This is a genomic window from Cohaesibacter intestini, assembly GCF_003324485.1.
Lineage (GTDB): Bacteria > Pseudomonadota > Alphaproteobacteria > Rhizobiales > Cohaesibacteraceae > Cohaesibacter > Cohaesibacter intestini.
In genome coordinates, this window is record NZ_QODK01000005.1 from 230,687 (window position 1) to 288,357 (window position 57,671).

The 57,671-nt window shown below is 56.9% G+C and carries 45 protein-coding genes (2 of these 45 running past the window's edge); 25 read left to right on the plus strand and 20 right to left on the minus strand.

Annotated features, from left to right (window positions below; all coding sequences use genetic code 11):
• Window positions 1-1,430: the 3' portion of a sensor histidine kinase gene (locus tag DSD30_RS17760; RefSeq protein ID WP_114011069.1), read on the plus strand. It extends 448 nt beyond the left edge of the window; the window shows 1,430 of its 1,878 coding nt (coding positions 449-1,878); its start codon lies off the left edge, out of view; the stop codon is at window positions 1,428-1,430.
• Window positions 1,399-1,788: a response regulator gene (locus tag DSD30_RS17765; RefSeq protein WP_114011070.1), complete on the plus strand. Its 390-nt coding sequence runs from the start codon at window positions 1,399-1,401 to the stop codon at window positions 1,786-1,788. The genes DSD30_RS17760 and DSD30_RS17765 overlap by 32 nt, the downstream gene beginning before the upstream one ends.
• A gap of 63 nt (window positions 1,789-1,851) precedes the next feature.
• Here the strand turns inward: DSD30_RS17765 and DSD30_RS17770 are convergent, their stop codons facing one another.
• The 5 genes from DSD30_RS17770 to DSD30_RS17790 form a co-directional block, all read right to left on the minus strand.
• Entirely contained in the window at window positions 1,852-2,763 is a 912-nt protein-coding gene (locus DSD30_RS17770; RefSeq protein WP_114011071.1) for a hypothetical protein, read from the minus strand.
• An 18-nt stretch (window positions 2,764-2,781) separates the two neighbouring features.
• Window positions 2,782-3,894, minus strand: coding sequence for an ABC transporter ATP-binding protein (locus tag DSD30_RS17775; RefSeq protein WP_114011072.1), 1,113 nt, complete (start codon window positions 3,892-3,894; stop codon window positions 2,782-2,784).
• 4 nt (window positions 3,895-3,898) lie between these two features.
• The gene (locus DSD30_RS17780; protein WP_114011073.1) at window positions 3,899-4,780 is read right to left on the minus strand and encodes a carbohydrate ABC transporter permease; all 882 of its coding nucleotides are present in this window, start codon (window positions 4,778-4,780) and stop codon (window positions 3,899-3,901) included.
• A complete protein-coding gene (locus DSD30_RS17785; protein ID WP_114011074.1) occupies window positions 4,777-5,652 on the minus strand; it encodes a carbohydrate ABC transporter permease in 876 nt (291 codons plus the stop codon). The genes DSD30_RS17780 and DSD30_RS17785 overlap by 4 nt, the downstream gene beginning before the upstream one ends.
• Before the next feature lie 112 nt (window positions 5,653-5,764).
• Window positions 5,765-7,018, minus strand: a complete 1,254-nt coding sequence (locus DSD30_RS17790) for an ABC transporter substrate-binding protein (protein WP_171022124.1) — start codon at window positions 7,016-7,018, stop codon at window positions 5,765-5,767.
• Window positions 7,019-7,199: 181 nt separating this feature from the next.
• Here DSD30_RS17790 and DSD30_RS17795 point away from each other — a divergent pair, with 181 nt between their 5' ends.
• The gene (locus DSD30_RS17795; RefSeq protein WP_114011145.1) at window positions 7,200-8,234 is read left to right on the plus strand and encodes a LacI family transcriptional regulator; all 1,035 of its coding nucleotides are present in this window, start codon (window positions 7,200-7,202) and stop codon (window positions 8,232-8,234) included.
• A 95-nt stretch (window positions 8,235-8,329) separates the two neighbouring features.
• Here the strand turns inward: DSD30_RS17795 and DSD30_RS17800 are convergent, their stop codons facing one another.
• Window positions 8,330-9,964, minus strand: coding sequence for a ribulokinase (locus DSD30_RS17800; RefSeq protein ID WP_114011076.1), 1,635 nt, complete (start codon window positions 9,962-9,964; stop codon window positions 8,330-8,332).
• 162 nt (window positions 9,965-10,126) lie between these two features.
• Here DSD30_RS17800 and araC point away from each other — a divergent pair, with 162 nt between their 5' ends.
• Window positions 10,127-11,140 carry an arabinose operon transcriptional regulator AraC gene (araC, locus tag DSD30_RS17805; protein ID WP_114011077.1) on the plus strand — a complete coding sequence of 338 codons (1,014 nt, stop codon included), beginning with the start codon at window positions 10,127-10,129 and terminating at the stop codon, window positions 11,138-11,140.
• A gap of 156 nt (window positions 11,141-11,296) precedes the next feature.
• Here araC and araA read toward each other — a convergent pair whose 3' ends face one another.
• From araA to DSD30_RS17870, 13 genes are all read right to left on the minus strand, one after another.
• The gene (gene araA / locus DSD30_RS17810) at window positions 11,297-12,805 is read right to left on the minus strand and encodes an L-arabinose isomerase (protein ID WP_114011078.1); all 1,509 of its coding nucleotides are present in this window, start codon (window positions 12,803-12,805) and stop codon (window positions 11,297-11,299) included.
• Between the two features lie 85 nt (window positions 12,806-12,890).
• Window positions 12,891-13,580, minus strand: coding sequence for an L-ribulose-5-phosphate 4-epimerase (locus tag DSD30_RS17815; RefSeq protein WP_114011079.1), 690 nt, complete (start codon window positions 13,578-13,580; stop codon window positions 12,891-12,893).
• Between the two features lie 374 nt (window positions 13,581-13,954).
• On the minus strand, window positions 13,955-15,187 hold the full coding sequence (mmsB, locus tag DSD30_RS17820; RefSeq protein WP_245418531.1) for a multiple monosaccharide ABC transporter permease: 1,233 nt from the start codon (window positions 15,185-15,187) through the stop codon (window positions 13,955-13,957).
• Window positions 15,184-16,710 carry a multiple monosaccharide ABC transporter ATP-binding protein gene (mmsA, locus tag DSD30_RS17825; RefSeq protein WP_114011081.1) on the minus strand — a complete coding sequence of 509 codons (1,527 nt, stop codon included), beginning with the start codon at window positions 16,708-16,710 and terminating at the stop codon, window positions 15,184-15,186. Before mmsA ends, mmsB begins: the two co-directional genes overlap by 4 nt.
• A gap of 97 nt (window positions 16,711-16,807) precedes the next feature.
• Window positions 16,808-17,887: a multiple monosaccharide ABC transporter substrate-binding protein gene (chvE, locus tag DSD30_RS17830; protein WP_114011082.1), complete on the minus strand. Its 1,080-nt coding sequence runs from the start codon at window positions 17,885-17,887 to the stop codon at window positions 16,808-16,810.
• A 506-nt stretch (window positions 17,888-18,393) separates the two neighbouring features.
• Window positions 18,394-19,125: a FadR/GntR family transcriptional regulator gene (locus tag DSD30_RS17835; protein ID WP_114011083.1), complete on the minus strand. Its 732-nt coding sequence runs from the start codon at window positions 19,123-19,125 to the stop codon at window positions 18,394-18,396.
• Window positions 19,126-19,127: 2 nt separating this feature from the next.
• Window positions 19,128-20,111 carry a galactofuranose ABC transporter, permease protein YjfF gene (yjfF, locus tag DSD30_RS17840; RefSeq protein WP_425359476.1) on the minus strand — a complete coding sequence of 328 codons (984 nt, stop codon included), beginning with the start codon at window positions 20,109-20,111 and terminating at the stop codon, window positions 19,128-19,130.
• Window positions 20,111-21,157, minus strand: a complete 1,047-nt coding sequence (locus tag DSD30_RS17845; RefSeq protein WP_114011085.1) for an ABC transporter permease — start codon at window positions 21,155-21,157, stop codon at window positions 20,111-20,113. Before DSD30_RS17845 ends, yjfF begins: the two co-directional genes overlap by 1 nt.
• Window positions 21,154-22,662: a sugar ABC transporter ATP-binding protein gene (locus tag DSD30_RS17850; protein ID WP_114011086.1), complete on the minus strand. Its 1,509-nt coding sequence runs from the start codon at window positions 22,660-22,662 to the stop codon at window positions 21,154-21,156. Before DSD30_RS17850 ends, DSD30_RS17845 begins: the two co-directional genes overlap by 4 nt.
• Window positions 22,663-22,743: 81 nt before the next feature.
• Window positions 22,744-23,697: a galactofuranose ABC transporter, galactofuranose-binding protein YtfQ gene (gene ytfQ / locus DSD30_RS17855; RefSeq protein ID WP_114011087.1), complete on the minus strand. Its 954-nt coding sequence runs from the start codon at window positions 23,695-23,697 to the stop codon at window positions 22,744-22,746.
• A gap of 371 nt (window positions 23,698-24,068) precedes the next feature.
• Window positions 24,069-26,627 (minus strand): ABC transporter ATP-binding protein/permease, encoded by a 2,559-nt coding sequence (locus DSD30_RS17860; RefSeq protein WP_114011088.1) that lies wholly within the window; start codon window positions 26,625-26,627, stop codon window positions 24,069-24,071.
• Between the two features lie 6 nt (window positions 26,628-26,633).
• Complete coding sequence (locus DSD30_RS17865) at window positions 26,634-27,605, minus strand: ABC transporter permease (RefSeq protein ID WP_114011089.1); 972 nt, start codon at window positions 27,603-27,605, stop codon at window positions 26,634-26,636.
• Between the two features lie 30 nt (window positions 27,606-27,635).
• Window positions 27,636-29,321 (minus strand): ABC transporter substrate-binding protein, encoded by a 1,686-nt coding sequence (locus DSD30_RS17870; RefSeq protein ID WP_157967759.1) that lies wholly within the window; start codon window positions 29,319-29,321, stop codon window positions 27,636-27,638.
• A gap of 343 nt (window positions 29,322-29,664) precedes the next feature.
• Between DSD30_RS17870 and DSD30_RS17875 the strand changes: the two genes are divergently transcribed.
• The 6 genes from DSD30_RS17875 (at window position 29,665) to DSD30_RS17900 (ending at window position 40,904) form a co-directional block, all read left to right on the plus strand.
• The gene (locus tag DSD30_RS17875) at window positions 29,665-30,279 is read left to right on the plus strand and encodes a uridine kinase family protein (protein WP_114011091.1); all 615 of its coding nucleotides are present in this window, start codon (window positions 29,665-29,667) and stop codon (window positions 30,277-30,279) included.
• A 587-nt stretch (window positions 30,280-30,866) separates the two neighbouring features.
• The gene (locus DSD30_RS17880; RefSeq protein WP_114011146.1) at window positions 30,867-32,300 is read left to right on the plus strand and encodes a circularly permuted type 2 ATP-grasp protein; all 1,434 of its coding nucleotides are present in this window, start codon (window positions 30,867-30,869) and stop codon (window positions 32,298-32,300) included.
• Window positions 32,297-33,301, plus strand: coding sequence for an alpha-E domain-containing protein (locus tag DSD30_RS17885; RefSeq protein WP_157967760.1), 1,005 nt, complete (start codon window positions 32,297-32,299; stop codon window positions 33,299-33,301). Before DSD30_RS17880 ends, DSD30_RS17885 begins: the two co-directional genes overlap by 4 nt.
• A gap of 70 nt (window positions 33,302-33,371) precedes the next feature.
• A complete protein-coding gene (locus DSD30_RS17890) occupies window positions 33,372-36,749 on the plus strand; it encodes a transglutaminase family protein (protein WP_114011093.1) in 3,378 nt (1,125 codons plus the stop codon).
• A 360-nt stretch (window positions 36,750-37,109) separates the two neighbouring features.
• Window positions 37,110-39,734, plus strand: a complete 2,625-nt coding sequence (locus tag DSD30_RS17895) for a circularly permuted type 2 ATP-grasp protein (RefSeq protein WP_198663028.1) — start codon at window positions 37,110-37,112, stop codon at window positions 39,732-39,734.
• Window positions 39,735-39,758: 24 nt separating this feature from the next.
• Window positions 39,759-40,904, plus strand: coding sequence for a transglutaminase family protein (locus DSD30_RS17900; protein ID WP_114011095.1), 1,146 nt, complete (start codon window positions 39,759-39,761; stop codon window positions 40,902-40,904).
• An 85-nt stretch (window positions 40,905-40,989) separates the two neighbouring features.
• Here the strand turns inward: DSD30_RS17900 and DSD30_RS17905 are convergent, their stop codons facing one another.
• Complete coding sequence (locus tag DSD30_RS17905; RefSeq protein ID WP_114011096.1) at window positions 40,990-41,622, minus strand: TetR family transcriptional regulator C-terminal domain-containing protein; 633 nt, start codon at window positions 41,620-41,622, stop codon at window positions 40,990-40,992.
• Window positions 41,623-41,907: 285 nt separating this feature from the next.
• Between DSD30_RS17905 and aptA the strand changes: the two genes are divergently transcribed.
• The 15 genes from aptA to DSD30_RS17980 all read left to right on the plus strand — a co-directional run.
• Window positions 41,908-43,215: an omega-aminotransferase AptA gene (aptA, locus tag DSD30_RS17910; protein WP_114011097.1), complete on the plus strand. Its 1,308-nt coding sequence runs from the start codon at window positions 41,908-41,910 to the stop codon at window positions 43,213-43,215.
• A gap of 3 nt (window positions 43,216-43,218) precedes the next feature.
• Entirely contained in the window at window positions 43,219-44,709 is a 1,491-nt protein-coding gene (locus DSD30_RS17915; protein WP_114011098.1) for a CoA-acylating methylmalonate-semialdehyde dehydrogenase, read from the plus strand.
• 156 nt (window positions 44,710-44,865) lie between these two features.
• Window positions 44,866-46,107 (plus strand): Zn-dependent hydrolase, encoded by a 1,242-nt coding sequence (locus DSD30_RS17920; protein WP_114011099.1) that lies wholly within the window; start codon window positions 44,866-44,868, stop codon window positions 46,105-46,107.
• A gap of 82 nt (window positions 46,108-46,189) precedes the next feature.
• Window positions 46,190-47,647, plus strand: coding sequence for a dihydropyrimidinase (gene hydA / locus DSD30_RS17925; RefSeq protein ID WP_114011100.1), 1,458 nt, complete (start codon window positions 46,190-46,192; stop codon window positions 47,645-47,647).
• A gap of 102 nt (window positions 47,648-47,749) precedes the next feature.
• Window positions 47,750-48,547 (plus strand): ABC transporter ATP-binding protein, encoded by a 798-nt coding sequence (locus DSD30_RS17930; protein ID WP_114011147.1) that lies wholly within the window; start codon window positions 47,750-47,752, stop codon window positions 48,545-48,547.
• Window positions 48,544-49,407: an ABC transporter permease gene (locus tag DSD30_RS17935; RefSeq protein ID WP_114011101.1), complete on the plus strand. Its 864-nt coding sequence runs from the start codon at window positions 48,544-48,546 to the stop codon at window positions 49,405-49,407. Before DSD30_RS17930 ends, DSD30_RS17935 begins: the two co-directional genes overlap by 4 nt.
• Window positions 49,404-50,249, plus strand: coding sequence for an ABC transporter permease (locus DSD30_RS17940; RefSeq protein ID WP_114011102.1), 846 nt, complete (start codon window positions 49,404-49,406; stop codon window positions 50,247-50,249). The genes DSD30_RS17935 and DSD30_RS17940 overlap by 4 nt, the downstream gene beginning before the upstream one ends.
• A gap of 74 nt (window positions 50,250-50,323) precedes the next feature.
• On the plus strand, window positions 50,324-51,322 hold the full coding sequence (locus tag DSD30_RS17945) for an ABC transporter substrate-binding protein (RefSeq protein WP_114011103.1): 999 nt from the start codon (window positions 50,324-50,326) through the stop codon (window positions 51,320-51,322).
• Window positions 51,323-51,552: 230 nt separating this feature from the next.
• The gene (cofG, locus tag DSD30_RS17950; protein WP_198663029.1) at window positions 51,553-52,782 is read left to right on the plus strand and encodes a 7,8-didemethyl-8-hydroxy-5-deazariboflavin synthase CofG; all 1,230 of its coding nucleotides are present in this window, start codon (window positions 51,553-51,555) and stop codon (window positions 52,780-52,782) included.
• A complete protein-coding gene (gene cofH / locus DSD30_RS17955; RefSeq protein WP_114011104.1) occupies window positions 52,779-54,026 on the plus strand; it encodes a 5-amino-6-(D-ribitylamino)uracil--L-tyrosine 4-hydroxyphenyl transferase CofH in 1,248 nt (415 codons plus the stop codon). Before cofG ends, cofH begins: the two co-directional genes overlap by 4 nt.
• Window positions 54,023-54,991 (plus strand): 2-phospho-L-lactate transferase, encoded by a 969-nt coding sequence (locus DSD30_RS17960; protein ID WP_114011105.1) that lies wholly within the window; start codon window positions 54,023-54,025, stop codon window positions 54,989-54,991. Before cofH ends, DSD30_RS17960 begins: the two co-directional genes overlap by 4 nt.
• Entirely contained in the window at window positions 54,988-55,650 is a 663-nt protein-coding gene (cofC, locus tag DSD30_RS17965) for a 2-phospho-L-lactate guanylyltransferase (RefSeq protein ID WP_114011106.1), read from the plus strand. Before DSD30_RS17960 ends, cofC begins: the two co-directional genes overlap by 4 nt.
• Complete coding sequence (cofE, locus tag DSD30_RS17970; RefSeq protein WP_114011107.1) at window positions 55,647-56,417, plus strand: coenzyme F420-0:L-glutamate ligase; 771 nt, start codon at window positions 55,647-55,649, stop codon at window positions 56,415-56,417. Before cofC ends, cofE begins: the two co-directional genes overlap by 4 nt.
• Window positions 56,414-57,082 carry an NADPH-dependent F420 reductase gene (npdG, locus tag DSD30_RS17975; protein ID WP_114011108.1) on the plus strand — a complete coding sequence of 223 codons (669 nt, stop codon included), beginning with the start codon at window positions 56,414-56,416 and terminating at the stop codon, window positions 57,080-57,082. Before cofE ends, npdG begins: the two co-directional genes overlap by 4 nt.
• A 67-nt stretch (window positions 57,083-57,149) precedes the next feature.
• Window positions 57,150-57,671: the 5' portion of a TIGR03842 family LLM class F420-dependent oxidoreductase gene (locus tag DSD30_RS17980; RefSeq protein WP_114011109.1), read on the plus strand. Its footprint extends 480 nt past the window's final position; only the first 522 of its 1,002 coding nucleotides appear in the window; the start codon lies at window positions 57,150-57,152; its stop codon lies beyond the right edge, outside the window.

A 57,671-nucleotide genomic window follows, 5' to 3' on the forward strand; every position in this document is an offset into this window, starting at 1 on the left:
TGCCGCGCATGTCTCCTCATACAGGCATCGGTTTCATTGCCTTGGGATTTGGGTTGGTCCATACCGGTTCGAACAATGGGCGCATCTATGTGATCCTCTTGGTCGCACCTTTGCTGCTGATCCTGTTTGCCTTTTTTGTGCTTGTCACCCAATCATCCTCGGATCTCTCGCAGTTGATCATGACGTATCTTCTGCTTGAAGACAAACAGTCCGAGACAATGAACAAGCTTTCCATTGTCATTGTTGCTGCCGTCCTGCTCTATTTGGGCTTGACCCTTTATGCATTGTGGCACGCCCGACGCAGTATCCAGAACATGAGGGCCGTCGAAAGAAGCAAGGCGCAGATGGCTGCAATCATCGATCAGGTAACGGACGGCATCATCCTGATTGACGAACGAGGCAGCATTCTGTCTGCCAATGAGGCAAGCGTCGATATGTTCGGCTTTGAGAGAAGCGAGATGATCGGACAAAATGTCTCCATCCTGATGCCTCAGGATATTGCCAAACACCACCAGAGCTATCTCGAAAACTCCGATCAAAACAGCATAGCCAAGATCATCTCCAACTATCGAAAGCTGGAAGCCAGGCATAAATGTGGCCGCACCTTTCCGATCGAATTGTCCGTATCCCGGATCGACGCGCAGGAACAGGTCATGTTTAGCGGCATGATCCGGGATATCTCCCATCGCAGGCAAACCGAAGCCGCCTTGCTGGCAGCCAATGCGGAACTGGAGGACTTTGCCTACCGCACATCCCATGATCTGCGCTCGCCCATCGCATCAGCGATCGGACTGGTTCGCATTTGCGAAACACAATTGCAGGACAGAGAACTGGCCCTCCTTGAGGAAAATCTGACGCGTCTGCATAACAACTTTCTGCGCCTCGACAGCCTGATTGAAAACATCATCGAGGTCACACGCGCCCGCCTGATGGTGGAAGGTCCGACTGAGTTTCCGGTTCGCGAGACGATCGAAGAACTGTTGACCGAGTTGAGCCATCTGGATGGCTATGCCGACATGACCTTGCACATCGACATTGATCCGGAGCTTGCCATCGAAACCAGTCTGACCAAGTTTCAGATGATCATCAGAAATCTGCTTTCCAATGCCGTGAAATACCGCGACAGGAACGAAGCCAAGTCCAAAATGCATATTTCCGCTCAGCAATCGGACCAAACTCTGGTGCTGACATTCACCGACAACGGTATTGGGATCCCGCCAGAGGCTCAACCGAAATTGTTCGAAATGTTCAGGCGCTTTCATCCCAAAGTAGCGGTCGGGAGCGGTCTGGGAATGTATATCATGAAGAAATGCTCGGAAGCGTTAGGCGGATCGATCCGGTTTGAACCACAGCCCAAAGGCAGCCGTTTCATCCTCGAACTGCCAAATGGAGGATATGATGTCCCTGAGGAAAATCCTGATCGTCGATGACGAAGAAGTCGATCAATATATCTGCAAATATGTCATCGAAAAATTCGACCCGACCATTGCGACCCTGTCTGCCTTTAATGGCAGGGAAGCGCTCGACATTCTGCGCCAAGACGACCCTGATGCGATCATTCTCGACATCAACATGCCAATCATGAATGGCTTCGAGTTTCTCGAACGCTATGCCGCGGAGTTCGACAACCATGTGCCCGTTGTTGCGATGTTGACCAGTTCGATCCATGACCACGACAGGGACGTTGCCTTGCGCTACGTCTTCGTCGATGTCTGCTTCCAAAAACCACTCACCGAGGACCATCTGGCACAGCTGGCAAACACCTGGGAGCAATCCACACAAAGCTGATGTCACGCGCATCTCGCAAGCCCCGTCAGGAACAAACCGGGCGCAAGCACAGCATCCGCTGCGCTACATCAGCATCAGCCTGTAGTCGATGGACCAAATCTCGCCCTGCGCCAATGACACCCCTGTCGAGCGATCGATTTGCAGATCATTGCTGTCAAAATAGGATGCAATCGGCTCGACACCCAGACCCACAAAAGGTGCGGATTGATGAGTATCGAACTGGGCCGGATGGGCAATCCACAACAGGCAATGGGGGAGCTTCTCGGCCTCCCATTGCAGCCGAATGGTCTGTCCAACGTCTCCAAAAAACAGATCCGCTCGCCCCTCGGTCTGCCACAGCTGCACCAGATCCTGCTGATCAGACAGAGGCAGATCATCAAGATCAACAAAGCAATCGGCGGCCAAAGCCGCTGTGGCAGGTCGCAGACAATCAGGGGCTGCCTGAGCCGGACCGGAAGCCGGGATCGACAGAGCCAGCTTCCCATCCTTCATCGGCATCCGAAAAATCGGATGCAGACCAATGGGCAGGTGACAGGCTTGACGCGCTTCCACCACCAGACGGAAATCCACCGCCGCCTCCCCCGGCACAAGCCGGATATACCGTTCGAGCCGCCGGATCACATGAGCAGGCGGATAATCGATCTCCAGTGTGATCGCCGTCTGGTCGCGCTCGATCATCCGCCAGGGACGGTTCGAGCAAAAGCCGTGATGCTCCCCATCAGCAGCAACCGATCCAAACGGCACGCACGGCCATTCCCCGCCGAGGGTTTTCAGATGCGCCGCTCCACTGGCCGGTGGCGTTGCGCTGCCATGCAGCCAGTCCGCCTCGGCCAGCGGATGAAACGGACGCCCCTCGGGGGTCTGAAAGGCAAGATGATGCAATGCCGCACCGAATGACCAGACCTGAGCACTGGCATGACTGGAAGCAAGCGTCCAGATTTCGGTTTGAGGTCCAGCGCGACGTTGGTTCAGCATAATTGGATCTATCCGTCTTTAGCGAATGCGTTCTGTGGTCGCAGGGTCAAAGAACACGACCTTTGCCATATCAAAGGCAACGGTGGCGCTTTCCCCGGCATTGACCGCCGCATTGGCCCGCATGCGGGCAATGGCCTGCTTGCCGCCCAGATGCAGAATGGCGAAGGTGTCCGAGCCCGCAGGTTCGACCACATCGACCATACATTGCCGCTCGACCACCTTGTCGGAGGTGCGGTCCGCCCCATGCGGGTCGGTCAGGGCTTCGGGGCGGATGCCCAGAACCACAGACTTGCCGACAAAGTCGCCCAGCGAGCCGGGATCACTGACCGGCAGATCAAAGTCCGCCCCGCTGGCATCCTGCAAGGTCACCGCGATGCCCTCACCCGCTTTCTTGACGCTGGCAGGCACCAAGTTCATCGAGGGCGAGCCCATGAAATCGGCCACAAACATATTGACCGGATTGTCATAGATCTCGGCAGGGGTGCCGAATTGCTGCAAATAGCCATCCTTCAACACGGCGATCTTGCTGGCCAGCGTCAGCGCTTCGATCTGGTCGTGGGTCACATACACGATGGTGGTGCCCATCCGTTTATGCAGCCGCTTGATCTCGGTGCGCATATCGACACGCAGTTTGGCATCAAGGTTGGACAAAGGCTCATCGAAGAAGAAAACCTGCGGATCGCGCACAAGCGCCCGGCCCATGGCCACACGCTGACGCTGACCACCGGACAGTTGCCCCGGCTTGCGGTTCAACAACTCGCCAATCTGCAACATGTCAGCCACCCGCTTGATCGCAGCTTCCCGCTGTTCCTTGGGCACCTTGCGCACTTCCATACCGAAGCTGATATTCTGCGCTACGGTCATGTTGGGATAAAGCGCATAGGACTGGAACACCATCGCGATATCGCGCTTGGAAGGCGGAAGCCCCGCAACAGACTTGTCACCGATCCGGATTTCGCCCGAAGTGACTTCCTCCAGCCCGGCAATGGTATTGAGCAAGGTCGATTTGCCACAGCCGGACGGGCCGACCAGCACCAGAAATCCACCATCCTCGATTTCCAGATTGATGCCCTTGAGCACATCGACATTGCCATAGGACTTGTAGAGATTTTCAATGGAGAGAGATGCCATAGTCCTATCCTTTGACAGAGCCGGCCATCAGGCCACGCACGAAATAGCGGCCAGAGACGATGTAAACGACAAGGGTGGGGAGTGCAGCCAGAATGGCCCCGGCAAAATGCACGTTATATTCTTTGACGCCGGTCGAACTGTTGACCAGATTGTTGAGCGCAACCGTGATCGGGATCGAGTCAAAGTCGGCAAAGGACACGCCAAACAGGAAGTCATTCCAGACGTTGGTAAACTGCCAGATGACGGTCACCACAAAGATTGGTGCCGAGTTAGGCAGCATGATCCGCCGGAATATCTGGAAGAAGCTCGCACCATCAATCTGGGCGGAGCGGACCAGTTCGGTCGGAAACGCCTCATAATAGTTGCGGAAAAACAGCGTCGTGAAACCAAGACCATAGATCGTGTGCACCAGCACCAGCCCCGGCGTGGTACCGGCCAGACCGAGCAAGCCCAGAATACGGGCCATCGGCACCAAGACAATCTGGAACGGAATGAAGCAGGCGAGAAGCAAAGCCCCAAAAATGATGCTGTCGCCCTTAAAGCTCCATTTGGTCAGGACATAGCCATTCAACGCCCCCAAAATGGTCGAAATCAGCACCGCAGGCACAACCATGAGGATGGAGTTGATAAAGAAGGGCTTGAGACCGGACGGATCAACCCCGATCTGGGCCGTTGACCAGGCCGACAGCCAAGGGGCAATCGTCCAGTCCTGCGGCAAATTCATCATGCCGCCACCGCGGATTTCATCCAGCGGCTTGAAGCTGTTGACCACCATCACATAGAGCGGCAACAGATAATAGATGGCAAACAGGATCAGGGCGACATAGATCACAGCACGGATCAGGCGATCCGACATGGATGATGGGTTGGAGACGGATTGGGTCATCTCTTGTCTCCACTTCTCATTTCGCTATAGAGATAGGGCACGATGATCGAGAAAATCATGATCATCATGATGATGGCAGACGACGCGCCAACCCCCATCTGGTTGCGGGTGAAGGTGTAGCTATACATGAAGGTCGCGGGCATCTCCGTTGCCCGGCCCGGACCACCGCCGGTCAAGGCGACGACAAGGTCATAGGCCTTGATCGCCAGATGAGCGAGAACCACAAAGCTCGACAGGAAGACCGGACGCATCATCGGAATGATGATCTTGCGATAGATGGTGCCTTGCGAGGCGCCATCCATTTCAGCGGCCCGGATGATCTCGGTATCCACCCCACGCAACCCGGCAAGGAACATCGCCATAACGAACCCGGATGACTGCCAGACAGCAGCCATGACAACGGTATAGATCGCCATATTGCGGTCTTTGATCCAATTGAAGTGGAAGCTCTCCCAGCCCCAGCTATGCAGGGTTGCCTCAAGACCGATGCCCGGATCAAGAAACCACTTCCAGGCAATCCCGGTGACGATGAAGGACAAGGCCATTGGATAGAGATAGATCGGTCGCAGAACCCCTTCGCCGCGGATTTTCTGATCCAGAAAGATCGCCAACAACAAACCAAGCAGCGTACATATGGCGATATACAAGAAGCTAAAGACACCCAGATTGGTGAGCGCCGTGCCCCAATGTCTGAGCTTGAAAAGTTTTACATAATTGGAAAGTCCGATCCATTCGTCAGACGGCAGCATCCGCGAATTGGTCATCGAGAGATAACCGGTATAGACGATGAAGCCATAGACGAAGATCAGGACGAGAAGGAAGCTCGGCGCAAGCACGATGCGCGGCACCCAGTCACGAATGCGGTCCAGCATGGGTCTCTTTCACGTAGGGGGCTGGTGAATTTGACGTCCTTGGAGGCCGGAGACGAAACACCTCCGGCCAATGTCTGACCAATTTGCGAACTGTCAGACGTCCTTAAGAGGACTATTTGGCTGCTTCAACAGCATCGACCATTTCTTCAGCAGCGGTGGCCGAGTCAAATTCGCCGTTGAAATGCGCGGTGATGACATCGAACATGGCGCTCTTGATGCCATCCGGCACAGCATGGCCATGGGCCATGGAGCCGAACAGACGACCATTTTTGGCAGCGTCGCCAAGATCAGCCATGCCTTTTTTACCGCAATCATCAAAGGCATCATTCGGCACGTCGGTGCGTGCTGGAACGGACCCCTTCACAGTATTGAAGGCGATCTGGAAGCCCGGATCCATAACGGCAGACGCCATTTTCTTCTGAGCGGTGCCACCTTCTTTCATGTCGAACATGGCAAACTGGTCAGAGTTGAAGGTCACCGCACCTTGCGTGCCCGGGAAGCGGATGCAAACAAAGTCTTCGCCCGGCGTCAGTTTGGACTGCAGGAACTCGCCCTTCGCCCAGTCACCCATGACCTGCATGCCAGCTTCACCCTTGATGACCATGGCGGTCGCAAGGTTCCAGTCACGACCGGAGAAGTTGTCATCAACATAGCTGCGCAGTTTGGCCATACGATCAAAGGCTTCAACCATCTTGGCACCGCCAAGGGCTTCTGGATCCAGATCGATCATCGCAGCCTTGTAGAAGTCGTCACCCAGTGACAGAACGACGGAATCGAAGATCGTGCCGTCCTGCCAGGCCTGACCACCATGGGCCAGAGGGGTCACACCCTTGGCTTTCAGGGCATCGAGCATGGCAATCAGCTCGTCCCAGCTGGTTGGCGCCTTGCCCCCCACTTCATCAAGCAATTTCTTGTTGATCCAGACCCAGTTGGTCGAGTGGACATTCACCGGAGCGGCAATCCAGTTGCCTTCATATTTGGAGAATTCCTGCAAGGCGGGTGGTACCACGTTGTCCCAACCTTCAGCTTTCGCGATGTCATTCAGATTGCCAAGCACGCCCTGCTTGGACCAATCCTTGATGTTGAAGCCCATCATCTGAACGGCGGTTGGTGGGTTACCGGCCGTCACACGCGCACGAAGTGCGGTCATGGCAGACACACCGGAGCCACCGGCCACTGGCATATCAGCCCATTTAACACCTTGTTTCTCAAGATTTTCTTTCAAAACATTGAGAGCAGCAGCCTCGCCACCAGCGGTCCACCAATGGAGAACTTCAACATTCTCATCAGCAAAAACCGGGGTAACGGCGAGGGGAATAGCAACGAGGGCAGCACCAACAGCGGTGCCGGTCAGGATCGATTTCAGTTTCATTCTGTTTCCTCCCAGTGTGAAGTCTGAATCTGGACGCATTATAACGTTGTAATAATAAATGGTGTCAATTGATTTTTTTACGGACCTTGGGCTAGGCTACGACAACAGGCAAAGGAATGATCGGGAGATCCGGCCGAACCGGACTCAAAAAAACCACGCAATGGACCCCAACTCGATGGCCAAAAAAGCCCCAATCTCGGACCTCATTCCGTCAGGCACGCGCCCGACCCAACAGACCATTGCCGACATGACGGGGCTGGCGGTGACGACCGTTTCAAAGGCCCTGCGCAGCGATCCGAAAATTTCTGAAAAAACCCGTCTGCTGGTTGAAAAGGTCGCCAAGGAAGTGGGCTATGTGCCTGACCGTGCGGCCCAGCGCTTGCGCACGGGAAAAACCCATGTCATCAGCCTGATCCTTGATCCCCACAATGAGATTTTAGGCTTTGGCAATTCGATGATCACAGGCATTGTCGAAGCCCTCCAAGGTACCAACTATCACCTTAATATCACACCGCATTTCACGCCCGGCCACATCATGGAACCGGTGGTCAACATCGTCCGTAACGGCTTGGCCGATGGGTTGATTTTCTCTCGCACCCGGGCACTCGATGAACGGGTGCGGTTCCTCTCAGAACGGGACTTTCCCTTTGTCACCCATGGGCGGACCGAATTCAGCAAACAGCATAATTTCGTCGATTATGACAATGAGGCCTTCGCCTATCAGGCCGTCATGCGCCTGGTGGCAAAAGGCTGCAACAAGGTCTGTATCTTGTTGCCCTTGAGCAAATTCACCTTCTACCAACATATGCGCTATGGCTTCATGCGCGCAGTGCGGGAAACCGGTGTCGATCACCTGCTGCCCGAGGATGTGTCCCTTGATTCGCCATCTGACCAGCTTGTGGCATGGGCAAAGGGGCTGGCCGGGACCGACGCCATGCCCGACGGCATCATATGCCCCGGCGAGACCTCCTATTTTGCGGTGGAAAACGGCTTTGCCGCAGGCGGAAAAAGGCAGGAGCAAGACTATTGCGTCGTCGCCAAAAGTGTATCCGCCGTACTGCCCCTGAACAATCCAAACCTCGATCTGATTGCCGAGGACGTCAAGGAAGCAGGCTTTCTGATGGGGCAATCCCTGCTTGAAGTGCTGTCCTCACCGGAAAAGGCGCCTCGCCAGATTCTGCAAGAGCCAACCTTGAAATTTCCGATCTAGGTCACCGATAAAAAAGCAACGGGCTTCCCTGATGAAGATCAGGAAAACCCGCTGCCACCTTGACCCTGGGAAGAGATCATAGGCTTGGGAGAGACTTAATCGCGTTTCGACAGCTCTTCAGAGAAGGCGCCCAACCGCTTGTAATCCGCATAAATGGCTTCATAGGCCTTGTGGGCTTCCGGATCGGGTTTGAAGACTTTTTCAACTGGGCTGTGCATCGCTGCTTTCGCCGCTTCAATATCCTCATAGGCCCCGGCAGCCGTCGCCGCAAAGATCGCCGCACCCCGGGCACAGCATTCATCAGATGCCACAACGCTGATTTCACGGTTGAGCACATCGGCGCAAATCTGCGAAACCAGATCGGACTTGCGGGCAATGCCGCCGATGCCAACGATACTCTTGACCGGAATACCTTCGGATTCGAACCGTTCGACAATGGCCCTTGAGCCAAAGGCCGTCGCTTCAATCAGGGCCCGATAGATAGATGGAGCCGTCGAGCCCAGATGCAACCCGGACAGGATCGCCTTGATCGTCTGATCCGCATCCGGCGTCCGCCGTCCATTCAGCCAGTCCAGCGCCCGCTCGCCATAGGCTCCCGGCGGCAACTGGGCAGCAGCCTCTTCAAGCTGCGGCAGCAAGGACCCCGCCTTGGTATTGCTGCGCCGGTTCCACATCAAGACGCGTTCAAACCAGGCAAAGACATCGCCAAAAGAGGACTGCCCTGCTTCAAAACCGATATAACCCGGCATCGCACTGCCCGGCACCTGACCACAAATGCCATGCACCAACGTGTCCTTCACCTCTTCCGGTGGGGCGATCAGAATATCGCAGGTCGATGTGCCCATCACCCGCACCAGCGAGTAAGGCTCAATGCCCGCACCAACCGCACCCATATGACAATCAAACGCGCCGACTGCGACCGGGATATCTGCATCCAGCCCCAATCGTCCAGCCCATTCATTCGACAAGGTGCCCGCAGGTTGATCACTGGTCACGGTGTCTTGATAAAGCGGACTTGGCAGATTGCCGAGGCACGGATCAAGCGCCGTCAGCCATTCGCGGCTCGGCAGGCCGCCAAATTCCGGGTGCCACAGGGCCTTGTGCCCGGCAGAGCAGCGGCTGCGAACAATCTTCGCCGCATCATCAACACCCGTCAGCACCGATGGCACCCAATCGCACAATTCAACCCAGCTGGCCGCGGCCTGAAACACTGCAGGATTGCGCCGACCGACATTGAGGATCTTGGCCCAGTACCATTCAGAGGAATAAATGCCGCCAACATATTTGGTATAGTCGGGAAACTGGCCGGAGTGACACAGTGCATTGATCTCTTCGGCTTCGGCCACCGAGGTGTGGTCCTTCCACAGAATGCACATCGCATCCGGGTCGGTCGCAAAGCCATCCTTGAGCGCCAGGGCGGTCGCATCCGCCGTCACAGGCAGGGGTGACGAGCCGGTCGTGTCCACCCCGATACCGATGATTTTCGGCTTGCCCGGCGCCATTGACTGAACGGCGTCCCGCACGGCGGCGGTCATCGCTTCAAGATAGTCTGCCGGGTGCTGACGAAATTGTTGTCGCGTCGGCTCGCAAAAGCGCCCTTCTGCCCATCGCGGATAAGCCGCAACGGCGGCGGCGAGCTCATCCCCCCCCGCAACACTGACAATCACCGCCCGGACACTATCCGAGCCAAAATCCAACCCCAAGACACAAATCTGCTGATCAGCGGCCATGCCGATATCCTCCCATCGGTCGGTCGAAAGCCTCGCACCAGCATCCAAATCTTATGGATTATTCTACTCAAAAACTTTCGACACTCTTCTTTCCAAAGCGCACGTTTCAGATTAGAATATGGACTATTCTGATGCCTTCCAATACAGCAAAGCGCTAGAGATATGGACGATCATTCTAAATTTGATCCCAGCGCAGACCCACAAGTTCAAGGTCTGTTCAAGAAACTGGCCTATGACACAGCCCCCAAGGGAGCCGACGATGAGGTTGCGCCGCTTTTTCCCGGCTTTCAGTTCGACGTCAAATTGGTCGCCGGCATCACTCCCATTGAGAGCGGCGGCCCACTGGATTTCTATATCGACCGCCCCAACGGCATGCGCGGCTGGATCATAAACCTGACGGTCGACGGCATTGGCCGGGTGTTTGACGGCCCCAATTCCTTCACCGTCGAACCGGGCGATCTATTGCTTTTCCCGCCGGAAGCACGCCATTTCTATGGCCGCGATTTCGACGCCGACAAATGGTGGCATCGCTGGATCTATTTCCAGCCGCGCGCATTCTGGAAACCATGGCTGGACTGGCATCAGGTGGTCGATGGCGTCCATATCTTGCGCAAACGCGACGAGGCCAAGACCAGCGAGCTGTTCCGCCTGTTTGTCGAAGTCGAGAAATGGGCCAAGTCTCCCGACAATCTGTCTGTTGATCTTGCCTTCAACCGACTGGAACATATCCTGCTGCAATGCGCCCGGATGACCCGTTCCTCAAGCATGAACACACCAACCCTTGACGACCGCGTGCTGGCGGCTTGCTCCCTGATTTCCGCCAATCTCGACAAGCCGCTATCAGTCAAAGACATTGCCAGCCATGTCTGCCTGTCGCCTTCTCGCCTGTCACACCTGTTCCGCAAGAATATCGGCACCGGCGTGGTCCAGTGGCGCGACGGCCAGCGGGTGCAATATGCAATGCAGATCCTGCGGGTCACCAATGTGCCAATCAAGTCCCTCTCCCAAATGGTCGGCTATGAGGATCCACTTTATTTCAGCCGCGTTTTCCGTCGCCATACCGGCATGAGCCCGCGCACCTTCCGCGACAAGAGCCTGCACAACATCACCAGCAACGGCACCATTTCGCCGCTCCCCGGGGACGCAATCGTGCAATTGCCGCTGCGCCCGGACTGATTGCCCTGATGGGCGCTCACGACGACGTGCCAAACCTGCCTCACAAACAAACACCCCCGAAAGATCGTGTCTTTCGGGGGTGTTCTGTTTCACTGCCCTCGCGAGGCGCGGGTCTGCGGGGACTCTTGTCTGACGCGAGGGCAGTCGGCCTGAAAATCAGGCCCTAAATCCCTTGGCAAAGTGCCAATAGACTTCATTCATGCGCAAATCCTGCTTGAAGCGCATGGTTTCAGTTTGCTCATCGATCAAGGCCAGTTCCATCCCGGCGATGGTAGCAAAATCATCAAGCATCTCCGAGGTCACATCGTAGCTATAGGCGGTGTGATGCGCACCACCCGCCAAGATCCATGCGGAGCATGCGGTCTTGAAGTCTGGTGCACATTCCCAAACCGCACGCGCCACCGGCAGGTTCGGCAGGTCAGGATGATCCACGGCCTTGACCTTATTGACGATCAGGCGGAAGCGATTGCCCAGATCAACGAAGCAGGCATTCAGCGCATCACCCTTCTGGGCATTGAAGACCAGACGCACCGGATCGGCCTTGCCGCCAATACCAAGCGGATGAATTTCCATTTGCGGTTTGTCGACGGCAATCGACGGGCAGACTTCAAGCATATGCGCACCAAGCACCTTCTCGGCACCGGGTTTGATATCATAGGTATAGTCTTCCATGAAGGACGTTGCCCCGGTCAGCCCATGACCCATCACTTTCATGGCGCGCACGAGCGCCGGGGTTTTCCAGTCCCCTTCCCCGGCAAAGCCAAAGCCCTTGGCCATCAGCCGCTGCGGCGCAAGACCGGGCAACTGGTTAAGTCCATGCAGATCCTGGAAGGTATGCGTGAAGCCAGTATAGCCCCCTTCAGTAAGGAAGGCCTCAAGCCCCAGTTCCTGACGCGCAGCATCCAGCAGCGAGGCACGCTTTTCGCCCCCAGCTTTCAAGGCTGGCACCAGATCGTAAAGCGCTTCATACTCGGCGACCAATGCCTCGACATCAGCCTCGGCAATACTGGCCATCCGGTCAACCAGATCGCCAACGCCCCAGCCATCAACCGCAAAGCCAAAGGCCATTTCGGCACCGACTTTGTCCCCTTCAGTGACGGCGACATCGCGCATATTGTCACCAAAGCGGCAGAAACGGGCCCCTTGCCAGTCATGCCAGGCTCGGGCAGCCCGCATCCAGCTATCAATCCGCTCCTGCACATCGGCCTCAGACCAGTGACCCACCACCACCTTGCGGCCAAGACGCAAGCGTGAATGCATGAAGCCTGCTTCCCGGTCGCCGTGAGCGGCCTGATGCAGGTTCATATAGTCCATGTCGATGCTGTCCCAAGGCAGGTCGGCATTGAGCTGGGTATGAAGATGCAGCACCGGTTTGGTTAGCTGGGTAAGGCCACGGATCCACATTTTGGCCGGCGAGAAGGTATGCATCCAGAGAATGACGCCGCCACAGGTCGGGTCAGCAGACGCCCGACGGCACATATCGGCAATCTCATCAGTTGTGGTGCCAACACCGGCAAACTCAATCGGCAGAACCAACCGCCCATCCTTGCTGAGCCCATCAACGACCGTGCGGGCATTCTCGGCAACCTTGCCCAGAGCCTCCGCCCCATACAGATGCTGCGAACCACAGATAAACCAGAATTTCAACTCTTTGAGTGCAATCATTTTCCTGCCTCTTCATATCCCGTTTGTTGTTGTCCCCATGGATGAAAGGCAGTGCCCGGTTGCCCCCATCTGCTAAGGAAGTCTGCTATTTTTGGCCATACCAGGCATTTTTGCCGTGTTTGCGCTGATAGTGATAATCAAGCACATAATCTTCCAACGACTGCAAAGGGTTGGAGATGGTGGCCGAAATGGTGGCCATATGGGCGATCTCCTCAAGGATCACAGCATTGCGCACCGATTCATCCGCATCCGCGCCCCATGCAAACGGTCCATGACCTGCCAGCAGAACCATCGGCACCGCCACCGGATCGAGGCCTTCAAAGCGCCTTACGATCGCTTCACCCGTCGCTCCTTCATAATCCCGCTCCACCTCTTGAGGGCTGAGCGGCGCCGTGCAAGGAACAGAGCCCGCGCAATAATCTGCCTGTGTCGTGCCAAGACAAGGGATCGACCGCCGGGCTTGTGCCCACGCGACAGCATGGCGCGAATGGGTGTGACTGACGCCACCAATTGTCGGGAAAGCCTTGTAAAGCACTGTGTGGGTGCGGGTATCCGAGGACGGTTTCTTGTCACCCCAGACGACCTTGTTGTCGAGATCAACCACCACCATGTCATCGGCGGTCATCACTTCATAAGGCACGCCGGATGGCTTGATAACCACCAACCCCGCCTCGCGGTCAATGCCTGAGACATTGCCCCATGTATAGAGCACAACCCCGCGTCGATTAAGCTCGATATTGGCTTCAAAAACCTGCTGTCGCAGTTCAAGCAACATGGGCAACCTCCCTCACCATCAACGCCCGAACGACAGGCCAGCTCTGCCCCGTTCCGGCGGATTTCTCAAAAGCCTCCTAAGGACAAGCCGAGCGGCTTGCCTCCGGACGCACTCCTCTGGTGAGAGTCTGGGCCGAAGCAATCGTCACCGCTAGAGGCTATACCGCCAATTATATGGATGATCCTGCCGTTCAAATTTGTGCCAATACTGGATGAAATCCAACTGCCGCCAGCATCGGCGAACCACATCATTACATGGCCTTTTCGCCTGCGCTTACAACAAAGAAAAGGGCAGACCAAAGGTCCACCCTTTCCAGTGTCAGTTCCTGCTCGATGTAAAACCAAGTTCAAGAAGGACCTGCATTCAACGGCGCATCACTGAGCCTTGTTCTTGTTGTAGACATCGAAGATCACGGCGGCGAGCAGCACCAGCCCCTTGATGACCTGCTGGTAGTCGATCCCGATCGACATAATCGACATGCCATTGTTCATCACGCCCATCAGGAACGCGCCGATGATCGCCCCGGTCACCGTACCGACACCACCCGAAAGAGAGGCCCCACCGACAACCACGGCAGCGATCACATCAAGCTCGAAGGTGAAGCCGGCCTTAGGCGTCGCGGTATTGAGGCGAGCCGCAAAGACCAGCCCGGCAAAGGCCGACAACAGCCCCATATTGGCAAAGGCCAGGAAGGTCAGTCGCTCGGTTTTGACCCCGGACAGTTTGGCAGCTTTTTCGTTGCCGCCAAGTGCATAGATCCGACGACCAATGGTGGTCCGCGACGTCACAAAGGTATAAATTCCCATCAGCAGTGCCATGACGATCAGCACGTTGGGATAGCCCTTATAGCCCGCCATCAGGTAGGACAGATAGGAAATGGCAAAGACGATCAGACCATTTTTGACCACGAAGAAGGAGAATGGTTCCTCCACCGTACCATGCTTCTGCTGTTGCTTGCGTGCCTTGATATTGACATAGAGCAGCGCCGCACTGACGGCCAGACCAAGCGCAATAGTCAGGATATGCGGACGACCCGAACCAAACAGATCGGGAATGAATCCCGAGCTGAGTTTCTGGAACGCCACCGGAAATGGCCCGATGGACTGCCCTTCAAGCAGGGCCAGCGTCAGTCCGCGAAAAACCAACATGCCCGCCAAGGTCACAATGAAGGCCGGGATCTTATAATAAGCCACCCAGAAGCCCTGCAAGCAACCAATGACCACTCCGACCGCCAGACAGACCACAATGGTCACAGCAGCATTGATCTCGTAATTGACGATCATCACCGCCGCCAGCGCGCCGATGAAACCAACCACCGAGCCGACCGACAGGTCAATATGACCGGCCACAATGATCAGCAACATGCCGACAGCCATAATGACCACATAGGAGTTCTGCAAAATCAGGTTGGTCAGATTGAGCGGCCGCATGAGAATGCCGCCAGTCATGACCTGAAAGAAGATCATCACGACGACCAGCGCCAACAACAGACCGTATTCGCGCATGTTGGCCTTGAAATATTTAGCGATTCCAGTGGTTTCGCCTTCGGAAGGCTCTTGCGAACCAACGGCGGGTTTTGCCATTTTACTCATTGTCTCACCCACTATTCCTGTGTCTTGATGATCATTCGCATGATCTTTTCTTGGCTCGCTTCGGCGGCAGGCAGCTCACCCACCATGCGGCCCTCATTCATGACGTAAATCCGGTCACACATACCCAGCAACTCCGGCATTTCCGACGAGATGAAAATGATTCCTTTCCCCTCTTCGGCCAGTTGATTGATGATGGTGTAGATTTCGAACTTGGCGTTGACGTCGATGCCGCGAGTTGGCTCATCAAGGATCAGCACATCCGGCTGGGAAAACAGCCATTTGCTGAGCACCACCTTCTGCTGATTGCCACCCGACAGATTGACGACATTCTGCTGCAGGTCCTTGCAGCGAATGTTGAGTTTCTCGCGATAGTCCGCACCGACCAGCGTCTCTTTGTTTTCATCCAGCACCATGCTGCTCGACACGTCATCGAGATTGGCCAGGGTAATGTTGGTACGAATGGAGTTTTCCAGCACCAGACCATATTGCTTGCGGTCTTCGGTCACATAGGCAACCCCCTGATCCACCGCCTTGTCGATGGTGCTCAGGTCAACCGCCTGACCGCGCAAACTGACGTCGCCGCGGATATTCTTGCCATAGGAGCGGCCAAACAGGCTCATCGCCAGCTCGGTTCGCCCGGCCCCCATCAATCCGGCAATACCGACAATCTCGCCCGCCTTCACATGCAGCGAGACATCCTTGATGAAGTGATAGTCGGCACGGATCTGGTGATCGACATTCCAGTTATTCACTTCGAGCAGGGTTTCACCGATCATCGCATCACGCTGCGGGAAACGATTGGTCAGCGATCGACCAACCATGTCACGAATGATGGCATTTTCCATTTCTTCCGACTTGTCACAATCAAGCGTACTGACCGTCTGGCCATCGCGCAAAACGGTGATTTTGTCGGCGACCTTCACCACTTCATTGAGTTTGTGCGAAATCAGAATCGAGGAAATACCCTGGCGTTTGAACTCCAACAGCAGTTCCAGCAAGGCATCCGAGTCGCTTTCATTCAGCGACGAGGTCGGCTCATCCAGGATGAGCAGCTTGACCTGTTTTGACAGGGCCTTGGCGATCTCCACCAATTGCTGTTTGCCCACGCCCAGATTGGTAATCAGGGATCCGGTTGGCTCATCCAGCCCGACCTTTTTGAGCAACTCTGCAGAGCGCGTATGCGCCGTCGGCCAGTCGATGATGCCATATTTGGAAGGCTCATTGCCCAGAAAGATGTTTTCGGCAATTGACAGCAGCGGCACCAGTGCCAGCTCCTGATGAATGATGATGATGCCTTTTTCTTCACTGTCGACAATGCCATTGAATTGCTGCACGTCGCCGCGATAGATGATATCGCCCTCATAGGATCCGTAAGGATAGACGCCGCTCAGCACCTTCATCAGCGTGGATTTTCCCGCGCCGTTTTCACCAACGAGGGCATGAATTTCCGCTTCAGAGACGGTGAGATTGACATCGCTTAGCGCCTTCACACCAGGGAAGGTCTTTGTGATGTCACGCATTTCCAGAATGGTAGTCATATCAGCCTCTGGGAGACAGTTCTGGTTTGAGAAAAGCCGCTTTTCACGGCGCAGGTGAGCGGTGGCGGTCAGGCCGCCACCGACCCCTTGGGAGGACCTATTTGATCTGGTCCATTTTGTAGTAGCCGGAGCCAATCAGGATTTCTTCCCAATTGCTGCGGTTCACGTCGACTGGTTTCAGCAGGTAGGACGGAACAACTTTCACACCATTGTCATAGGTTTTGGTGTCGTTGATTTCCGGCTCGCCACCCTTCAACAGAGCTTCAACCATGCCCACGGTCACACGGGCCAACTCACGGGTATCCTTGAAGACGGTGGAATATTGCTCATTCGCCAGCATGGACTTGATGGATGGAACTTCTGCATCCTGACCGGTAACGATCGGCATTTTCATGTCGCCGGAGCCATAGCCAACGCCTTTGAGCGAAGACAGAATGCCGATGGACAGGCCGTCATATGGAGACAGCACGCCGTCGATGCGCTTGTCGGTGTAGAAAGCCGACAGCAGGTTGTCCATGCGGGCCTGAGCCACAGAGCCGTCCCAACGCAGGGTGCCGACTTTATCCATGCCAAACTGACCGGACTGTACAACAAGTTTGCCTTCATCGATCAGCGGCTGCAGAACCGACATGGCACCATTATAGAAGAAATAGGCGTTGTTGTCGTCTGGTGAGCCACCGAACAGCTCGATATTCAGCGGCCCTTTGGCATTGGCAACATCCAGACCCTCGACAAGAGAGCTGGCCTGAATAACACCAACCTGGAAGTTGTCGAAGGTGGCATAATAGTCGACATTGCCGGAATCGCGGATCAGGCGATCATAGGCAATAACCTTGATGCCGGATTCAGCGGCCAGATCAAGCGCGGCCGACAGGGTGGTGCCGTCGATTGCAGCAATCACAAGCGCGTCGACCCCCTTCAGGATCATGGTTTCAACCTGACGCAGCTGGTTAGCAATATCATCTTCTGCATATTGCAGATCGGTTTTGTAACCGGCCTTTTCAAACTGCTCGACCATCGAATGGCCGTCAGAAATCCAACGCGCTGAAGATTGGGTCGGCATGGCGATACCGACAAAGCCGTCGGCGGCGATGGTCGGCGCACCGGACAGAGACAATCCTGCTGCCAAAGCCATGGCACCGACACTCAAGCTTTTAAGAAACTTTGCAAATCCCATTATGAGATCCTCCCAAGGAAACGCACCCAAAGGGCTGTCATGATTTTGCTCCACCGGCTGATCCGGCAAAGCGAAGAGAATTGACAAAGGGAAAAGCTGCACGATTAGCGCGACAAAGATCGTTCGGAGGATGCGTCCACTGCATCATCCGCAAAGCCGCATGACGCAATGTCATTCGGACACAACCATCTAATAAATCGCTTAAAACTCCCGTTTTGAGCTTTCAGTGCTGTCGAAAGCTCAACTTCTCCCTATATCCTCCGCCTGCCATTGTGGGGCAATGGCGATAGGAAGGAAGAAATCATACGGTCAAAAACATGGATGATTTTGCTTTTCTCACACTTTCTACACCGAAAGATCCATCTTGAACTTATGGCATAAGTTGAGCAAGCCAGCCGGAAAAGCGGCAGCTTCTCAGCCAACCAAACGGCACAGACCTAACCAAAAACGCGTAAAAAACATGGATGAAAGAGGGATACAGTCGGGATCGACGGCCTTGTTAGACCCTATTGCATAGCGTCTTTAGCCTGCAAAATGATCCGCTGCATCGCCTCTTCAGCCCTGTGTGGTTGACCCGAACAGATGGCATTGAGCAAAGATGCATAGTCCGCACGCCCTTGATGCAGTTGATCGGAGGGATGGGAGATGGCCAACGGATCACGAGGTTCGTTGCGCAAATAAACCGAAAAAAGGGCAGTCTGGACCATATCACCCAGCGACGACAAAAACCGGTTGCCCGACAGATGCAGGATAGCTGTGTGGAACGCCACGTTGGCCTTGGCAAAAGCCAATGGCTCCTGCGCCAGAAACATTGCCTCGGCAAGGCGGGTCAAATGCAATTTCTGGATATCATCGGACCGCTCTGCCACGTGGCTGGCGGCGGCCGGCTCGAAAATCAATCTGATTTCGAACAATTCTTCAAGAAACGGTCCGGGTTTACGCAGGGAGGCGTGCCATCGCAACACATCAGGATCAAACATCGACCAGTCGGCCGCAGGTCGCACCCGCGTTCCCACTTTGGCTTTCGATTGTAACAATCCCTTGCCAACAAGGGTTTTTTTAGCCTCCCGAATGACCGTTCGGGAGACACCAAACATTTCTTCCAGATCCGGATCCAGCGGGATCATTGTCCCCTCGGCGTAATCGCCGCAGACAATTGCAATTCCTAGCTGGTCAACAACCTTGCTGGTGTTGCTGAAGGCCTGTTGGGGGGTCCCGGCAGCTGTTGCAAAACTCATGATCAGGTCGCGAATTTTGTTGCCGGTCTTTTTCGAACTGTCGTTGCCCAACCCAAGCCTTTCTGCAACATAATAAAGGTGAAGAGCAGAATGCCTATCACAATCTTGGTCCACCAGCTCGACAGGGTTCCGTCGAAGACGATGTAGGTCTGAATCAGGCCCATGATGAGGATACCAAAGAATGTCCCGGCAACAAATCCGGTTCCACCGCTCAAGAGTGTCCCACCAATCACCACGGCAGCGATCGCGTCAAGCTCAACCCCAACCGTCGCCAGAGAATAGCCCGCAGACGTATAGAGCGAGTAAACGATCCCCGCCAGCCCGGCCAAACCACCAGACACAGCATAGATCTGAATCGTCGTTCGGGCAATCGGTACGCCCATCAATTGAGCAGCCTGTTGACCCCCACCCAAGGCATAGACATTTTTGCCAAAACGGGTCCGGTGCAACACCATCATCGCACCAATGAAGACCAGCAGCATCAGGCCTCCAATCAGCCGAAACCGCCCACCACCGGGTGCCTTCCAGTAAACCGACTGCAGCACGTCATAAAATTCGTGCGTAATAGGAACAGAATCCGTCGACAGCACATAAGCCATACCGCGCATCAGGAACATCCCCGCCAATGTGACGATAAAGGGCGGCATCTCCAGAAAGTGAACAATTGCCCCGATCGCCGCTCCAAAGGCAATGGTGATGGAGAGAACCAGCGCAAAGGCGGCCAGAGGATGAATCGCCGTTTCGCGCAGGATCACCGCCAGAAACACGCCGGTGAAGGCAATAACGGACCCGACCGAGAGATCAATCCCGCCAGACAGGATGACGAAGGTCATACCAACCGCGGTAATGCCAAGAAAGGCATTGTCTGTCAGCAGATTGGCAACCACCCGCGTCGACAGCATGTTGGGGAACTGCCAGATACAAAGGAGATAGGCGAGAAAGAAGGTCGCAATCGTCATATAAAGCGGAAAACGGGGTGACTTGATCATGACGCACTTTCCTTTGCACTGGAATTAACGTGCCGGTTTGCATCCTCCGGCGCATTGTGATCGTCCGACGCGCGGAACAGATAGATGGCGTGGCGTACGGCGGGCGACTGAATGAAGAGGATAGAAATGATCAGGAAAGCCTTGATCACCAGGTTGAATTCTGGCGGCATGCCCGACAACAGGATCACCGAATTGACCGACTGGATGATCAGGGCTCCAAGCAACGAAGCGACAATCGAAAAGCGTCCGCCAAGCAGTGAATTTCCGCCGATGACGACAGCAAGAATGGCATCAAGTTCCATCCACAGACCAGCATTGTTGGCATCCGCACCCTTGATATCGGCAGCCACCACCACCCCGGCCAATGCGGCACAGAAGCCGGAGACCAGATAGACCGCCATCAGCAGCACCCGGCTATTGATCCCGGCAAGCCGTGAAGAGGTCTCGTTGATGCCGATCGCCTCGATCAGCATGCCAAGCGCCGTCTTGCGCACCGCGAAGGTGACCACAAAGCCGATGAACAGCCAGATCAGGATCGGCGTCGGCACCCCAAGCACGGTGCCCGATCCAAGATGAATGAGCCCGGGATCATTGAAGGTCAGGATCGTGCCTTCGGTAATCAGCTGGGCGATACCTCGCCCGGCCACCATCAGGACAAGCGTCGCGACAATCGGCTGGATCTTGAAGAACGAAACCAACACGCCGTTCCACAATCCACACAGCATCCCGGCAACCAGAGCTGCCAGCAAGGCCACCGACCAGGCAGCTCCACCGGCGACCACCGAAGCGGCCACCGCCCCGGCGATTGCCATAACAGCCCCGACAGACAGATCAATCCCCCGCGTTGCGATGACAAGGGTCATGCCGACCGCCAGCATGGCAACCGGCGCACCCCTATTCATCACATCCACCAGATTGCCAAACAGGCGACCATTTTGGAATTCGATGGTGAAGAAGCCGGGAAAAACGATGAAATTGAGCAACAGGACAGCGCCCAAAATGACCAATTGCGGAGCAATCCGCTTCAGGCTCTCGGTGATCATTCCGCCGCCTCCTCTGCTGCAATGGAACTCACGATGGAACCGATGGAAATGTCATCACCGCTCAATTCCTTGACCTGATGGCGGTCTCTGAGCACCATGATGCGTGTTGAATAGGCGATCAGCTCTTCCAGCTCGGACGAGGCCACAATCAACGCCATGCCCTGTTCCTGCAAGGACTGGATCAATTCGATAATCTCCGCATGCGCCCCGACATCGATACCACGGGTCGGCTCATCAAGAATGAGAATATCCGGCTCGGTTGCCAGCCAGCGGGCCAGCAGGGCCTTTTGCTGATTGCCGCCGGACAACAGCCGGATCGGCATATCAAGGCTGGCAAGGCGAATATCGAGTTTCTTGACATAATCCTGCGCGATTTCTTCGGCCTTGGCCCGTGTGATCGGCCGCGTCCAGCCTCTGCGAGCCTGCAGCGATAGGATGATATTCTCCCGCACCGACAAGTCCCCAACCACACCGTCGGTTTTCCGGTCTTCCGGGCAAAGGCCAAACCCGAGCGAAATGCTCGCCCGCGGGCTGTCAAGCCGCACCTTCTCGCCTCGCAAACGGGCCTGTCCCTGATCGGCAGCCACAACACCAAATATGACATGGGCGGTTTCACTCCGCCCCGAACCGAGCAACCCGGCAAGCCCGATCACTTCCCCTTGATGAAGGGTCAGATCAAACGGCTCGATCGTGCCACGGCGACCATATTGTTCCAGCTCCAGCAGAGGCTCCCCGATCTTTGAAACGGAGCGCTCGCGCTTGACGCTTTCCAGTTGGCGCCCCAACATCAGCGTGACGATTTCGGTCCGCGTGACGTCTTTCAAAATCCGGGTCCCCACCACCCGTCCGTTGCGCAGCACCGTCGCCCTGTCTGAAATTTCGAACACCTGATCGAGGAAGTGGGTAATGAAAACAACGGCCAGCCCGCGCGCGGTCAATTTGCGGATGACGGAGAAGAGAAGGTCAATTTCTTCGCGATCAAGGCTGGCTGTCGGTTCATCCAGAATAAGCACTTTGCCCGCCAGCTCCACGGCCCGGGCAATTGCCACCACCTGCTGGATGGCAATCGAATAGCTTGAGAGAAGTTGTGAAGGATCAATATCGAGACCAAATTCCGACAAGATCTCGTGCGACCGGCGGATCATGGCCTTCTGGTCAAGCATGCCGAAACGCATCGGTTGCCAACCAAGAAACAGATTTTCCGCCACCGTCAGATTGGGCAGCAGGTTGACCTCTTGATAGACCGTGCCGATACCCAGTATCAGACTTGCCTGCGGATCGCGTGGATTGATTTCCTGCCCGTCGAGCAAAATCAGACCAGCATCCTTTTTATAGGCACCGGTCAGGCATTTGATGAGCGTGGATTTCCCGGCACCATTTTCCCCCAGAAGGGCATGCACTTCGCCCGGATAAAGAGAAAGGGACACATCATCCAGCGCCACCGCGCCAGGGAAATATTTGCAAATGCCGGTTGCTTTAAGAACCGGCTCGATATCGTTGGGCATGACTTGATCCTGACAAGAGACATCTGCTGATAAAAAGCGGGCGGCAGATGGAATCCATCCGCCGCCGCAGTCCGTCAAACATCAGTAGCCAAGGCTCTTTTTCGACTCGTAGATGGCTTTGTTGTCATCTTTCAGCGTGTAGAGCTTGGATTCGGTCTGGATCCATTTTGGTGGCGTCGTGCCATCTTTCCAATAGGCTTCCAGCGCATCAAAGGCAGGACCTGCCATATTCGGGGTCAACTCGACCGTTGCGTTGGCTTCCCCGGCATCCATGGCCAGATGAATATCCGGCACGGAGTCGATCGACACAACAAGGATGTCTTTGCCAGGCTTCGCGCCGGCTTCCTTGATGGCCTGAATGGCACCAACTGCCATGTCATCATTGTGAGCATAAAGCGCACAAATATTGTCTGCACCTTCAGCCTTCAGGAAGCTTTCCATAACGACCTTGCCCTGTGCACGGGTAAAGTCACCGGTCTGGCTGCGGACAATTTTCAGATTGTCAGCACCAGCAATGCCCTGCTCGAAGCCTTTTTTGCGATCGATGGCAGGGGACGAACCGGTGGTGCCCTGAAGTTCAACAATGTTGCAGTCTTTGCCAGCAACTTCATCTTTCAGCCACTTGCCTGCGACCTCGCCCTCATGGACAAGATCCGAGGTGACGGCAGTCATGTAAAGGTCTTTGTCGGCATCAACGGTACGGTCAAGCAACAGAACCGGAATTTCGGCATCCTTGGCTTCTTCAAGCACTTCGTCCCAGCCGGTTGCAACCACAGGCGCAACGAGGATCGCATCCACCCCTTGGGCGATGAAGCCGCGAATGGCCTTGATCTGGTTTTCCTGCTTCTGCTGAGCGTCGGCAAATTTCAAGGTGATACCGCGCTCTTCAGCCTGCTGTTTCGTGACGGTGGTTTCCGCAGCACGCCAGCCTGATTCAGACCCGATCTGGGAAAAGCCGACGGTTTTGCCCGCTGCCATAGCAGTGAGCGGCACCAGAGTGAGGGCACTGGCGAGTAGGATTGAGCTGAGTTTCATGATTACCTCCCTATGAAACATGTCTCCCACCATCCATCAAGTATTACTTATTAAGGATCGTAAATGGACGATACTGCTGCATATATATCAAAACCACCTATCCCGAGTCAGAACGACACTCAACCTAGGATTTTTTTCCCATTCCACACTAAAACGGACTTCCCAACGCAAGCGGAAAGGACTTACGGCAAGAAAGAGTGCAAAAACGGTGCAAAAGTCATCAACCCAATTGTCAATGCACGCGAAGCATGATCGCCCGATCCTTCCAATTCTGATTGTACCACATCGCTTCTCTATCGGCACCTGGCAAGAATAAACATGGATGAACAGCCAGCGGTGCAACAACAAAATAGAAGCAAAGTTCTGATCGATCAGACAGCGGCAATCAGCGCCTTCGTATAAGCATGCTGCGGATCGGCAATGAGAGCATCGGACGGCGCGTCTTCAACAAGGCGCCCCCTGTTCAACACCATCAAGCGGTCACAAAAATGGCGCGCCAACGCGATATCATGTGAGATGAACAAAAAGGCGGTCCCCAGCTCCACACGCAGGCTTGCAAACACATCCATCACCTCCATGCGGATCGCCTGATCGATCATCGACGTGGGTTCATCGGCAATGATCAGCGAGGGACATGTGACAATCGCCCGCGCCAAGGCAACCCGCTGTCTCTGCCCTCCGGACAAGGAGACCGGAAGTCGGTTTAAAAAGGCGCGATCCGTTGGCAGTCGAACCCGGTCCAGCGCCTCGCAAATCGGCAACTGATGATCCGCCCAGCCCCCACCCTTGACAATTCGCATCGGCTCGGCCACCAGATCGCCAACCTGCATCCGATTGTTAAGGCTCTGATAGGGGTCCTGAAACACCATCTGCACCTTCTGCCGCATCCGGCGCGCATCGGCACGGGACAGGGAGTTCCAGTCCATACCCTTGATTAAGATCGACCCGGCATTGGGCCGGGAAAGCCCAAGCAACAGCAGCGCAAGGGTCGTCTTGCCTGCCCCCGACCCACCAACCAGCCCGACACTCTCCCCTGCTTGAAGGGTGAAGGAGAGATCATCAAGCACTGTGACCCGTTCCTTTCGTCCCAGGCCATAGACGGAGGCGCCTGCGACCGGAAACTGCTTGGTCAGATGCAGACATTCCAGCAAAGGAGGCTCATCCACTTCACCGACCGGATTGCCAATCGGTAAAGCTGGCGCAGCCCAGCGACGGGGTTCTTTCAGGGTGGGGAGCGTCTCCAACAAGGCGCGAAGGGGGCAAGGCCCTGCGTCAGATCCGACCTCGGTGAGCACGCCGTGCTCCATCCTTGCAACCCGATCACAATGACGAGCAATCAGAGGCAGATTGTGGCTGACCAACAGCATGGTCAGTCCCATCTCTTTGCGCAAATGCAACAGCAAGTCCATCAGGCTTTGCTGGACCAGCACATCAAGGCCGGAGGTCGGCTCATCGGCGATCAGCAAATCGGGCCTGCAACAAAGAGCAACGGCGATCACCGCCCGCTGGCGCATCCCACCGGAGAGGTGGTGAGGATAGCAGGAAAGATGTTTCTGCGTCAGCCCCACCTTGGTCATCCAGTCCTTGGCGATGGCAAGTCGCCTCGCAGGCGGCACCCCGGCCGCAACCAGCCGTTCCATCACCTGTTCGCCGATGGTCTGCACAGGATTGAGCGCATTCATCGCATTCTGCGGGATCAACCCAATTCGTGTCCTGCGCAAGATCCGCATGTCCTCGTCTGACAAAGACAGCAAGTCAGTGCCGTCCAATCGGATTGCACCAGTGGTTAATCCCGCAGCCGGATCTGACAGACGAAGAACAGCCAGAGCCAGAGAGCTTTTGCCCGAGCCGGACTCCCCAACCAGTCCAACCACCTCGCCGTGCTGGACCGACAGGGTCGCATCCTTGACCGCAACCAATGGACTGCCATCCATCCTCTGATAGACCACCTGAAGCCCATCAATCTGGAGAAAGCCCCCTTCGCCTTGCGGCGGCTTCGAGCGAATTGCCGCGCCGCCAGTCTTCCGTCCCTTCACCGACATACGCCCCATGAGCGTCCCGTCAAAGCCATAGCCGATGAAGGCAAGCGCCATGATGGTCACCGCAATGGCCAGTCCGGGCGGCAGGATCCAATGCACCCATGCCCCGGTCAAGAAGGCTGCCCGCCCATTGGCATGAAACAGCATTGTCCCCCAACTGGTCGTGAGCGGATCGCCAAGGCCGAGAAAATTCAGGGATGCCTCAATCAAAATGGCATTGTGCGCAACACGGACAAATTGTGGCACGATCAGCGGAGCCAGTGCGGGCAGAATATGGCGCACACTGACAAACCAGCCAGAGGCCCCCATCGCACGCGAAGCCTCGACAAAAGTCGCCGCCCGGATCGACAGGATCTGCGAGCGCAATTCCCGCAAGGGCTGTGCCCACATGACAAGCGTAATCACCACGATCTGTGTCCAGATCGACGCACCAAAATAAACCCCGAGCACAATCACCAGCGGCAGCAAAGGCAGTGCCAGCGCAACATCCACCAGCCGCATCAGCAGCCGATCAAGCCACCCGCTTCGATCCTGGGCGCGGCCGCCAGCATCAAGTCCGGCAATCAAAGCCAAGGTGGTTGCAAGCCCTGTCGCCAACAGTGCCACCACAAGGCCGACAAACAGGGAGACCTGCGCCCCATACAAGAGCTGGGAAAAGAGATCCTGCCCGAAATCATCACATCCGAGCCAATGGTGGTGACTGGGCGGTGCAAAGGCCGCGCAGACCTCCGCTCTCGGCCCATAGGGCGCAAGCAGCGGCGCAAAAAGGGCGCACACCACCACCACAAGAAGCAAGCCAAGGCCAACCAGCTGTACCTTGCCCGTCAGGCTCGAAAAAGGCGCGAGCCCCGCAAAGCGTTTCAAGTCAAAGGCAGTAGAAGTCTTGGCCATGCACGCCTATCCCTCAATCCGGGTGCGGGGATCAATCAGCGGATAGAGCAGATCTGCCAGCAGGTTGGCCAAAATCACACTGCCGGTCGCAAGGACGAAAATGCCCTGCAGCAGGGGATAGTCCCGCGCCATGACACTGCCAACCACCAGACTGCCAAGCCCCGGATAGGCGAAAACCGTCTCGATGACCAAGGCACCGCCAACCAGCCCGCCAATCCCGACCATCGCATGGGTGACAAGCGGCAATAGTGCATTGCGAAAGGCATGTCGGACCATGATCCACCGCTCCGACAGTCCCTTGGCGCGCGCAAATAGAATATAATCCTGCTCCAGCACGCCCAGCATCGAGGAACGGGCAATCAGCAACACCGACGCCATTTGCACCAGCCCCAGCGCCAGCACTGGCAGAATCAGTCTTTTGCCAACCCCCAGCAGCCAATCCAGCGTCCCCGGCACGGCACCCAGCTCATAGGCGCCGAAGGACGGCAGCCAGTGCAGAATGGTTGAAAAGAGGATGATCAGCAGCATGGCGAGCCAGAAGGGTGGCAGCGAGCCGACAAACAGCACCCCCGCCATGGTCGCAACATCACAAAAGCCCCCCCGTCGCCAGGCTGCCAGCACCCCCAGCAGAGACCCAAGCGTCAGCGCAAGGACCAATGCGCTGCCCGTCAGCAAAAGGGTCCATGGCAGTCGGCTGATCACGATGTCCCAGACCGGCTGCCCCAGATGGGTCGACAGGCCGAAATCACCCTGCAGGATGCCCACCAGATAGAGCCAGAATTGCTCTGGCAACGAGCGATCCAGCCCGAACTCAGCCATCAGGCGCAACCTGTCCTTCCCGGACAGGGCCACAAGGGTCTCCTCCCCCAACAGATAGTCAAGCGGATCTCCCGGCGCGATCCGCGGCAACAGAAAGTTGATGCCCAACGCCACCAACAACGTCGCCGCATAATGGAAGACCAGCCGCAGATATCGCATCACCGCCTCCTCCTCTGCCCGACCATTCCGCTAGTCCACTCTCTTGGTCAGCTCATCCACCACCTGCGCCCGCTGAGGCCGCGGTAGGAAGGAATATTTGTGGAAGATGCCATAGCCCGCCGAAGAGGCATAATTGTCGTAAGACTGCCACCGATAGGCAAAATAGCCATCGGGATACCAGAGCATCACCCGGCTCGGATAGGCATTCTGATAGGCTTGCAGTTCGTGGGAGATTTTAAGCCGGTCGGCCCGACTGTCTGCCTTCAGCCAACGATTAAGAATTGCCTCCTTTTCCGTTTCCGGCGCCAGCGCACGCTTGTTGTCCCCTTTTGACAGCAAGGCCAACATGTCCTGATCCGCCAGCCCGTGGGGGGTGATGTCCATGACGCGAAAATCATAGCGCCCGGTCTTCCAGGCAGCTGCCAGCGAAGCCGGATCCACCGCCTGCACATGCGCTCGCAAGCCCACCGCCGCCAGTTGGGACATCACCATCTGAGCAGCCCTGAGCAACAACGGACGGTTCGAGGCGACCTTGATCTGCCAGTCAATCGGGCGCCCTCCGGGCAGATCGCGCCAGCCATCCCCGTCTCTGTCCACCAGACCATGCGCCTTCAATAGGCGTTTCGCCTTGACCGGATCATAGCCGACGCGCAAGTCAGGACGGGTCCAGAAGCTGTCCACGTGGGGCCAGCCGCGACTGCCAGATGTTCCCATCCCGAGCAGGATCCGTCGCACCATGGCATCGGGGTTGATTGCCAGCGCGATGGCTTGCCGCAAGTCTCGATCATCAAAGGGTGCGCGCCCCAGATTGATGTCGAGCCAGACACCCCAAAGGCTCGGAGCCTTGGCAATCTCGATATCCGGGTCATCCCGCCATTGATTGACCAGTTCCGGCGGCAGCGAACGAGCGGCCCCATCCAACTCGCCGCTTTTGAGCGCAGTGAACAGGGTCTGTGGATCCTTGATCATCACAAGGATCAGCTCATCGACCAGCGGCTTTCCCTTCCAATAATCGGGATTGGCCTGATAGCGGTAAAATTCATCTGCCTTATATTCGACCAGCCTGTATGGCCCGGTGCCGATGGCGAGGCCTGTGAAGGCGCGTGGATTGTCCACCTCTTGCCATTGCTTCTTTTGCAGGATCGGCAAGTCGGCAGCGGTGATCAGGTCAAAATTCGGCATCGGCATCTTTGCGCGCACCCGGAGCCTCAGCCGCCCCAGCACCTTGATCTCTTCAAAGCGCGGCAGGGCGGAGGTGTGGTGGGTCCAGCGATTGATCGGACCTTTGCGGTAATAGTCAAAGGTAAAGGCCACATCCTCCGCGGAAAATGCGCTGCCATCATGCCATTTGACCCCGTCCCGAAGGGTGATCTCCCATGTCCGGGCATCATCACTCACCCGCCGGATATCGGTCGCCAGCCAATTGCCCGCCTTGCCGCCATAAGGAGACGGTTCGCGCAGCTTGTCGAAGGCCAGCCACAACAGCCAGTCATTCCAACTGTTGCCAATGGTATAGGTGGTGATGTTGCCAGCGCTGTTCCAAATGCCGATCTTCAACCGTTTGGCCTGTCTGGGCCCTTGATGATCCATCGCCGACACCATGCCCGCCAAAGGCGGCTGAGCGGATGAGCCATCACCGGCATGAGCAGCAGACCCGAGGGCCAGCATCAACAAGTTCAAGAGGAAAGCAAAGACTTTGAGAGCGACCTGTGCCATGGCGGGCCTTCGATAATCAGACGAAAAGGAGAGCCGATCCAGGCTCAAACACAACCAAAAGGATAGGCTCGCCCAATCGCCCTTGCGTTGACAAGGATCAGCCAAACCAAAACTAGTCACAGAACGCAGTGTCAAGTTCAAACCGGCATACTGAAGACAGAGACCCGCCAAAAGCGTGTGCATTCCTGTGATTTGTGTGATGTTTATCAAACCTTTTGCAGCTTCCTCTCGATAAGATCTGCACCCAAGACTGAACCACCCGACATCAAGCCAACCCGCAGCGGCGCAGATCTGTGCACTGGCCGCACCCAAGGCCCGGCAAGCGCGTAACGAGGACGGAAAAATGAAGATTATTTCGATTGCAGGAGGCTCCGCATCCGGCAAGAGCTCCTTTGCCCGCAGACTGCAGAACCGGATTGGCAAGGACAGAGCCAATCTCATTTGCGAGGATGACTATTATCTGGGCGCGGTCGAGGGCAACTTTGACCATATCGACACCAAGGATCACGACCTGCTGCTCGCTCATATCAATGATCTGAAAGCCCACAAGACCATTGAGATTCCCAGATATGACATGAAAATTCATGATCGCTCTGAAGAGACCGAGAAAATGACCTACAAGGATGTCCTGATCCTGGAAGGCACACAGATCCTCTATCGCAACAAACTCTCGCGACTGGCTGACTGCAAGGTTTATATCGATGCTCCGGACGATATCCGGCTGGCCCGCCGAATGGCCCGCGACATCATCGAGCGCAAACGCGACCCCGAAGACATCATCAATCAGTATCTCGAACAGGTGAAACCGATGCATTATCGCTACACCTATCCGGCCAAATATGTTGCTGACGTGATCATCAACAACGAGTTCAGCATGTATAAAAACCCTTCACGGCTGGATCGCTATATTGAACTCATCATCCATCGGGTTTTGGGATCAGAAGACCTCGCTCAGTAATAAATCGGTCACACTCAAATAAAAGAAGACTCAAAGATCCGGTCTCGCTCAAAGAGAAAGCAGACACCGGATCGGCAATTTAAAAAATCTGCCTATACATCACCCACCCCACTTGTGATAAGATTAATAATTAATCACAGGTGGTGATTTCAAAGTCAAAACAATGCTCAAAATTTAGGCGGGAAAGCAACAAAGTCTATTGGCCCTCCGGTCATGCAAAGCTTAACATTTTGAAAAATAGACACTTTAACAAAATGAATAGTATGGCCCAGAATTTGCTCTATTGAGATGACAGGGTCATGAGATAACTAGGCCTTCAAGCTCGAATGAGGCTCACATAAGCGATTTTCAGCGTCGCAATCGCCAATATGCAAACGCGCCAAGCGATGAAGACGCCATTGCAGCAACGACGCGCCATTCGAATCCTTGATGCTCAAAACCCGACGATGCAAGGAGACGACCTCGACTTGGTCGGCCCCGGACATCAAATTGCAAGGCGAGAGATTGCGCGGCCGGTGACCCGACGCAGTTCAAGAGGGAAGGTGTATTGCGTGAGCAACTATGACTCTGAGGCGTTTTTCTGCGAAATGTCGAGCAACATGGCAGAACGCAGTCCCCAACTGGAGGACATCTGGAACCGATTTGATCAAGCCGATTTTGACGATCTGAAAAGCCGCGCCAAGGATGCGGATCTGGAATTGTTCAATCTTGGCGTCACCTTCACCGTCTATAGCGACAAGGATGTCATTGACCGGGTGTTGCCCTTCGACATCATCCCCCGCATTCTGACGGCCAGCGAATGGAACACCATCGATCGCGGTGTCATCCAAAGGGTATCGGCAATCAACGCCTTCCTGCATGACATCTATCACGAACAGCATATCCTCAACGATGGCACCGTGCCGCGCGATCTGGTGATGGGCAACGCCAATTTCCGCGACATCATGGTCGGCTTTGAACCTGCAGCGGGGGTTTATACTCACATTGCCGGCACGGATATTATCCGCGACGACGATGGCAGGTTTCTGGTTCTTGAGGACAATGTCCGCTCACCGTCTGGCGTTTCCTATGTGGTGGAAAACCGCCACCTGATGGAACGGTCCTTCCCGGATCTGCTGGCAAACCTGAGATTGCGCAAGGTCTCGGACTATGGCCGCACCCTGTTTGAAAAACTGTCCGAGACAGTACCGTCAGGGGCAGCAGACAAGGACAATCCGCAAGTGGTCGTGATGTCCCCGGGCATGTTCAACTCGGCCTATTTCGAGCATATATTCCTCGCCCGTGAAATGGGCGTGCCGGTGGTCGAAGGCAGCGATCTGTTCTGCGATGACGACCGGGTCTTCATGAAGACCATTGCCGGCCCCAAGCGGGTGGATGTCATCTATCGCCGCATTGATGATGCCTTCCTTGATCCCGAAGCCTTCCGGCCGGATTCCATGCTCGGCGTCAAGGGACTGATCAACGCCATGCTCAAAGGCAATGTCACCATCGCCAATGCCATTGGCACCGGAGTTGCCGACGACAAGGCGGTCTATGCCTATATGCCGCGCATCATCAAATATTATCTCGACGAAGACCCGATCCTCGACAATGTCGAGACACATATCTGCCGGGAAGAAGATGCTCTGCAATATACCCTCGATCACATGGAAGAACTGGTGGTCAAGCCCGTCGGCGAGAGCGGCGGCTATGGCATCACCATCGGCCCCAAGGCATCAAGGGAAGAGCTGGAGAAGGCGCGCGAGAGCCTGCTCGCCGATCCGGCCAATTTCATCTCCCAGCCGATGATTTCCCTTTCGGTCTGCCCGACCCTTGGCGAAAGCGATCTGGTGCCACGCCATGTCGATCTGCGCCCCTTTGCGGTCACCGGCAAGGGCACATGGGTTCTGCCCGGTGGCCTCACCCGCGTGGCCTTGCGAGAAGGCTCGATCGTCGTCAATTCCTCGCAAGGCGGCGGCACCAAGGATACGTGGGTCCTGTGTGGTCCCAAGGAAACCCGCACCGGAGGAAACCGTTCATGACCATGCTGCTCAGCCGCTATGCCGAAGCCCTCTTCTGGTTCGCTCGCTATGTTGAACGCTCCGCCAGCCTTGCCCGCATTCTCAATGTTCAGGCCGGCTTCTGGCAGGATGACGCCAATCAAGAAAACTGGTCGGCGATTCTCTCCCTTTATGCCGACAAGGACCGGTTCGAGGAAAAATACGACACGATCAATGCCCGCAATGTGGCCAGCTTTTACGTCACCGACCGGGACAATCCCGGCTCCATCCTGTCATGCCTGTGGGCCGCGCGCGAAAATGCCCGCCTGCTGCGCCCCCTGATATCGGTGTCGATGTGGTCCTACATCAACATGTCCTTCAACGAGTTCAGCAAACTCTCCAACTGGGATCTGCACTCAACCCGGCTGGCCCGGACCTGCGAGATGATTGCCCGGCGCTGCGACGCCATCATGGGCGTCACCGAGAGCACCTACTACCGCGACGCTGGCTGGCGGTTCTACCAGTTGGGCCTATGGATCGAACGGGCGGACCAGACCAGCCGATTGCTTGATGTGAAGGTTGCCCAGATTGCCTCCACCCACTGGCTGGATGACGGCGAAGATGCGGTCGCCGACGCCGAGTTCTGGAAGCTTCTGCTGCATTCCTTTGAAGCCTATCATGCCTTCCAGCGCGCCGAATCCGGCCTGCTGGATCCCAAGAAGGTCGCCAATTTCCTGATGTTCAACGAAAGCTTCCCGCGCTCGCTGACCCATTGCATCGGCGAAGTGCAGAACATGCTCAAGGACCTCTATCTGGGCTACAAGCTTTATCATGTCGAATATAGCTACGAGGAAGTCGAGAAATTGCTCTACGAGCTGGAATCGGCGGCCAACGATCCGCATCTTCATTTGCGGTTCCACGGCTTCAACGACAAGGTCCAGCATCGGCTGATGGAAATAACCCAAAGCCTCGGCACGTCTTTCTTCGGGCATGTGGATGTCCCTCCTGAAGACGTTTCATCCCAAACCCAGAGTCAGGCCTGAGAAGCGCCTGACTCCGCTTCATCATTCCGTTTGACGATCCGATTTTGGGCAACCCGAAAGGCGCCTGTACATGTCTATCCACGCTGCTCTGACACACAGAACCAAATATAGCTACGACCGCCAGACCGGCATGGGGCCGCAAGTCATCCGCCTGCGCCCTGCCCCCCACACGCGCAACCAGATCCTGTCCTACTCGCTCAAGGTGGAACCCGCCGAGCATTTCATCAATTGGCAGCAGGATCCCTTCGGCAATTTCCTGGCCCGCGTCATTTTCCCCGAAAAGGTTGAGTCCTTTGAGGTGACCGTCGATCTGGTCACCGAAATGGCGATCATCAATCCGTTTGACTTCTTCATCGAGGAAGCAGCCGAGCATTACCCCTTTGCCTATGGCAAGGAGGACAAGAAGGATCTCACGCCCTATTTGGAGAAGGAAGAGCCGACCAAATTGCTGGCCGCTTTGCTCAAGGAAGTCGAGCCGATCATCAAACAGAAGGACCTCAAGACCATCGATTTGCTGGTTCAGGTCAACTATCTGATCGAAAGCAAGATCGACTATTTGATCCGCATGGAACCGGGCGTTCAGGCCCCCGAGGAAACCCTGACAAAAGGCTCAGGCTCCTGCCGCGACAGTGCATGGCTGATGGTCCATGTGATGCGCCATCTGGGGCTCGCGGCCCGCTTCACCTCGGGCTATCTGATCCAGCTGAAACCGGACGTCAAGCCGCTCGATGGTCCTGCAGGCACCGATCATGACTTCACCGATCTGCATGCATGGACGGAAGTTTACGTGCCCGGAGCCGGCTGGATCGGCCTTGATCCGACCTCGGGCCTCTTGACCGGAGAAAGCCACATTCCGCTCGCCTGCACCCCGAGCCCCATTTCAGCCGCACCCATCACGGGTGCCCATGACAAGGCGGAAGTCGAATTCGAGTTCGAAATGGACGTGCAGCGCATTTACGAGCGGCCCCGCGTCACCAAGCCCTATACCGACGAACAGTGGAAGGCGATCAATGCCTTGGGTGAGACGGTCGATGAACGCCTTGAGGAAGGCGATGTGCGCCTGACCATGGGTGGCGAGCCAACCTTCATTTCGATTGATGATTATGAAGCCGATGAATGGAACACCGCCGCCGTAGGTCCGACCAAACGCGCCTATGCAGAAAACCTCATTCGCCGCCTGCGCGACCGTTTTGCACCCGGTGGGCTACTGCATTTTGGTCAGGGCAAATGGTATCCCGGCGAGCAATTGCCCCGCTGGGCCTTCGCGCTTTATTGGCGTGCCGACGAGGAGCCGCTCTGGGAAGATCCAGCCCTGATCGATTCCGAAAAGCCGAAAGCCACAGCCGATCACAAGGTGGCCCAGCGCTTTATCTATAAGCTCAGCGAAAAGCTACGCATCGACCCCAAATGCGTCATCCCAGCCTATGAGGATCCGGCCCATTTCGCGCTGGTCGAGCAAAAACTCCCGGTTGATGTCGATCACAAAAACAACAAGATAGACGACCCGGCCGAACGGGCCCGCATCGTCAAGGTCTTTGAGCAGGGCCTGTCCAATCCGGCAGGCTTTGTGCTGCCGGTACAGGCCTGGAATTCCGAAGTCTATGGCCGATCCTGGATGTCAGAGGTCTGGAAACTGCGCCGCGAGAAGCTTTATATCCTGCCCGGAGACAGCCCGGTTGGCTTCCGCTTGCCGCTTGGCTCCCTGCCCTATTTGACCGAAGTGCAATATCCCCATGTCTTGCCGATGGACCCGCATGCGGCCCACGCTGCCTTGCCCGCCAAGGAAGCCTTGCTGCGTGATCGCCGCAAACCGTTCAAGCAGCGCGACCATCTCAAGAAAATGGATCCGGCCAAGCTGCTGGAAGCCCCGGACATTCAGTGGCACGAGTCCCTGCATAAGACCTTCATTCCAATGAATGAAATTTCAGGCTCGGTCCGCACTGCCCTGACCATTGAGCCACGCAATGGCCATCTCTGCATCTTCATGCCACCGCTCAACAATGCCGAAGATTACGCAGCCATGGTCGCCGCCATCGAGGACGCAGCCAAGGAGGTCAAGCAGCCGGTCCATATCGAGGGCTATGAACCCCCGTTTGATCCGCGCCTCAATGTGATCAAGGTCACCCCGGATCCGGGCGTCATCGAGGTCAACATCCAGCCAGCCACAAACTGGAAGGAAGCCAGCAAGATCACCCAGATCGTCTATGAAGAGGCGCGTCTGGCCCGCCTTGGCACCGAGAAATTCATGCTCGATGGTCGTCACACCGGCACCGGTGGCGGCAACCATATCGTCATGGGCGGCTTGACCCCGTCCGACAGCCCGTTCCTGCGCCGTCCGGACCTGCTGGGCAGCCTGATCACCTATTGGCAAAACCACCCAAGCCTCAGTTACCTCTTCTCGGGCACCTTTATCGGCCCAACCTCGCAGGCTCCACGGGTGGATGAGGGCCGCCACGAAAATCTCTATGAGCTGGAAATTGCCCTCAAGCAATTGCCGCTCCCCGGAGAAGGCTACATCCCCAACTGGCAGGTTGATCGCCTGTTCCGCAACCTGTTGATTGACGTGACCGGCAACACCCACCGCGCCGAAATCTGCATCGACAAGCTCTTCTCGCCGGACGGGCCGACCGGTCGACTCGGTCTGGTGGAATTCCGATCCTTCGAAATGCCGCCACATGCCCAAATGTCCCTTGCCCAGCAATTGCTGCTGCGTGCCATCATCGTGCGCCTGTGGGAACAGCCTTACCGCCAGCGGCTGGTGCGCTTCGGCACCCAGCTGCATGACAAATTCATGCTGCCCCATTATGTCCGCGACGACTTCCGCGACGTGTTGCGCGATTTAGCCAACCATGACATCAAGTTGGACGAGGACTGGTTCGCCCCGCATTTCGAGTTCCGCTTCCCACGCTATGGCGAAGTCAATTATGACGGCGTACAGATTGAGTTGCGTCAGGCGCTCGAACCCTGGAACGTACTGGGTGAAGAAGGCGCCGTTGGCGGCACCGCCCGCTATGTCGACAGTTCGCTTGAACGTGTGCAGGTCAAGGCCAAGGGCCTTAATCCCGACCGCCATATCCTGACGGTCAATCAGGTCGCGGTGCCCTTGCATCCAACAGGCCGACAGGACGAAGCGGTCGCCGGTGTGCGCTATCGGGCATGGCAGCCGCCATCCTGCCTGCACCCGATGATCGGCGTCCACACCCCGCTGACCTTCGACCTGTTTGACAAGTGGAACATGCGCTCCCTTGGTGGCTGCCGCTATCATGTTGCCCATCCGGGGGGACGCGGCTATGAGATCTTCCCGGTCAATGCCTATGAAGCAGAAAGCCGCCGCCTGTCGCGTTTTGAGACCATCGGCCATTCGGCGGGCTATGTCGATCCGGTAATTCTGGAAGACAATCCGGACTTCCCATACACGCTCGATCTGCGCCTGGCCTCGGTGCGCTGACCCCACACCACGACCAACCACGAAGACAAGAGACCCAATTCGGGCCTCTTGTCTTCGTTCACGCTTCATCACGCCATTGTTAAAAATACCGATGCGTTTCGAGGATATAAACATCCTCCGCAATGTATATTCTTTGTTTCCAAGCAAAGCAGTGTTACAAGCATCCCTCCCGGAACTTCAGGGAAATCCCTGAAGTTTGCGGACGGAACATGAAGCGCCGACCAAAATCAGACACAAAGGCATGGTGAAGCAACTTTGCAGCATTCCTGTTTGCAAAAATGCACATTATGCTGGTATCGAGCGGCCTGATCCTTCTCGTGGTGAGGATCAGGGAACAATGCGCCAATGCGCGGAGACTGTATGCAGTTGAACCAAGCCGGAAGCCCGACGAATGTAAAATCATCGGGCGGCGAAGCGAACCAACAAGGGGAAGCGGTGGGACAAGACCTGTCTTCCTTCTATCAGCCTCTTCCGGGTGTCCATGATGAAATGATGGACGCCAGCGGCACCGTCATGCCGCATTGGGCTGCGTGGTTCCATGCTTTCTCGCACTGGACGACACAGGAACAATCGGACAATTCGGAGCAACTCAACAGCAAGGTCCGCGAGACCGGCATCGCCTACGACCTGTTTGCCGACCCCAATGCGGACGAGCAGCCCTGGTCGATTGATCTGACCCCGCTGATCATCGCACCCGAAGAATGGCAATGGTTGCAAACGGCCATTTCCCAGCGGGCGCGACTGATGAATGCGATCAATTCCGATCTCTATGGCCCGCGCAAGCTGATCGAAGGCGGCTTCATACCCGCCAGCCTGATCTTCAGCGACCCCACTTATCTACGGCCAATGCAGGGCAACCGCGGCGCGATGGACGGCATCCAGTTTTTTGCCACCGACCTCGCCAAAGCGCCGGATGGCAACTGGCGCGTTCTGGATAATCACGCAGAGACCCCGGCTGGCATCGGCTTTGCCGTGGCCAACCGCATCGCTGTAACCCATTGTGCAGGCAATCTGTTCCGTGAAACCAATGCCATGCGGCTTGCCCCCCACTTCCAGCGGATGCAGTCGACACTGGTCAACCGGTCCGGTATGGAAGACCCGCAAATCGCCATCCTGACGCCCGGACCGGAGCATCCTGACTATTTCTCCCATGCCTATCTGGCGCGGTATCTGGGCTATCTTCTGGTCGAAGGCGGCGATCTGGTCTGTCAAAACAATCAGGTTTGCCTCAAAACCCTTGCAGGCCTCAAGCCCATCGACATGATCATCCGCTCGATCGAAGGAGCCCGGGCCGATCCGCTCGAGCTTCGCCCCGACGGCTTTGACGGTGCCACCTCGCTGGTCCGGACCGTGCGCAACAAGGGCGCCAAGGTGATCAACCAGTTGGGCACGGCCATCGTGGAAAATCGGGGCCTTGGCCCCTACCTGCCGCGCATCTGCCAGTATTTGCTGGGCGAGGAGCTTATGCTCAAGGAAGCCCCGCGCTGGTGGCTGGGTGATCCAGCGTCACAGGCCCATGTGCTGGCCCATCTCGATCAGATGCTTATATCCGACGCCCATGAAGGGTCCGGCAGACCGGGCGAAGCCCGCCCTGCGATCGATGGAGCCTCCCTGGACGATCAGGCCCGCAAGGCCTTGATTGACAAGATCCAGCTGCATGGCCGCACCATGGTCGCAGAGCAGAAGATGGCCTTTGCCACCACCCCCAGCTGGACCGGCAGCCGCCTTGAGCCCAAACCCTTTGCCGTGCGTTTCTTTGCGTCGCGCAAGACCCAGAGCTTTGAAGTCATGCCCGGCGGCCTGTCCATGTCCGTTGGCGACACGCAAGCCATCGGCCTGCATTCACCACGCGGCCTGACACGTGATGTCTGGATTCAATCCGAAACCAAGGTCGCTCCGGTCGACAGCATCTGGGCCAGTCTTGAAGCCTCCACCGCCTATTCCCGCGCCGGGCGTTCCCTGCCCAGCCGGATCGCTGACAATCTCTTCTGGCTCGGCCGCAATGTGGAGCGGACGGAATGGCAGTTCCGCCTCTGCCGTCAGGCTTTGGCGCGGCTGGAAGAGGATAGCGGCCCGGAAGAAGATCAGCGCACCGTACGCGCTGCTCTGAACAGCCTTATCCTGCGCGCACCCAAGGCCCAGATTTTCGATGCGGGCTTTGGTGGCATGAATGACCTTGAGAGACTGGTGCGCACCATTCTGTATGGCAAGGACCGGGCCCATGGTTTTCAGGAAAGCCTTTATCATATGCACCGGCTGGCGGGATTGACCCGCGACCGCATGTCATCGGATGCCTGGCATATCCTGAACGACTTCTTCACCGACCGCCGCTGGCACAAGGAGCCGGGCTTCATTCATGCTGGTCAGGTTGTCGACATGCTCGACAGAGGACTGGTCAGCCTTGCTGCCTTTTCCGGTGTGGCGATGGAAAACATGACCCGCAATTTCGGCTGGCGTTTTCTGGACATTGGCCGCCGCATCGAACGGGCGGAAAATCTAGCCACCCTGTTCAGCCGTCTGGTCTTTGCCCCCGGCATGACCACCGACGCCGCACGGCGCATGATGTTCATTCTCGAGGTCGCAGACAGCTTCATCACCTATCGCTCGCGCTATCGTATCATGCCGGCACTGCCGGCGGTGATCGACCTTTTGCTGCTGGACGAAACCAACCCACGCTCGATCGCCTTCCAGATCGCCGCCCTGTCCGACCACATCGATTCCCTGCCGATGGAACCGGAGCAAGGCCTGCGCAGTGAAGAGAATCGCCTGATCCTCGAACTCAGGTCCGAGCTTCAATTGGCCGAAGGCCATGTTCTGGCACATATCCCCAATATGGAAGAGGCCAAACCGCTGGAAGACATCATCGCCGAGCAAAGCGATCTGGAAAAACTGCTCAGCAACCAGACCACGAAACTGCCGCAACTGACCGATATCCTGACCAAGCGCTACTTCACCCATACCGAAGAAAAGCCACACCGTATCTGACCCCGCGAGGAGCACGAACCGAGCATGCGCTACCGGATTACCCACAAAACGGATTATCGCTATGTCAATGCGGTGGCCCAGTCCAACCATCTGGTGCATCTGGGGCCACGCCAAACCATGGGGCAGACCATTGAGCGGCATGAACTGCTGATTAATCCAAAACCAGCCTTGCGGCGGGACTATCACGACTATTTCGGCAATCCGGCCCAGCATCTGGTGATCGAAGAGAACCACAATCTGTTCTCGGTCGAAGCCCAAAGCATCATCAATGTCGAGCGCGACCATACCGCGACCCTAGCCCTGTCGGTCGCCGGGTGGGAGACCGTGCGTGATTTGATGTTCGATCCCAAATACACAGCCGAGGCCGAATTTACCTGCTACACGGGCTTTACCACCCCCACCGCCGAGATCGCAGCCTATGGCGAGATTTCCTTCCCGCCGGGGCGCCCCATGCTGCAAGCTGTTCTGGACCTGACCAGCCGCATTTATCATGACTTTGACTATGACAGCACGATCACCGATGCCACCACACCAGTGGAGCAGATGTTTGAAATCAAGGGCGGCGTCTGTCAGGATTTTGCTCATCTGCAATTGGCTTGCCTGCGCGCTCTGGGTCTGCCTGCCCGTTATGTTTCAGGCTATTTGCGCACCTATCCACCGGAAGGTCAGCCGCGCCTTGTCGGTGCAGACGCTTCGCATGCCTGGATATCCGTCTGGTGCCCGGAAGCGGGTTGGGTCGATTTTGACCCGACCAACAACAAGATGATCGCCGACGAGCATATCACTCTGACGATTGGTCGGGATTTTGTCGATGTCAGCCCCTTGTCAGGCGTCATTCTGGGAGGTGGTCAGCATTTCATCGATGTTTCCGTCGACGTGATGCCGATCGACAATAGCGGCAAGGAAATCGGCCAGTCGATCACCAATGCAGACCAACAGGCCAAACCGGCCGCATCGGCCCCGGCTGCGCCTGCGCTGGCCCCTTCAGCCCCACAGTCACCGCCCCCTGAGCAAGCCACCCAGGAACAATCCCAGGCGCCGGGGCTGGCCCGTACCCAAGAGCAATCCCAGTCGCAGGCCCAGCAATCCCAGCCCGCATCGGGCGATCAAGCATCCCAGACAGCCTCGACCCCACCGATTCCACCGATCTCCGCAGATCGGACCTACTGATCAAAATGCACGAAGGGCAACGCAGACCCAATTGGTTTGCCTGCCCTCATAAAGCTGTTTGAGATGTCGCCGCACAAGGGAGTGATCAGTCGCCTTTGCAAATCCCGAACAACAGGATCGACTTGACCGCCTGCTTCGTTTCTTCCCACTGCTCGTTACTCAACTCACGGCCATCATTCAGCGTCGAAATCTGGTGCTTGAAATCCGCATAATGCTGGGTCGTCGCCCAGATGGCAAAAAGCAGATGCTTGCCGTCAATCGGACGGATCTTGCCCATCGCGATCCATTGATTGATCACATCCACCCGCTGGTCGGTCCAGCTTTGCAACTCGCTCTCTAGATAGTCCTGAACAATCGGCGCGCCCTGAATAATCTCGTTGGCCCAGACCTTCGAGCCATAGGGCCGCGTGCGCGCCAACTCCAGCTTGGTGTCAATATAGGCCCCAAGGGCGGCAACAGGATCCGAATCCACGTCGATCTCGTCGGCTGCGGCCCGCCAGACATTGAAGATATCTTCCACTACCGTGCGATAGAGCAGTTCCTTGGACGAGAAATAATAGACCACATTGGATTTCGGCAAGCCCGCCATGTCCGCAATCCGGCTGATTGACGCCCCATTATAGCCAAATTCAGCGAAGATCATCTCGGCAGCGACCAAGATCTTTTCAATATTGTTTTCCCGGTTTTGTTTTTGCGTCGTGTATTGCGTGTCTGCCATTCAAGAACCCGTATGTCTTTCTTTCGCATTGCACCATATTCCAGAGCGATCGACTCCGGGCTTTTTAGTAATCAGGCGTGACCAAATTTCTTTAACAAAAAGTGGCGCAATTTTTTACTTTTCGCAGCCCAATTTGTGAATAATTGAACAAATAATAGGCAAAAAGCATTTTTCTGACCGATCGTGCGGGAAAAATATTGACCGATCGTGCAGACGATGCAAGCGTTCATAACATGAAAGACGGATTTAGCAAAAGTTTATGCTGTTCGTGTGGGGGAATGAGCGATGCAAAATGATCTATCGGCCTTCTGGATGCCATTCACGGCAAACCGGCAATTCAAGCAAGCACCGCGCATGTTCGTTGGTGCCGAAAACATGCACTATCGCACGGCAGACAACCGGCTGGTGCTCGATGGCACCGCAGGCCTGTGGTGCTGCAATGCCGGGCACAAACGTCCCAAAATCGTTGAGGCCATCAAGGCGCAGGTCGATGAACTGGATTATGCCCCGGCCTTCCAGATGGGGCATCCCAAAGCGTTTGAGCTGGCAACCCGCGTCCGCGATCTGGCTCCTGATCCATTCGAGCATGTCTTCTTCACCAATTCCGGCTCTGAGTCGGTCGAGACTGCGCTGAAACTGGCACTTGCCTATCACCGCGCCAAGGGCCATGGCGAACGCACCCGCCTGATCGGCCGTGAGCGCGGCTATCACGGGGTCAATTTCGGCGGCATTTCCGTTGGCGGCATCGTCACCAACCGCAAAATGTTCGGCTCGCTTCTAACCGGTGTTGATCACTTGCCCGCCACCCATCTGCCAGAGCAAAATGCCTTCACCCGTGGCCAGCCCGAGCATGGGGCCAATCTGGCCGACGAGCTGGAACGGATCATCGCTCTGCATGGGGCCGAAACCATCGCCGCCGTGATTGTCGAGCCGGTTGCAGGATCCACCGGCGTTCTGATCCCGCCGAAAGGTTATCTCGAGCGTCTGCGCGCCATCACCGCCAAACATGGCATCCTCTTGATCTTTGATGAAGTGATCACCGGCTTTGGCCGCCTTGGCGCGCCCTTTGCTGCGGATTATTTCGGCGTCATGCCAGACATGATCACCACCGCCAAGGGCCTGACCAACGGGGTCGTCCCAATGGGGGCTGTGCTCACCACCGCCGAAATCCATGATGCCTTCATGACCGGCCCGGAACATATGATCGAACTGTTCCACGGCTACACCTATTCGGGCAACCCGATTGCCTCGGCAGCTGGCATCGCCACCCTCGAGACCTATCAAGAAGAAGGCCTGTTCGAGCATGCCAATGCGCTCGCCCCTTACTGGGAAGACGCTCTGCACAGTCTCAAAGGCCTGCCCCATGTCAAGGATCTGCGCAATCTGGGCCTGATCGGCGCGATTGAACTCGAATCGATTGAGGGAGAGCCAACCAAGCGCGCCTTCTCGGCCTTCCTCAAGGCTTATGACAAGGGTCTTCTGATCCGTACCACCGGCGACATCATCGCCCTCTCCCCACCGCTTATCATCTCCAAGGCTCAGATCGACGAGATCTTCGACACCCTTGCCGGGATCCTCAAGGAGCTTGCCTGATCCATGTATTCTGTGACCAACCTCATTGACGGTGAAGCCGTCGCCTCCCAGTCTGGCCGGGAAAGCGCCATTTTCAACCCTGCCACCGGTGAGCAAATCGGCACGCTCGGCCTGTCCTCGGACGCCGAGATCAATCAGGCGGTTGCCAGCGCCAAGGCGGCCTTCCCCGCTTGGGCGGCCACCCCGCCAGCCAAACGCGCACGCATCATGTTCGCCTATGCGGCGCTGGTGCGCGAACGGGCCGACGACATTGCCCGCGAGATCAGCCGAGAACATGGCAAGACCCATGACGATGCGCTGGGCGAAGTGGCCCGCGCCATGGAAGTGATCGAATATGCCTGCGCTGCGCCGGAATTGCTCAAGGGCGAATTTTCCCGCAATGTCGGCCCCGGCATCGACACCCAGTCTGAACGCCAGCCTTTGGGCGTTGTGGCGGGCATCACGCCCTTCAACTTCCCCGCCATGGTGCCGATGTGGATGTTCCCAATGGCGATTGTCTGCGGCAACACCTTCATCCTCAAGCCATCCGAGCGGGACCCGTCCGCGGCCACGTTCGTTTGTCAGCTTTTGATGGAAGCAGGCCTGCCAAAAGGCGTGTTGAATGTCGTCCATGGCGACAAATCCACCGTCGATTGCCTGCTCGATCACCCGGATGTCAAAGCCGTCAGCTTTGTCGGCTCAACCCCAATCGCCGAGTATGTCTATCGCCGTGGCACCGACAGCGCCAAGCGGGTGCAGGCTCTGGGCGGGGCAAAAAATCACATGATCGTCATGCCCGACGCCGACATGGATCAGGCCGCCGACGCCTTGATGGGCGCTGGCTATGGTTCAGCCGGGGAACGCTGCATGGCCGTTTCCGTCGCCGTTCCCATCGGCGAAGAGACAGCAGGCAAGCTGGTCAACGCGCTGAAACCAAAAGTCGAAGCCCTCAAGATCGGCCCCTCCACCGACGAGACCGCCGAAATGGGTCCGGTCATCACTGCAGAAGCCAAGGATCGGATCACCGGCTTGATTAACAGTGGCGTTGCGCAAGGGGCGGATCTGGTGGCCGATGGCCGTGGCTTCTCGCTGCAGGGCTACGAACAGGGTTATTTCCTTGGTGGCAGCCTGTTCGACAAGGTTTCCCCTGAGATGGACATCTATAAGACCGAGATTTTCGGCCCGGTCCTCTCGGTGCTGGAACCACAGAGCTTCGAGAGTGCGGTCAAGCTGATCAACGAACATGAATATGGCAATGGCACCGCGATCTTCACCCGCAATGGCGACGCGGCGCGCAAATTTTCCTCGGCCATCGAGGTTGGCATGGTGGGCGTCAATGTCCCCATTCCAGTGCCGGTGGCCTTCCATTCCTTTGGCGGTTGGAAACGCTCCTCCTTCGGCTCCCACGGCATTTATGGCCCCGAAGCGGTGCATTTCTACACCCGCCTGAAAACAACAACGACACGCTGGCCTGAGGGCATCCCTCAGGGCGCCGTCTTTACCTTCCCGAGCTAGCGGCCCGCATATTGGGGCCAAACCGGCCGGGAAGACCAAAAGGTCAAAGCGCTCTTTAGAAAGCGCGACCTTCCAGAGATTGAAATAATGGCAGGCGTTCGAGGCTACTCGTCCGTCAACGGGTGGTGCTTGCCGAACGACAGGGAACATTTGGCTATGAAAAAGAATTTACGCATCGATTCCGATCGCCTCTGGCAGTCGCTGATGGATATGGCAAAGATCGGCCCCGGCATTGCCGGTGGCAACAACCGTCAGACCCTCACCGACGAAGACGCCGAAGGCCGCGCTCTGTTCAAAAGCTGGTGTGATGCCGAAGGCCTGACCATGGGCGTCGACAAGATGGGCACCATGTTCATGACCCGCCCCGGCACGGACCCTGACGCCTTGCCAGTCTATGTCGGCTCCCACCTCGACACCCAGCCAACCGGCGGCAAATATGATGGCGTGTTGGGTGTGCTTTCGGCGCTTGAGTTGGTCCGCACCCTCAACAATGCCGACATCAAGACCAAGCATCCAATCGTCGTGACCAACTGGGCCAACGAGGAAGGTGCGCGCTTCTCGCCGCCAATGCTGGCCTCCGGTGTCTTTGCCGGGGTGCATTCCCTTGACTATGCCTATGGCCGTCAGGATCTGGAAGGCAAGACCTACGGCGAAGAGATCAAGCGCATCGGTTGGGTTGGCGAAGAGGAAGTCGGCGCCCGCAAGATGCACGCCTATTTCGAATATCACATCGAGCAGGGCCCGATTCTGGAAGCCGAGAATAAGGAAATCGGTGTTGTCACCCATTGTCAGGGCCTCTGGTGGCTGGAATTCACCCTAACCGGCAAGGAAGCCCATACCGGCTCGACCCCGATGTCGATGCGCAAAAATGCTGGCCTCGCCATGGGCCGCATCTTTGAAATGGTTCAGGACGTGACCATGGCAGCTCAGCCCAATGCCGTGGGCGGCGTCGGGCAGGTCACCTTCTCGCCGAACTCCCGCAATGTGTTGCCCGGCACTGTCGTCTTCACCGTCGACATCCGTACCGTCGATCAGGAAAAACTCGACGGCATGCGCGACGCGATCCGCGAAAAGGCAGCCATCATTTGCGAAGAGCTGGAAGTCGGCTGCTCGGTCGAGATTGTCGGCCACTTTGATCCGGTCACCTTCGATCCCGGTCTGGTCGACAAGGTCCGCAACGCAGCCATCGAACTTGGTTACAGCCATATGGACCTTGTCTCCGGCGCTGGCCATGATGCCTGCTGGGCCGCCAAAGTCGCCCCGGCGACGATGATCATGTGTCCTTGCGTCGATGGCCTCAGCCACAATGAGGCAGAAGACATCAGCCAGGAATGGGCGACGGCAGGCGCAGATGTCATGCTTCATGCCGTGCTCGAAGCCGCAGAAATCGTCGAATAAGGCCGCCAAACATCCATTCACCTGATGCGCTGACCCGACCGCAGCAAACGAGATGTCGGCGCAATGACCAAGGAGAGTTCCTATGACCAGCAAAGTGATTAAGGGCGGCACCATTGTCACCGCCGACCTTACCTACCCATCGGACATCAAGATCGAAGACGGCGTCATTGTCGCCATCGGCCCGGACCTTACCGGCGATGAAGTGCTTGATGCCAGCGGCTGTTACGTCATGCCCGGCGGCATCGACCCCCATGTCCATCTCGAAATGCCTTTCATGGGCACTTATTCAAGTGATGACTTCTATTCCGGCACCCGCGCGGCGGTCTCGGGCGGCACCACCATGGTGGTTGATTTCTGCCTGCCCGATCCGGGCCAGAGCCTGCTTGATGCATTGAAGCGCTGGGACAACAAATCCACCCGCGCCGTCTGTGACTATAGCTTCCATATGGCCATCACCTGGTGGGGCGAGCAGGTCTTTGACGACATGAAGACCATCGTTGAGGAAAAAGGCATCAACAGCTTCAAACATTTCCTCGCCTATAAAGGCGCGTTGATGGTGAATGACGACGAGCTGTTTGCCTCCTTCCAGCGCTGCTCCGAGTTGGGCGCCTTGCCGATGGTGCATGCGGAAAATGGCGATGTGGTCGCCTCGATGCAGGCCAAACTGATGGCAGAAGGCAATACCGGCCCTGAAGGCCATGCCTATTCCCGCCCGCCAGAGGTGGAAGGCGAAGCCACCAACCGCGCCATCATGATTGCCGATATGGCCGAAGTGCCGCTCTATGTGGTCCATACCTCCTGCGAGCAGTCCCACGAAGCCATCCGCCGTGCCAAGCAGGCCGGTATGCGGGTCTATGGCGAGCCGCTGATCCAGCATCTCACCCTTGATGAGAGCGAATATTTCGACAAGGACTGGGATCATTCCGCCCGCCGCGTGATGAGCCCGCCTTTCCGCAACAAGCAGCATCAGGACAGCCTCTGGGCTGGTCTTCAGTCTGGCACGCTCTCCTGTGTTGCCACCGACCATTGCGCTTTCACCACCGACCAGAAACGCTATGGCGTGGGTGACTTCACCAAGATTCCGAATGGCACGGGTGGTTTGGAAGATCGCATGCCAATGCTCTGGACCTATGGGGTGACCACCGGTCGTCTGACGATGAATGAATTTGTCGCGGTCACATCGACCAACATCGCCAAGATCCTCAATGTCTATCCGAAAAAAGGCGCGATCCTTGTAGGCTCCGATGCGGACATCGTCGTCTGGGATCCTGAACTCTCCAAGACCATCACCGCGGACAAGCAGGTCTCGGCCATCGATTACAATGTCTTTGAAGGCAAAGAGGTCAAGGGCCTGCCGCGCTACACCCTGTCTCGCGGCAAGGTGGTGTTCGACAAGGGCGAGCTGAAGACCGAGGAAGGCCACGGCCAGTTTGTCCCGCGCCAGCCCTTCACTGCGGTCAACAAGGCACTCTCCACCTGGAAAGAACTGGTCGCCCCGCGTCCGGTCGAGCGCACCGGCATTCCTGCCTCCGGCGTCTGACCCCAACTATGCCGCTGCGGGGATCCCGCCCCCGCAGCGGCCCGAAACTTGCATGAAGCTGTCAGTTGAGACTCTGCAGCAATGAACAAAGGAATAGTCAAAATGAGTCAGGCAGACTTTCATGTGGTCAAGGCCAAGGACCTGTGTCTGACCTTTCAGACCAATGATGGCCCGGTCCACGCGCTCAAGGATATCAATATTGAAATCAACAAAGGTGACTTTGTCAGCTTCATCGGCCCGTCCGGCTGTGGCAAGACCACCTTCCTGCGCACCATTGCCGCCCTCGAGCACCCAACCTCCGGTAGTCTGACCGTCAATGGAACCAGCCCGGAAAATGCCCGCATGGACCGCGCCTATGGCTATGTCTTTCAGGCTGCAGGCCTTTATCCATGGCGCACCATTGCCAAGAATATCAAGCTGCCGCTCGAAATTATGGGCTATTCCGCCCAGCAGCAGAACGAGCGCGTTGAAAGGGTTCTCAAACTCGTTGATCTCGAAGGCTTTGGCAACAAGTTCCCCTGGCAATTGTCCGGCGGCATGCAGCAACGTGCCTCCATTGCCCGCGCCCTGTCCTTTGATGCCGATATCCTGTTGATGGACGAACCGTTCGGAGCCCTTGATGAAATTGTCCGCGACCATCTCAACGAGCAACTCCTCCATCTTTGGGAGACAACCGGCAAAACCATCGGCTTTGTCACCCACTCCATTCCCGAGGCGGTCTATCTATCAACCAAGATCGTCGTCATGAGCCCCCGCCCGGGCCGCATCACCGACATAATCGAAAGCACCCTGCCGCGCGAGCGGCCACTGGAAATCCGCGACAGCCCGGAATTCATCGAAATCGCCCATCGGGTTCGCGAAGGCTTGCGCGCTGGCCATGGCGATGGAGCAGACGTATGAAGAAAGCCTTTGCCATCCTCACGGTCATCTGCACCATCGTCATCCTCTGGTATGGGGCAGCGGTGAAAATGAATGCCAAATGGTCGTTGGAAGCCGCCAGCCGCGCAGGCGTGACCTTGACGACTTCCGAGCTGATTTCCAAGACTCTCAATCAGGAGCGCCCGGTTCTGCCTGCCCCGCATCAGGTGGCAAGCGAATTCTGGAAAACGACAATCGAGAAGAAAATCACCTCCAAGCGATCGCTGATTTTCCATGGCTGGATCACCCTGCGTGCCACCATGCTCGGCTTTCTGATCGGTACCTTTGGGGGCATCATTCTCTCTGTCGGGATCCTGCATATCCGGGCGATGGATATGGGCTTCATGCCCTGGGCGATTGCATCGCAAACCATCCCTATTCTCGCCATTGCACCGATGATCATCGTGGTTTTGAATTCGGTCGGCATTCAGGGGCTGATCCCCAAGGCAATCATTTCCGCCTATCTGAGCTTCTTCCCGGTGCTGGTCGGCATGGTCAAGGGTCTGCGCTCACCCGACCAGATGCAGCTGGACCTGCTCAGTACCTATCATGCCAGCAAGCCTGAAACCTTCTTCAAGCTGCGCCTGCCCTCCTCGATGCCCTATCTCTTCACCTCGATGAAAGTTGGCATTGCCGCCTCACTCGTCGGCACCATCGTTGGCGAATTGCCGACCGGGGCCATTCGCGGGCTTGGTGCACGCCTTCTGACCGGCTCCTATTATGGCCAGACCATCCAGATGTGGGCAGCCCTCTTTGCCGCAGCCCTGCTGGCTGCCAGCCTGGTGGCCCTCGTTGGATTGGCCGAAAAAGCAGTCATGAAACGCATGGGGATGGACCGATGATCGAAGTTATAGTCTCCTTCTTCACATGGATTTTTGCCTGCTGGGTGAATGTCAAACTGTCCCACAGCGCCTTGAGCGACACCCGCGCGGTCAAGCTCGCCGTGCCGATCCTGTTTGGTGTCACGGTGATCGTCGTCTGGGAATTGCTGGTGCGTGGCCTGCAAGTGCCGCAAGTCATCCTGCCGACCCCAAGCGCCATCGCAGTGAAATTTGCCGCCTCCACCGATCTGCTCTGGGCCGATTTCATCCAGACCTTTGTCAAAGGGGCCTTGTCAGGCTATCTGATGGGGTGCGGGTCGGCCTTTCTCATCGCCCTGTTGATTGACCGCATGCCCTTCTTGCAAATGGGTCTCCTGCCGGTTGGCAACTTCGTTGCAGCCCTGCCGATTGTCGGCACAGCCCCGATTCTTGTCATGTGGTTCGGCTTTGACTGGCATTCCAAGGCTGCCGTTGTCGTGGTGATGGTCTTCTTCCCGATGCTGGTCAACACCTTGCAGGGACTGACCACCAGCGATCACATGCAGCGCGATCTGATGAAGACCTATGCCGCCAATCACTTCCAGACCCTGCTCAAGCTGCGTCTGCCGATGGCCATGCCCTTCATTTTCAACGGCCTGAAAATTTCGACCACTCTGGCCCTGATCGGCGCGATCGTGGCGGAGTTTTTCGGCTCGCCCATCGTCGGCATGGGCTTTCGCATTTCCACCGAAGTTGGACGCCTTGGCCTTGATATGGTCTGGGCAGAAATCGTTGTCGCGGCAATTGCCGGGTCCGCCTTTTACGGACTGGTCGCGACACTGGAGAAAGGGGTGACCTTCTGGCATCCCTCACAAAGAGGCTAAAGCCTCACACTATAAAAAACCAAAATAAAAAGACCAAAAGCATCACCATTAACCTCCTGACTAGGGAACGTAAAATGAAACAGACTTTAAAGACATTTGCTGTTGGCGCTCTGGCTGCAGCATCTTTCCTCGGGGCTGGCGCAGCCTACGCGGCAGATGCCATGACCCTGCAATTGAAATGGGTCACACAGGCCCAGTTTGCCGGATATTATGTTGCGTTGGAAAAGGGCTATTACACGGAAGAAGACCTTGATGTGACCATCAAGCCGGGCGGCCCGGACATTGCACCGACCCAGATTCTGGCTGGCGGCGGGGCTGACCTCGTCATTGACTGGATGCCATCCGCTCTGGCTGCCCGTGAAAAGGGTCTGCCGCTGGTCAACATTGCCCAGCCATACAAATCCTCTGGCATGATGCTGACCTGCCGCAAGGATAGCGGCATCAAAAGCCCTGAAGACTTTCCCGGCAAGACCCTTGGCGTCTGGTTCTTCGGCAACGAATATCCATTCCTGAGCTGGATGAGCATCCTTGGCCTGTCCACCGAAGGCGGTGACGGCGTCACCGTTCTCAAGCAGGGCTTCAATGTCGACCCACTCCTGCAAGGTCAGGCCCAGTGTGTCTCCACCATGACCTACAACGAATATTGGCAGATCATCGATGCAGGCCTGACACCGGACGACCTGATCACCTTCAAATATGAGGAACAGGGCGTCGCCACCCTTGAAGACGGTCTCTATGTGCTGGAAGAAAAACTGTCCGATCCGAAAGAAGTCGACAAGATGGTCCGCTTCGTTCGCGCATCTATGAAAGGCTGGAAATACGCCGAATCCAACCCGGATGAAGCCGCCGAAATCGTCCTTGAATATGACGAAACCGGTGCCCAGACCGAAAAGCACCAGAAACGCATGATGGGCGAAGTCGCCAAGCTGACCGCCGGTTCCAATGGCACGCTTGACCCTGCTGACTATGAGCGCACCGTCAAGACCCTGATGAGCGGCGGTTCTTCTCCGGTCATCACCAAGATGCCTGAAGGTGCATGGACCCATGTCATCACCGATGCAGCCCTGAAATAGGCCTTCGCTGACAGCCAATTGACAAAGCCCGTCCGGCAGACCCGCCGGACGGGGCCTTGATCGGGAGCGGATCCGCCCCTTCCCGATTGTGCCAATCTCGTTCGATCAAGTCCAACAGAGAAGCCTACCGCAACGCAGCATTTGCCGCGATCGGGAGATCTGTCTCTGAAATCCGGCCGCCGGCCTTGCGCGCCTTGTGCCTTCAAAGCCTTGTGATGAGGAACCACACCATGCAGGTCTACCAGAAGATTCTGTCCGCCCCCCGCTTCGCCAATGAGATGACAGGCAATCGCTTGTCGGCGGAGAAGATGGCCGACGCCGACCTGAGCGCCCTGATGGCGATGGCCCAGACCATCCGCAATCAGCATTGGGGCCGCACGGTCACCTATTCCCGCAAGGCCTTTGTTCCGCTGACCAATATGTGTCGCGACACCTGCAGCTATTGCACCTTTGTCAAGCACCCGGATGACCCGGCCGCCACCATCATGACGCCGGAACAAGTGCTGGCAACAGCCAAGCGCGGAGAAGCGCAGGGCTGCAAGGAATTGCTCTTCAGCCTCGGCGAAAAGCCCGAGCTGCGCTATGAGAAAGCCAAAGGCGCCTTGGCCAAGCTCGGCTACCAGCGGATGACCGATTATCTCGCCGACATGTGCCGCTTGGTGCTGACCGAGACCAGCCTGCTGCCCCATGTCAATGCGGGTACCCTGAGCGATGAGGAAATCGACATCCTGCGCCCGGTCGCAGCCTCCATGGGCATGATGCTCGAAACGGTCTCCAAACGTCTGGCGCAAAAAGGCGGCCCGCACCATGCCTGCCCGGACAAGATGCCCCTGCAGCGCCTGCGCACGCTGGAGCGCACCGGCCAGCGCAAAGTACCCTTCACCACCGGCCTGCTGATCGGTATTGGCGAAACATGGCAAGATCGCATCGAGGCGCTTGTGGCCATCAACGAGGCCCATACCCGCCACGGCCATATTCAAGAGGTCATCATCCAGAATTTCCAGCGCAAGCCGGATATTGCCATGGCCAACCATCCCGAACCCGCACTCGAAGACATGCTGCGCACCATTGCCGCTGCGCGTCTTATCCTCAGCCCGGAGATCAGCCTGCAAGCGCCCCCGAACCTGTCCGACCGCCACATCGCCTATCTCGATGCGGGCATCAATGATTGGGGCGGCATTTCACCGGTCACCATTGATTTCATCAACCCTCAGCATGACTGGCCGGAAATCCGCCAACTGGATGAAGCCTGCCGACAGGCCGGATACGAGCTGACCGAGCGGCTGACCATCTATCCCGGTTTTCTCGGCAAGCCAGACCAGTTTGTTGATGCCGAGTTGCAGCCCCATATCGCGGCGCTCGCCAACCCGCGTGGCCTTGCCGCCCACCAGCATCACCTTGAAGAGTCAGCCAGAATTCAAGCCAGAATTCAAGATAGACAGAAAGGCCGCCCCGCATGACTTTCTCGACCGATCCAATGCACCAAGCCAGCCCCGAGATCCGCGCCATTCTGGAAAAGGCCCTGTCTGGCCATGAGGTCAGCCAAGCCGAAGGCACCAGCCTGTTTGCCGCGACCGGGGCCGACCTGCCCGCCATCTATGCCACCGCAGACCAATTGCGCCAGCGCGTCAATGGCGATCTCGTCACTTTCGTGGTCAACCGCAACATCAATTTCACCAACATCTGCTATATGGGCTGCCGTTTCTGCGGCTTTGCCAAACGTACCGATGAGGCCGGTGCCGAATGGCTGGAGCCAGAACAGATCGTTGCCCGCGCCCGCGAAGCATGGGACCGTGGCGGCACAGAAGTCTGCATCCAAGGTGGCCTCCACCCCAAAATGGAAGGCAGCTATTATCTCGACATCGTCCGGGCGCTGAAGGCCGAGTTGCCCGGCATGCATATCCATGCCTTCTCGCCGTTTGAAATCTGGTATGGCGCGGCCAAATCGAAAAAGAGCTATCGGGATTTTCTCAGCGAGCTGAAAGAAGCAGGCCTCGATACCATGCCCGGCACGGCGGCTGAAATTCTCGACACCGAGATCCGTCAGCAGCTGACCAAGAACAAGCTCTCGACCGAGCGCTGGGTTGAGATCATCCGCGCCGCCCATGAGGTCGGCATCCCGACCACCGCCACCATCATGTATGGCCATCTCGACGGTCCGACCCATTGGGCCGCCCACATGGCTTTGCTACGTGACATCCAGAAAGACACGGGCGGTTTCACCGAACTGGTGCCGCTTTCCTTCGTTCATACCGAAAGCCCGCTTTACAGCCAAAATCCCGACAAGGTCCGCCCCGGCCCGACCTTGGATGAGGTCGATAAAATGCATGCAGTCTCACGCATCATGCTGCATGGCCATATCGACAATATTCAGGTCTCTTGGACCAAGTTGGGCGCGGAACGGGCCACCCAATTGCTCTCCCGCGGGGTCAATGATCTGGGCGGCACCTTGATGAATGAGAGCATTTCCCGCTCTGCAGGCGCTAGCTTTGGGCAGGAAATCACCGCCCATGAAATGGTTCAGATCATTCGCGCTGCAGGCCGTGTCCCGGCCCAGCGCCGCACGGACTATTCGATCCTTGAAATGTTCGACAATCATGATCCGGAAGTCCAAGACCCGCTGGTCAAGCGCACGGGTGCCAATCCGCTCGACTTCCTCGACATGTTCCCCCTCGCTCAGCCCCCATTGGAGGCGGCGCAATGAGCCAAGCCCCCCACCATAAAGTCGCTTTGCTGGCAGGTGGCGTTGGCGGAGCCAAGATGGCTGAAGGTTTGGCCGGTCTTGACGGAATCGATCTGTCGATCATCGGCAATGTCGCCGATGATGAGGTCTTTCATGGCCTCTGGGTCTCCCCCGACATCGACACCCTGACCTACAGCCTTGCAGGCATGATCGACCGCAAGCAGGGCTGGGGCGTCGCCGATGAGGGCAAGCGAGCGCTTGGTATCCTGTCGCAATTGGGCGAAGAGACCTGGATGACCCTTGGTGACAAGGATCTGGGGCTGCATATCTATCGCACCATGCGGCGCAAAAATGGCGACCGCCCGCAAGACATTGCTCGCCACATCGCCCGCTCCTTCGGGATCAAACCCGACATCCTGCTGCCGACCGATGATGTCATCCAGACCCGGCTGGAAACAGACATGGGCTGGCTCAGCTTCCAGCAATATTTCGTCCGCGAACAATGCAAGCCGACGGTCTCGACCCTGCGCTTTGACGGCCTTGATCTCGCGCGCCCGACACCAGAAGCACTCGCCGCCTTGGCCGAGGCCGACATCATCGTGTTTGCCCCCTCCAATCCACTGGTTAGCATAGCACCGATCCTTGCCATCCCTGACATCCGCGCCGCAGTCCAAGAGGCAAAAGCCGTCAAGATCGCCGTCAGTCCTCTGATTGCGGGCAAGGTCGTCAAAGGCCCGGCTGATCGGATGATGACAGCTTTGGGCATGCGTGCGGACAGTGTCGGCATAGCGGAGCATTATGCAGGCCTTATCGACATGCTGGTCATCGACCATGCGGACGCAGCGCTCGGCCCCGACATCTGGGCGCTCGGCATCGAACCAATTGTTGAGGCCATCCTGATGAAATCGCAAAAGGACAAATGTCGCCTTGCAGACCAGGTCATCCAGCATGCAGCAGCATCCAGCAGATCGGGAGCGCGCGCATGACGACAGACATCGCCAGAACCCTGCTGGTCATTCCGATGAAGGATCCCAAGGACGCCAAGACCCGGTTGGGCAGTGGCCTTGACCGCAAGGAACGGGCTACTCTTGCCCTGTCACTGTTCGATATGCTGGTCAAACGCATTCAATCCGTGCTGGCCGCGCGGGATGCTTTCGCCGACCAAGTGATCGACATTGCGGTGGTCTCTGCCAGCCCGATCCTCAAGCAAGCGGCGCAACGTCTGGGCATCCATCATATTGCAGAAGGCCAAAAGAAGGGCCTATCCAATGCACTCGATCATGCTGCAAAGGAAGCCTTGGCCCTTGGCTATCAGGCAATGCTCATCCTGCCCGGCGATCTGGCCGACCCAAAACCGGCGGACCTGTCGCGCCTCATCGATCATGCAGCAACGGGCGAGACGGCAGTCATTTGTCCCTCAAGCGACTGGGGCACCAATGCCCTGCTCTTGCCCTTGCCAAACCCGATTGCCTTCCAATTTGGCGAGAAGAGCTTCCACAATCACTATCGCGCCATGACGGAGGCTGGCCTCACCCCGATCCTCTTGCCACTGACGAGCCTCAGGCTCGATGTCGATCGACTGGACGATTTGCGCCATTTGAGCCGCGATCACTGGCACCTGTTGGCCAAGGGGGATGGCCGATGAGCAGCATCGCAATCACCGCCATTCCCGGCATCCCCGACATAGGCCAAGGCGACGATCTGGCCGCCATCATCGGCGATGCGTTGCTCGCCTCTGGCAATGCACCAGAAGCAGGCGACATTTTATGCATCGCGCAAAAGGTCTTTTCCAAGGCCGAAGGCTGCATCATTCCGCTGTCCAGCGTCACGCCGGGGGCTGAGGCCATCCGCTATGGTGAGGAGCTGGGCAAAGACCCCCGCAAGGTCGAGGTGGTTTTGTCAGAAAGCAGCGAAGTGGTCAAAGCCTTCCGCCATCCCGGTAAGGAGACCGGCACCCTGATTTGCCGCCATCGTCTCGGCTTCATCTCCGCCAATGCGGCGGTGGATGAAAGCAACTTCGAGCAACAAGAAGCGGTGATGACCTTGCCGCAAGACCCCGACCGCTCGGTGCAGCTGATGCAGGAAGCACTGCTTGCCCGCTTTGATTGCCGCATCGGTGTGGTGATGACCGACACATTCGGCCGCCCATGGCGGATCGGGCAGGTCAATGTCGCCATCGGCCTGTCCGGCGTGCCTGCAACGCTCCGCGAACAGGGCAATCTTGACGCATGGGGCCGCCCACTCACCGTCACCGAGGCTGCCTTTGGTGATGAGCTGGCCGCTGCCTCGGGCCTTGTCGTTAAAAAGGCGGGCAAGACCCCCGTCGTTCTTTTCCGGGGCCTTGATTGGTCCCCAACCCCAAGTTCCCACAAGGACCTGCTCAGAGTGAAACAGGAGGATATGTTCAGATGACCATTGCAATCATCGGCGGCACAGGGCCGCAAGGCCAAGGATTGGCACTGCGCTTTGCCCGCGCAGGCACCCCGGTAGCGCTCGGCTCGCGCGATGCCACCCGCGCCGCAGAGATCGGCACCGAGCTGCAAGCCCAACTGGGCCCAGACGCTGCCGCCATCACGGGCCTCTCCAACGAAGAGGCAGTCAAGGCCGCCGAAGAAATGGTCATTCTGGCCGTTCCCTTTGCCGGTCACAATGCCACCCTTGAGGCCCTAAAGCCCCATCTTGAAGGCAAAATCCTTGTCGACATCGTCGTCCCGCTGGCCGAGGATGACCCCAAAAAGGTCACCATGCCCCCCGAAGGCTCCGCCACCGAAGCCGCTCAGGCTCTGCTTGGCCCGGACATTCCAGTCATCGGCGCCTTGCACAATGTCTCGGCCACGACACTGAAAAATCTCAATTGGGACATCAATTGCGACATTCTCGTCTGCGGTAACAGTCTGGCTGCCCGCAAGAAAGTGATGGCATTGATCGAGACCCTCGGCGTCACCGCCTATAATGCGGGCGGGGCCGATGCGGCGCGCTGCATTGAAGCGATCACCCCAATCCTCATTCGCATCAATATCTCAAAACAGGTTCCCTTCACCCATGCGGGCGTGAAGATCTGGGCACCTGATCACTGATCCCCACTCAAAACCGACCTTCAACCCAATCAAAAAAACACAATCATTGACCGAACGGAGAGACATCATGGATTTTGGTATTTGCTTTAAGGGCTTTGTCGAGCCGGAACGCGCCAGAGCACTTGTTCGCCAAGCAGAAAATGCAGGCTTCGACTATTGCTGGTTCTATGACAGCCACATCCTCTGGCGCGAAAGCTTTGTTGCCATGGCCATGTGCATGGAACATACCACCAAAATGCGCTTTGGCCCCTGCGTGACCAACCCCAACACCCGCGACTGGTCCCATGCTGCAAGCCTGTTCGGCTCACTGGCCAAACAATCCGGCGGCCGCTTTGACATCGGCCTTGGTCGTGGCGACAGCGCCGTGCGCGTGATGGGCAAGAAGCCTGCACCGCTGAAGCGGCTGGAGGAGTTCACCCATGTGGTCAAGGCTTTGGTGCGCGGCGAAGAAGCCCAGTATGGCGAATGCCCCGAACCGGTGAAATTCCCATGGGCCAATGGCTATGAACTGCCGGTTTGGGTCGCGGCCTATGGCCCGAAGGCCCTCAGCTCTGCCGGTCGCGTCGGTGATGGCCTCATCCTGCAAATC

Bases quoted from the DNA above. Each gene is read 5' to 3' on its own strand.
- DSD30_RS17765 (WP_114011070.1), top strand. From the start codon at position 1,399: ATGTCCCTGAGGAAAATCCTGATCGTCGATGACGAAGAAGTCGATCAA.
- DSD30_RS17770 (WP_114011071.1), bottom strand. From the start codon at position 2,763: ATGCTGAACCAACGTCGCGCTGGACCTCAAACCGAAATCTGGACGCTT.
- DSD30_RS17775 (WP_114011072.1), bottom strand. From the start codon at position 3,894: ATGGCATCTCTCTCCATTGAAAATCTCTACAAGTCCTATGGCAATGTC.
- DSD30_RS17780 (WP_114011073.1), bottom strand. From the start codon at position 4,780: ATGACCCAATCCGTCTCCAACCCATCATCCATGTCGGATCGCCTGATC.
- DSD30_RS17785 (WP_114011074.1), bottom strand. From the start codon at position 5,652: ATGCTGGACCGCATTCGTGACTGGGTGCCGCGCATCGTGCTTGCGCCG.
- DSD30_RS17795 (WP_114011145.1), top strand. From the start codon at position 7,200: ATGGCCAAAAAAGCCCCAATCTCGGACCTCATTCCGTCAGGCACGCGC.
- DSD30_RS17800 (WP_114011076.1), bottom strand. From the start codon at position 9,964: ATGGCCGCTGATCAGCAGATTTGTGTCTTGGGGTTGGATTTTGGCTCG.
- araC (WP_114011077.1), top strand. From the start codon at position 10,127: ATGGACGATCATTCTAAATTTGATCCCAGCGCAGACCCACAAGTTCAA.
- araA (WP_114011078.1), bottom strand. From the start codon at position 12,805: ATGATTGCACTCAAAGAGTTGAAATTCTGGTTTATCTGTGGTTCGCAG.
- DSD30_RS17815 (WP_114011079.1), bottom strand. From the start codon at position 13,580: ATGTTGCTTGAACTGCGACAGCAGGTTTTTGAAGCCAATATCGAGCTT.
- mmsA (WP_114011081.1), bottom strand. From the start codon at position 16,710: ATGACTACCATTCTGGAAATGCGTGACATCACAAAGACCTTCCCTGGT.
- chvE (WP_114011082.1), bottom strand. From the start codon at position 17,887: ATGGGATTTGCAAAGTTTCTTAAAAGCTTGAGTGTCGGTGCCATGGCT.
- DSD30_RS17835 (WP_114011083.1), bottom strand. From the start codon at position 19,125: ATGAGTTTTGCAACAGCTGCCGGGACCCCCCAACAGGCCTTCAGCAAC.
- DSD30_RS17845 (WP_114011085.1), bottom strand. From the start codon at position 21,157: ATGATCACCGAGAGCCTGAAGCGGATTGCTCCGCAATTGGTCATTTTG.
- DSD30_RS17850 (WP_114011086.1), bottom strand. From the start codon at position 22,662: ATGCCCAACGATATCGAGCCGGTTCTTAAAGCAACCGGCATTTGCAAA.
- ytfQ (WP_114011087.1), bottom strand. From the start codon at position 23,697: ATGAAACTCAGCTCAATCCTACTCGCCAGTGCCCTCACTCTGGTGCCG.
- DSD30_RS17860 (WP_114011088.1), bottom strand. From the start codon at position 26,627: ATGGCCAAGACTTCTACTGCCTTTGACTTGAAACGCTTTGCGGGGCTC.
- DSD30_RS17865 (WP_114011089.1), bottom strand. From the start codon at position 27,605: ATGCGATATCTGCGGCTGGTCTTCCATTATGCGGCGACGTTGTTGGTG.
- DSD30_RS17870 (WP_157967759.1), bottom strand. From the start codon at position 29,321: ATGGCACAGGTCGCTCTCAAAGTCTTTGCTTTCCTCTTGAACTTGTTG.
- DSD30_RS17875 (WP_114011091.1), top strand. From the start codon at position 29,665: ATGAAGATTATTTCGATTGCAGGAGGCTCCGCATCCGGCAAGAGCTCC.
- DSD30_RS17880 (WP_114011146.1), top strand. From the start codon at position 30,867: ATGTCGAGCAACATGGCAGAACGCAGTCCCCAACTGGAGGACATCTGG.
- DSD30_RS17885 (WP_157967760.1), top strand. From the start codon at position 32,297: ATGACCATGCTGCTCAGCCGCTATGCCGAAGCCCTCTTCTGGTTCGCT.
- DSD30_RS17890 (WP_114011093.1), top strand. From the start codon at position 33,372: ATGTCTATCCACGCTGCTCTGACACACAGAACCAAATATAGCTACGAC.
- DSD30_RS17895 (WP_198663028.1), top strand. From the start codon at position 37,110: ATGCAGTTGAACCAAGCCGGAAGCCCGACGAATGTAAAATCATCGGGC.
- DSD30_RS17900 (WP_114011095.1), top strand. From the start codon at position 39,759: ATGCGCTACCGGATTACCCACAAAACGGATTATCGCTATGTCAATGCG.
- DSD30_RS17905 (WP_114011096.1), bottom strand. From the start codon at position 41,622: ATGGCAGACACGCAATACACGACGCAAAAACAAAACCGGGAAAACAAT.
- aptA (WP_114011097.1), top strand. From the start codon at position 41,908: ATGCAAAATGATCTATCGGCCTTCTGGATGCCATTCACGGCAAACCGG.
- DSD30_RS17915 (WP_114011098.1), top strand. From the start codon at position 43,219: ATGTATTCTGTGACCAACCTCATTGACGGTGAAGCCGTCGCCTCCCAG.
- DSD30_RS17920 (WP_114011099.1), top strand. From the start codon at position 44,866: ATGAAAAAGAATTTACGCATCGATTCCGATCGCCTCTGGCAGTCGCTG.
- hydA (WP_114011100.1), top strand. From the start codon at position 46,190: ATGACCAGCAAAGTGATTAAGGGCGGCACCATTGTCACCGCCGACCTT.
- DSD30_RS17930 (WP_114011147.1), top strand. From the start codon at position 47,750: ATGAGTCAGGCAGACTTTCATGTGGTCAAGGCCAAGGACCTGTGTCTG.
- DSD30_RS17935 (WP_114011101.1), top strand. From the start codon at position 48,544: ATGAAGAAAGCCTTTGCCATCCTCACGGTCATCTGCACCATCGTCATC.
- DSD30_RS17940 (WP_114011102.1), top strand. From the start codon at position 49,404: ATGATCGAAGTTATAGTCTCCTTCTTCACATGGATTTTTGCCTGCTGG.
- DSD30_RS17945 (WP_114011103.1), top strand. From the start codon at position 50,324: ATGAAACAGACTTTAAAGACATTTGCTGTTGGCGCTCTGGCTGCAGCA.
- cofG (WP_198663029.1), top strand. From the start codon at position 51,553: ATGCAGGTCTACCAGAAGATTCTGTCCGCCCCCCGCTTCGCCAATGAG.
- cofH (WP_114011104.1), top strand. From the start codon at position 52,779: ATGACTTTCTCGACCGATCCAATGCACCAAGCCAGCCCCGAGATCCGC.
- DSD30_RS17960 (WP_114011105.1), top strand. From the start codon at position 54,023: ATGAGCCAAGCCCCCCACCATAAAGTCGCTTTGCTGGCAGGTGGCGTT.
- cofC (WP_114011106.1), top strand. From the start codon at position 54,988: ATGACGACAGACATCGCCAGAACCCTGCTGGTCATTCCGATGAAGGAT.
- cofE (WP_114011107.1), top strand. From the start codon at position 55,647: ATGAGCAGCATCGCAATCACCGCCATTCCCGGCATCCCCGACATAGGC.
- npdG (WP_114011108.1), top strand. From the start codon at position 56,414: ATGACCATTGCAATCATCGGCGGCACAGGGCCGCAAGGCCAAGGATTG.